This is a genomic window from Solwaraspora sp. WMMD1047 (assembly GCF_029626155.1).
Classification (GTDB): domain Bacteria; phylum Actinomycetota; class Actinomycetes; order Mycobacteriales; family Micromonosporaceae; genus WMMD1047.
This window is the reverse complement of sequence record NZ_JARUBL010000001.1, coordinates 6,300,359-6,356,595: the sequence shown is the minus strand read 5'-3', so window position 1 is coordinate 6,356,595 and position 56,237 is coordinate 6,300,359. Positions and strand designations below refer to the sequence as shown.

55 protein-coding genes and 2 pseudogenes (2 of these 57 running past the window's edge) are annotated in these 56,237 nt (G+C 71.1%); 37 read left to right on the top strand and 20 right to left on the bottom strand.

Annotated elements, in window-relative coordinates; translation table 11 throughout:
* Positions 1–182, top strand: partial view of an alpha-E domain-containing protein gene (locus O7627_RS29100; protein WP_278096648.1) — the end only. The gene continues 775 nt to the left of window position 1, outside the view; the window shows 182 of its 957 coding nt (coding positions 776–957); its start codon lies off the left edge, out of view; its stop codon occupies positions 180–182.
* The gene (locus O7627_RS29095) at positions 179–1,042 is read left to right on the top strand and encodes a transglutaminase family protein (RefSeq protein WP_278096647.1); all 864 of its coding nucleotides are present in this window, start codon (positions 179–181) and stop codon (positions 1,040–1,042) included. Before O7627_RS29100 ends, O7627_RS29095 begins: the two co-directional genes overlap by 4 nt.
* 13 nt (positions 1,043–1,055) lie before the next feature.
* On the opposite strand, the gene O7627_RS29090 is transcribed toward O7627_RS29095, so the two are convergent.
* Positions 1,056–2,495, bottom strand: coding sequence for a GuaB1 family IMP dehydrogenase-related protein (locus O7627_RS29090; protein ID WP_278096646.1), 1,440 nt, complete (start codon positions 2,493–2,495; stop codon positions 1,056–1,058).
* Positions 2,496–2,535: 40 nt separating this feature from the next.
* On the bottom strand, positions 2,536–4,302 hold the full coding sequence (locus tag O7627_RS29085; RefSeq protein ID WP_278096645.1) for a biotin carboxylase N-terminal domain-containing protein: 1,767 nt from the start codon (positions 4,300–4,302) through the stop codon (positions 2,536–2,538).
* A gap of 128 nt (positions 4,303–4,430) precedes the next feature.
* Between O7627_RS29085 and O7627_RS29080 the strand changes: the two genes are divergently transcribed.
* The 3 genes from O7627_RS29080 to O7627_RS29070 all read left to right on the top strand — a co-directional run bounded on the left by O7627_RS29080 (position 4,431) and on the right by O7627_RS29070 (position 6,917).
* Positions 4,431–5,054: a PadR family transcriptional regulator gene (locus O7627_RS29080; RefSeq protein WP_278096644.1), complete on the top strand. Its 624-nt coding sequence runs from the start codon at positions 4,431–4,433 to the stop codon at positions 5,052–5,054.
* Between the two features lie 120 nt (positions 5,055–5,174).
* A complete protein-coding gene (locus tag O7627_RS29075; protein ID WP_278096643.1) occupies positions 5,175–6,131 on the top strand; it encodes an ATP-binding cassette domain-containing protein in 957 nt (318 codons plus the stop codon).
* 21 nt (positions 6,132–6,152) lie between these two features.
* Positions 6,153–6,917 carry an ABC transporter permease gene (locus tag O7627_RS29070; protein ID WP_278096642.1) on the top strand — a complete coding sequence of 255 codons (765 nt, stop codon included), beginning with the start codon at positions 6,153–6,155 and terminating at the stop codon, positions 6,915–6,917.
* Between the two features lie 96 nt (positions 6,918–7,013).
* Here O7627_RS29070 and O7627_RS29065 read toward each other — a convergent pair whose 3' ends face one another.
* Together O7627_RS29065 and O7627_RS29060 are read right to left on the bottom strand one after the other, a co-directional pair.
* On the bottom strand, positions 7,014–7,667 hold the full coding sequence (locus tag O7627_RS29065; RefSeq protein ID WP_278096641.1) for an O-methyltransferase: 654 nt from the start codon (positions 7,665–7,667) through the stop codon (positions 7,014–7,016).
* Between the two features lie 223 nt (positions 7,668–7,890).
* Positions 7,891–8,520, bottom strand: coding sequence for a Maf family protein (locus tag O7627_RS29060; RefSeq protein ID WP_278096640.1), 630 nt, complete (start codon positions 8,518–8,520; stop codon positions 7,891–7,893).
* A gap of 431 nt (positions 8,521–8,951) precedes the next feature.
* On the opposite strand from O7627_RS29060, the gene O7627_RS29055 reads away from it, so the two are divergent.
* Positions 8,952–10,346: an IS4 family transposase gene (locus O7627_RS29055; protein WP_278091547.1), complete on the top strand. Its 1,395-nt coding sequence runs from the start codon at positions 8,952–8,954 to the stop codon at positions 10,344–10,346.
* A gap of 320 nt (positions 10,347–10,666) precedes the next feature.
* On the opposite strand, the gene mycP is transcribed toward O7627_RS29055, so the two are convergent.
* The 3 genes from mycP to O7627_RS29040 form a co-directional block, all read right to left on the bottom strand.
* Complete coding sequence (gene mycP, locus O7627_RS29050; protein ID WP_278096639.1) at positions 10,667–11,788, bottom strand: type VII secretion-associated serine protease mycosin; 1,122 nt, start codon at positions 11,786–11,788, stop codon at positions 10,667–10,669.
* 1,312 nt (positions 11,789–13,100) lie between these two features.
* Positions 13,101–13,514 (bottom strand): hypothetical protein, encoded by a 414-nt coding sequence (locus O7627_RS29045; RefSeq protein WP_278096638.1) that lies wholly within the window; start codon positions 13,512–13,514, stop codon positions 13,101–13,103.
* 99 nt (positions 13,515–13,613) lie between these two features.
* The gene (locus O7627_RS29040) at positions 13,614–13,832 is read right to left on the bottom strand and encodes an acyl-CoA carboxylase subunit epsilon (protein ID WP_278096637.1); all 219 of its coding nucleotides are present in this window, start codon (positions 13,830–13,832) and stop codon (positions 13,614–13,616) included.
* 91 nt (positions 13,833–13,923) lie between these two features.
* Here O7627_RS29040 and O7627_RS29035 point away from each other — a divergent pair.
* Both O7627_RS29035 and O7627_RS29030 read left to right on the top strand, forming a co-directional pair.
* A pseudogene (locus tag O7627_RS29035) lies at positions 13,924–14,847 on the top strand (serine/threonine-protein kinase); the annotation flags it as partial.
* Positions 14,848–16,669: 1,822 nt separating this feature from the next.
* Positions 16,670–16,894: a hypothetical protein gene (locus O7627_RS29030; RefSeq protein WP_278096636.1), complete on the top strand. Its 225-nt coding sequence runs from the start codon at positions 16,670–16,672 to the stop codon at positions 16,892–16,894.
* Between the two features lie 98 nt (positions 16,895–16,992).
* Here O7627_RS29030 and O7627_RS29025 read toward each other — a convergent pair whose 3' ends face one another.
* On the bottom strand, positions 16,993–17,238 hold the full coding sequence (locus O7627_RS29025) for a hypothetical protein (protein ID WP_278096635.1): 246 nt from the start codon (positions 17,236–17,238) through the stop codon (positions 16,993–16,995).
* A gap of 243 nt (positions 17,239–17,481) precedes the next feature.
* On the opposite strand from O7627_RS29025, the gene O7627_RS29020 reads away from it, so the two are divergent.
* A complete protein-coding gene (locus tag O7627_RS29020) occupies positions 17,482–17,727 on the top strand; it encodes a winged helix-turn-helix domain-containing protein (protein ID WP_278096634.1) in 246 nt (81 codons plus the stop codon).
* A 62-nt stretch (positions 17,728–17,789) separates the two neighbouring features.
* On the top strand, positions 17,790–18,740 hold the full coding sequence (locus tag O7627_RS29015) for a TIGR03557 family F420-dependent LLM class oxidoreductase (RefSeq protein ID WP_278096633.1): 951 nt from the start codon (positions 17,790–17,792) through the stop codon (positions 18,738–18,740).
* 57 nt (positions 18,741–18,797) lie between these two features.
* Here O7627_RS29015 and O7627_RS29010 read toward each other — a convergent pair whose 3' ends face one another.
* Positions 18,798–19,007, bottom strand: coding sequence for a hypothetical protein (locus tag O7627_RS29010; protein WP_278096632.1), 210 nt, complete (start codon positions 19,005–19,007; stop codon positions 18,798–18,800).
* Positions 19,008–19,259: 252 nt separating this feature from the next.
* Complete coding sequence (locus tag O7627_RS29005; protein ID WP_278096631.1) at positions 19,260–19,814, bottom strand: Uma2 family endonuclease; 555 nt, start codon at positions 19,812–19,814, stop codon at positions 19,260–19,262.
* 128 nt (positions 19,815–19,942) lie between these two features.
* Here O7627_RS29005 and O7627_RS29000 point away from each other — a divergent pair, with 128 nt between their 5' ends.
* The 4 genes from O7627_RS29000 (at position 19,943) to O7627_RS28985 (ending at position 22,826) form a co-directional block, all read left to right on the top strand.
* Complete coding sequence (locus O7627_RS29000) at positions 19,943–20,686, top strand: M50 family metallopeptidase (RefSeq protein WP_278096630.1); 744 nt, start codon at positions 19,943–19,945, stop codon at positions 20,684–20,686.
* A 77-nt stretch (positions 20,687–20,763) separates the two neighbouring features.
* Positions 20,764–21,255 carry a metalloregulator ArsR/SmtB family transcription factor gene (locus O7627_RS28995; RefSeq protein ID WP_347404686.1) on the top strand — a complete coding sequence of 164 codons (492 nt, stop codon included), beginning with the start codon at positions 20,764–20,766 and terminating at the stop codon, positions 21,253–21,255.
* A complete protein-coding gene (locus tag O7627_RS28990; protein ID WP_278096629.1) occupies positions 21,252–21,773 on the top strand; it encodes an SRPBCC family protein in 522 nt (173 codons plus the stop codon). Before O7627_RS28995 ends, O7627_RS28990 begins: the two co-directional genes overlap by 4 nt.
* A 60-nt stretch (positions 21,774–21,833) precedes the next feature.
* Positions 21,834–22,826, top strand: coding sequence for a 2-dehydropantoate 2-reductase N-terminal domain-containing protein (locus tag O7627_RS28985; RefSeq protein ID WP_278096628.1), 993 nt, complete (start codon positions 21,834–21,836; stop codon positions 22,824–22,826).
* Positions 22,827–22,966: 140 nt separating this feature from the next.
* Here the strand turns inward: O7627_RS28985 and O7627_RS28980 are convergent, their stop codons facing one another.
* Positions 22,967–23,620, bottom strand: coding sequence for a Crp/Fnr family transcriptional regulator (locus O7627_RS28980; RefSeq protein WP_278096627.1), 654 nt, complete (start codon positions 23,618–23,620; stop codon positions 22,967–22,969).
* A 73-nt stretch (positions 23,621–23,693) separates the two neighbouring features.
* Here O7627_RS28980 and O7627_RS28975 point away from each other — a divergent pair, with 73 nt between their 5' ends.
* On the top strand, positions 23,694–23,954 hold the full coding sequence (locus tag O7627_RS28975) for a YciI family protein (RefSeq protein WP_278096626.1): 261 nt from the start codon (positions 23,694–23,696) through the stop codon (positions 23,952–23,954).
* 5 nt (positions 23,955–23,959) lie between these two features.
* On the opposite strand, the gene O7627_RS28970 is transcribed toward O7627_RS28975, so the two are convergent.
* Complete coding sequence (locus O7627_RS28970) at positions 23,960–25,552, bottom strand: acyl-CoA carboxylase subunit beta (RefSeq protein ID WP_278096625.1); 1,593 nt, start codon at positions 25,550–25,552, stop codon at positions 23,960–23,962.
* A 59-nt stretch (positions 25,553–25,611) separates the two neighbouring features.
* Between O7627_RS28970 and O7627_RS28965 the strand changes: the two genes are divergently transcribed.
* Together O7627_RS28965 and O7627_RS28960 are read left to right on the top strand one after the other, a co-directional pair.
* A complete protein-coding gene (locus O7627_RS28965; protein WP_278096624.1) occupies positions 25,612–26,523 on the top strand; it encodes a biotin--[acetyl-CoA-carboxylase] ligase in 912 nt (303 codons plus the stop codon).
* A gap of 75 nt (positions 26,524–26,598) precedes the next feature.
* Entirely contained in the window at positions 26,599–27,171 is a 573-nt protein-coding gene (locus O7627_RS28960) for a PH domain-containing protein (RefSeq protein ID WP_278096623.1), read from the top strand.
* Between the two features lie 48 nt (positions 27,172–27,219).
* Here O7627_RS28960 and O7627_RS28955 read toward each other — a convergent pair whose 3' ends face one another.
* The 3 genes from O7627_RS28955 to O7627_RS28945 are packed head-to-tail and all read right to left on the bottom strand — an operon-like array spanning position 27,220 to position 29,084.
* Positions 27,220–27,717: a MaoC/PaaZ C-terminal domain-containing protein gene (locus O7627_RS28955; protein WP_278096622.1), complete on the bottom strand. Its 498-nt coding sequence runs from the start codon at positions 27,715–27,717 to the stop codon at positions 27,220–27,222.
* An 11-nt stretch (positions 27,718–27,728) separates the two neighbouring features.
* Positions 27,729–28,484, bottom strand: coding sequence for a GtrA family protein (locus tag O7627_RS28950; protein ID WP_278096621.1), 756 nt, complete (start codon positions 28,482–28,484; stop codon positions 27,729–27,731).
* 60 nt (positions 28,485–28,544) lie between these two features.
* On the bottom strand, positions 28,545–29,084 hold the full coding sequence (locus O7627_RS28945; RefSeq protein ID WP_278096620.1) for a GtrA family protein: 540 nt from the start codon (positions 29,082–29,084) through the stop codon (positions 28,545–28,547).
* Between the two features lie 370 nt (positions 29,085–29,454).
* Here O7627_RS28945 and O7627_RS28940 point away from each other — a divergent pair, with 370 nt between their 5' ends.
* Genes O7627_RS28940 through O7627_RS28925 form a run of 4 tightly spaced genes read left to right on the top strand, consistent with a single transcriptional unit; the run spans position 29,455 to position 34,215 of the window.
* Complete coding sequence (locus tag O7627_RS28940; RefSeq protein ID WP_278096619.1) at positions 29,455–31,296, top strand: phosphoenolpyruvate carboxykinase (GTP); 1,842 nt, start codon at positions 29,455–29,457, stop codon at positions 31,294–31,296.
* A gap of 48 nt (positions 31,297–31,344) precedes the next feature.
* On the top strand, positions 31,345–32,247 hold the full coding sequence (locus O7627_RS28935) for a hypothetical protein (protein ID WP_278096618.1): 903 nt from the start codon (positions 31,345–31,347) through the stop codon (positions 32,245–32,247).
* Positions 32,244–33,401, top strand: a complete 1,158-nt coding sequence (locus O7627_RS28930) for a geranylgeranyl reductase family protein (RefSeq protein WP_278096617.1) — start codon at positions 32,244–32,246, stop codon at positions 33,399–33,401. The genes O7627_RS28935 and O7627_RS28930 overlap by 4 nt, the downstream gene beginning before the upstream one ends.
* Before the next feature lie 43 nt (positions 33,402–33,444).
* Positions 33,445–34,215 carry an isoprenyl transferase gene (locus O7627_RS28925; protein ID WP_278096616.1) on the top strand — a complete coding sequence of 257 codons (771 nt, stop codon included), beginning with the start codon at positions 33,445–33,447 and terminating at the stop codon, positions 34,213–34,215.
* A 5-nt stretch (positions 34,216–34,220) separates the two neighbouring features.
* Here O7627_RS28925 and otsB read toward each other — a convergent pair whose 3' ends face one another.
* The 3 genes from otsB to O7627_RS28910 form a co-directional block, all read right to left on the bottom strand.
* Complete coding sequence (gene otsB, locus O7627_RS28920) at positions 34,221–35,069, bottom strand: trehalose-phosphatase (RefSeq protein ID WP_278096615.1); 849 nt, start codon at positions 35,067–35,069, stop codon at positions 34,221–34,223.
* 110 nt (positions 35,070–35,179) lie between these two features.
* Positions 35,180–35,548, bottom strand: a complete 369-nt coding sequence (locus O7627_RS28915) for a hypothetical protein (protein WP_278096614.1) — start codon at positions 35,546–35,548, stop codon at positions 35,180–35,182.
* A 158-nt stretch (positions 35,549–35,706) separates the two neighbouring features.
* Complete coding sequence (locus O7627_RS28910) at positions 35,707–36,147, bottom strand: helix-turn-helix transcriptional regulator (RefSeq protein WP_278096613.1); 441 nt, start codon at positions 36,145–36,147, stop codon at positions 35,707–35,709.
* 264 nt (positions 36,148–36,411) lie between these two features.
* On the opposite strand from O7627_RS28910, the gene O7627_RS28905 reads away from it, so the two are divergent.
* From O7627_RS28905 to O7627_RS28880, 6 genes and pseudogenes are all read left to right on the top strand, one after another.
* Positions 36,412–36,756: a hypothetical protein gene (locus O7627_RS28905; RefSeq protein ID WP_278096612.1), complete on the top strand. Its 345-nt coding sequence runs from the start codon at positions 36,412–36,414 to the stop codon at positions 36,754–36,756.
* 22 nt (positions 36,757–36,778) lie between these two features.
* Positions 36,779–36,973: pseudogene (locus tag O7627_RS37225) on the top strand (hypothetical protein); the annotation flags it as partial.
* Between the two features lie 790 nt (positions 36,974–37,763).
* Entirely contained in the window at positions 37,764–39,035 is a 1,272-nt protein-coding gene (locus tag O7627_RS28895; protein ID WP_278098475.1) for a PhoH family protein, read from the top strand.
* Between the two features lie 291 nt (positions 39,036–39,326).
* Positions 39,327–40,016 (top strand): lytic transglycosylase domain-containing protein, encoded by a 690-nt coding sequence (locus O7627_RS28890; protein ID WP_278096610.1) that lies wholly within the window; start codon positions 39,327–39,329, stop codon positions 40,014–40,016.
* Positions 40,017–40,139: 123 nt separating this feature from the next.
* Positions 40,140–40,796, top strand: a complete 657-nt coding sequence (locus O7627_RS28885; protein WP_278096609.1) for a rhomboid family intramembrane serine protease — start codon at positions 40,140–40,142, stop codon at positions 40,794–40,796.
* Positions 40,797–40,925: 129 nt separating this feature from the next.
* Positions 40,926–41,894: an NAD(P)/FAD-dependent oxidoreductase gene (locus O7627_RS28880; RefSeq protein ID WP_278096608.1), complete on the top strand. Its 969-nt coding sequence runs from the start codon at positions 40,926–40,928 to the stop codon at positions 41,892–41,894.
* 9 nt (positions 41,895–41,903) lie between these two features.
* On the opposite strand, the gene glpX is transcribed toward O7627_RS28880, so the two are convergent.
* Positions 41,904–42,938, bottom strand: coding sequence for a class II fructose-bisphosphatase (glpX, locus tag O7627_RS28875; protein ID WP_278096607.1), 1,035 nt, complete (start codon positions 42,936–42,938; stop codon positions 41,904–41,906).
* A gap of 176 nt (positions 42,939–43,114) precedes the next feature.
* On the opposite strand from glpX, the gene O7627_RS28870 reads away from it, so the two are divergent.
* The 3 genes from O7627_RS28870 (at position 43,115) to O7627_RS28860 (ending at position 48,810) form a co-directional block, all read left to right on the top strand.
* On the top strand, positions 43,115–43,771 hold the full coding sequence (locus O7627_RS28870; RefSeq protein ID WP_278096606.1) for a DUF4245 domain-containing protein: 657 nt from the start codon (positions 43,115–43,117) through the stop codon (positions 43,769–43,771).
* Positions 43,772–43,858: 87 nt separating this feature from the next.
* Complete coding sequence (locus O7627_RS28865; protein ID WP_347404685.1) at positions 43,859–46,318, top strand: glycogen debranching N-terminal domain-containing protein; 2,460 nt, start codon at positions 43,859–43,861, stop codon at positions 46,316–46,318.
* A gap of 77 nt (positions 46,319–46,395) precedes the next feature.
* Positions 46,396–48,810, top strand: a complete 2,415-nt coding sequence (locus O7627_RS28860; RefSeq protein ID WP_278096605.1) for a low temperature requirement protein A — start codon at positions 46,396–46,398, stop codon at positions 48,808–48,810.
* A gap of 30 nt (positions 48,811–48,840) precedes the next feature.
* On the opposite strand, the gene O7627_RS28855 is transcribed toward O7627_RS28860, so the two are convergent.
* Complete coding sequence (locus tag O7627_RS28855; RefSeq protein WP_278096604.1) at positions 48,841–49,122, bottom strand: SelT/SelW/SelH family protein; 282 nt, start codon at positions 49,120–49,122, stop codon at positions 48,841–48,843.
* Between the two features lie 71 nt (positions 49,123–49,193).
* Between O7627_RS28855 and O7627_RS28850 the strand changes: the two genes are divergently transcribed.
* From O7627_RS28850 to O7627_RS28820, 7 genes are all read left to right on the top strand, one after another.
* Positions 49,194–49,859, top strand: coding sequence for a GntR family transcriptional regulator (locus tag O7627_RS28850; RefSeq protein WP_278096603.1), 666 nt, complete (start codon positions 49,194–49,196; stop codon positions 49,857–49,859).
* A gap of 84 nt (positions 49,860–49,943) precedes the next feature.
* Positions 49,944–51,875, top strand: coding sequence for an allophanate hydrolase (gene atzF / locus O7627_RS28845; RefSeq protein ID WP_278096602.1), 1,932 nt, complete (start codon positions 49,944–49,946; stop codon positions 51,873–51,875).
* 19 nt (positions 51,876–51,894) lie between these two features.
* Entirely contained in the window at positions 51,895–52,584 is a 690-nt protein-coding gene (locus tag O7627_RS28840) for an isochorismatase family cysteine hydrolase (protein ID WP_278096601.1), read from the top strand.
* Positions 52,585–52,592: 8 nt separating this feature from the next.
* On the top strand, positions 52,593–53,282 hold the full coding sequence (locus O7627_RS28835; protein WP_278096600.1) for a cysteine hydrolase: 690 nt from the start codon (positions 52,593–52,595) through the stop codon (positions 53,280–53,282).
* Between the two features lie 12 nt (positions 53,283–53,294).
* On the top strand, positions 53,295–54,992 hold the full coding sequence (locus O7627_RS28830; protein ID WP_278096599.1) for a regulator: 1,698 nt from the start codon (positions 53,295–53,297) through the stop codon (positions 54,990–54,992).
* Between the two features lie 95 nt (positions 54,993–55,087).
* Complete coding sequence (gene hpxZ / locus O7627_RS28825) at positions 55,088–55,513, top strand: oxalurate catabolism protein HpxZ (RefSeq protein ID WP_278096598.1); 426 nt, start codon at positions 55,088–55,090, stop codon at positions 55,511–55,513.
* 60 nt (positions 55,514–55,573) lie between these two features.
* On the top strand, positions 55,574–56,237 hold the 5' portion of the coding sequence (locus tag O7627_RS28820; protein ID WP_278096597.1) for a hypothetical protein. It continues 158 nt past the right edge of the window; the window shows 664 of its 822 coding nt (coding positions 1–664); its start codon is at positions 55,574–55,576; the stop codon falls past the right edge of the window.

Genomic DNA, 56,237 nt, shown 5'->3' with positions numbered 1-56,237 from the left:
AGCGGATCGTCGGCCGGGCCCGGACCAGTCTGGAGTTCCGGGGCGCCGACGAACTCCTCGACGACCTCGGCGCGGTGCTGACCAGCCTGGAGCGGACCTGCTCCCAGGTGAACGACGCGGTGTCGCGCCGCTACTTTCGGCAGACCAAGGCGGTCGCCTGGCTTCCGGAGGCGGTCGCGTGAGCGTGTCGAGTTGGCGGTTGAAGATCAAACACCAGACCGGCTTCACGTACGGGGGCAAGGTCGCCTCCTCGTACAACGAGGCCCGGATGTCGCCCCGCAACGAGGCCCGCCAGGCGGTGCTGGAGGCCCGGGTGGAGGTGTGGCCGCCGGCCCGCACCTACCGGTACGAGGACTACTGGGGCACCGTGGTCACCGCTTTCGACCTGCACAGCCCGCACGAGGAGCTGCAGGTGACGGCGGCCGCTACGGTGGAGACGCTGCCGGCCGGCGATCTGCTCGGCCCGTCGGAGGGGGCGGGCTGGTCAGATCTTGCCGTGCCGGACAACGTCGACCGCTGGCACGAACTGCTGCTGCCCACCTCCCGGACCGCCCTGGACGACGAGCTGACCGAGCTGGCCGGGCAGCTGAAGGGCGGCCACCCGACCCCGCACGCGGCCGCGATGGCGACCTGCCAGCGGGTCCGCGAGGAGGTGACCTACGCGTCGGGCTCCACCGGCGTGCAGACCGACGCGGTGCACGCCTGGCGCCAGCGCAAGGGGGTCTGCCAGGACATCAGCCACCTGGTGGTGGGGCTGCTGCGGACGATGGGCATCCCGGCCCGGTACGTCTCCGGTTACCTGCATCCGCGGCCGTCGGCCGAGATCGGCGAGAGCATCGTCGGGCAGAGCCACGCCTGGGTGGAGTGGTGGGTCGGCCGCTGGACCGCGTTCGACCCGACGAACGGGGTCCCGGTCGGCGAGCGGCACGTGGTGGTCGGCCGGGGAAGGGAGTACGGCGACGTCCCGCCGCTGAAGGGGGTCTATGCCGGCCCGAAGAACACCGGCCAGGGCGTCGAGGTGGCCATCACCAGGCTGCGCTGAGCGGGGGCGGGGCTCACCAGCTCGTCGGCAGTGGCCGGCCCTCGGTGTAGCCGGCCGGGGTCTGCACCCCGACCACGGCCCGCTCCTGGAACTGCCGCAGGTCGGCCGCCCCGGCGTAGGTGCAGGCGCTGCGTACCCCGGCGACGATCTCGTCGAGCAGGTCCTCCACCCCGGGCCGGTCCGGGTCCAGGTACATCCGGGCCGACGAGATGCCCTCCTCGAAGACCGCCTTGCGGGCCCGGTCGAACGGGCTGTCCTCGGCGGTGCGGGCGCTCACCGCCCGGGACGACGCCATCCCGAAGCTCTCCTTGTAGCGGCGCCCGTCGGCGTCGGTGTAGAGGTCGCCGGGCGACTCGTAGGTGCCGGCGAACCACGAGCCGATCATGACGTTCGCGGCGCCGGCGGCGAGCGCGAGCGCGATGTCGCGCGGGTGCCGGACCCCGCCGTCGGCCCAGATCCGTCCGCCGGCCCGGGTGGCGGCGCGGGCGCAGTCCAGGACGGCGGAGAACTGCGGCCGGCCCACCCCGGTCATCATCCGGGTGGTGCACATCGCGCCGGGTCCGACGCCGACCTTGACGATGTCCGCGCCGGCCGTGATCAGATCGTGTACGCCCTCGGCGGTGACCACGTTGCCGGCGGCGACCGGCACCGGCGGGTCCAGCGCCCGGACCGCCCGCAACGCGTTGATCATCCGTTCCTGGTGGCCGTGCGCGGTGTCCACCACCAGGGTGTCGACGCCGGCCTCCAGCAGGGCGGACGCCTTCGCGGCCACGTCGCCGTTGATGCCGATGGCGGCGGCCACCCGCAGCCGCCCCTTGTCGTCCACCGCCGGCCGGTAGAGGGTGGCCCGCAACGCCGCCTGCCGGGTGAGTACGCCCACCAGCCGCCCCTCGACGTCCACCGCCGGCGCCATCCGCCGCCGGCCGTGCGCCAGCAGGTCGAAGCCGGTCCGCGGGTCGGCCTCGGCGGGCACCGTCTGCGGTTCGGTGGACATCACGTGCCGGAGCTGGGTGAACCGGTCGACCCGCTGGCAGTCCGCCTCGGTGACCACCCCGAGCGGGCGGCCGTCCGGATCGACCACCACCAGCGCGCCGTGCGAGCGCTTCGGCAGCAGGTTGATGGCGTCGCCGACGGTATCGGTCGGGCCGAGCGTGATGGCGGTGTCGTGCACCAGGTGCCGCCGCTTCACCCAGCCGACCACCTCGGCGACCACGTCGATCGGAATGTCCTGGGGAAGCACCGTCAGGGCACCCCGCCGGGCGACGGTCTCGGCCATCCGGCGGCCGGCCACCGCGGTCATGTTGGCGACCACGATCGGGATCGTGGTGCCGGTGCCGTCGCTGGTGGTCAGGTCGACGTCGAGCCGGGAGGTGACCGCGGAGCGGCTCGGCGTCAGGAAGACGTCGCTGTAGGTCAGGTCGTGCGCGGGGGCCGCGCCTGTCAGAAACCGCACCGGGCCATCATGCCCGCTGGTAGATCGTCCGGCAGGGCTCTCAACTGATCGTGCAGATGGCGGAACCGGCGGTGATCACGGCGCCGACCTCGGCGGCCAGCCCGGTCACCGTGCCGGCCTTGTGGGCGTGCAGCGGCTGCTCCATCTTCATCGCCTCCAGCACCACCACCAGGTCACCCTCGGCCACCTGGTCACCGTCGGCGACCGCGATCTTGACGATGGTGCCCTGCATCGGGGAGGCGAGCGTGTCGCCGCCGGCCGCCGCGCCGCCGCCCCGGGCGCCGCCGCTGCGCCGCCCCGGTCGGCGGGCGGTCTGGCCGGCCCCGGGGGAGGCGGTGTGCGTACCCGCGAGGAAGCCGGCGGGGAGGCTGACCTCCAGCCGCTTGCCGTCCACCTCGACCACGACGGACTCGCGCCCGGCCGGCGCGTCAGCGCCGGCGGCCGCTGCGGTGAACGGCGGCACGGTGTTGTCGAACTCGGTTTCGATCCAGCGGGTGTGCACGGTGAACGGCTCGGCGGTGAAGGCCGGGTCGTCGACCACCAGCCGGTGGAAGGGGAGCGCGGTGGCCATCCCGTCGACCACCATCTCGGCCAGCGCGCGGCGGGCCCGCTGCAACGCCTCGGTCCGGGTCTCGCCGGTGACGATCACCTTGGCCAGCAGGGAGTCGAAGTTGCCGCCGATCACGTCGCCGGCCGAGATGCCGGTGTCGACCCGTACCCCGGGGCCGGTGGGCAGCCGCAGCGCGGTGATGGTGCCGGGGGCGGGCAGGAAGCCGCGGCCGGGGTCCTCGCCGTTGATCCGGAACTCGATGGCGTGGCCGCGCGGTGTCGGGTCGGCGGTCAGCCGCAGCTTCTCCCCGTCGGCGATCCGGAACTGCTCGCGGACCAGGTCGATGCCGGCGGTCTCCTCGGTGACCGGGTGCTCGACCTGCAACCGGGTGTTGACCTCCAGAAAGGAGATGGTCCCGTCGGCGCCGACCAGGTATTCCACCGTGCCGGCGCCGTGGTAGCCGGCCTCCCGGCAGATCGCCTTGGCGCTGTCGTGGAGCTTGGCGCGCTGCGCGTCGGTGAGGAACGGCGCGGGCGCCTCCTCGACGAGCTTCTGGTGCCGGCGCTGCAGCGAGCAGTCCCGGGTGCCGACGACGATCACGTTGCCGTGCTGGTCGGCCAGGACCTGAGCCTCGACGTGCCGGGGCCGGTCGAGGTAACGCTCCACGAAGCACTCGCCGCGGCCGAAGGCGGCGACCGCCTCCCGGGTGGCCGACTCGAACTGCGCCGGGATCTCCTCCATCGTGCGGGCCACCTTGAGGCCGCGCCCGCCGCCGCCGAAGGCGGCCTTGATCGCCACCGGCAGGCCGTGGTCGATGGCGAAGGCGAGCACCTCGTCCGGGCCGCCGACCGGGTCTGGGGTGCCGGGCACCAGCGGGGCACCGGCGCGGGCGGCGATGTGCCGGGCGGTCACCTTGTCGCCCAGGTCGCGGATCGCCTGCGGGCTGGGGCCGATCCAGGTCAGGCCCGCGTCGATGACGGCGGCGGCGAAGTCGGCGTTCTCCGAGAGAAACCCATAACCCGGGTGTACGGCGTCAGCGCCGGCCCGGGCGGCCACGTCGATCAGCTTGTCGATCCGCAGGTAGGTGTCGGCGGCCGTGTCGCCACCCAGCGCGTACGCCTCGTCGGCGAGCTGGGCGTGCACGGCGTCCCGGTCGGAGTCGGCGTAGACGGCGACGCTGCCCAGGCCGGCGTCGCGGCAGGCCCGGATGACCCGGACCGCGATCTCGCCCCGGTTGGCGATGAGTACCTTGCGCACGTTGCTCCCTCCCCAACAGGGCGGGCCAAGTCTATCGGCGAGCCCTGGTGACCTGGTCTTTTGCCGGCTGTGGGATGCCGCACTCAGCGTGTCCGGGCCTACTCAAACTTGCTTATAGGCTGGCGAACATGTCGGCGACCCGCATGATGATCCTCGGCCTGGTCAAGTGGATGCAACCGGTGCACGGCTATGACGTGCGGCGGGAGTTGCTGAGCTGGGGTGCCGACCGGTGGGCCAACGTCGCGCCCGGTTCGATCTACCACGCGCTGCGCAAGCTCGCCGACGAGGGCCTGCTGCGGACGGTCTCGACCGAACAGGTGGGGTCCCGGCCGGCGCGGACCAGCTACGAGATCACCCCGACCGGGGTGGACGAGTTCGAGACGCTGCTGCGGCAGGTCTGGTGGGAGCTTCGCCAGCCGGCCGATCCGTTCGCCGCGGCGATCTCGTTCCTGCCGGCGCTGCCGCGTGAGGAGGCCGCCGCCGCGCTGCGCAACCGGTCCCGGCTGCTGCGGGCGCAGGCCGACTCCATGCGCGCGACCGTCGACTCGGAGTGGATGCGGGCCAAGCCGGTGCACGTCACCTGGTTCATCGAGCTGTCGGCGGCCCGCGCCGAGGTCGAGATCGACTGGTGCGAGCGGACCGCCGAGCGGGTCGAGTCGGGAGTGTCGTACCTGCCTGCTGGGATGGCTCCCGGAGACGGCTGGGCGGGTTTTCCGACCGCTGATGCTCAAGATGGCACTAATCAAGTTTGACTAACCCGTCCGGGCGGCGCTAGCCTTCGGCGAGATGCGGGGATGGGCGAGTCACGCCTGGTCCCGGGGGGATCCGTGGTCGGCTGTTTCCCTGTCGACCGAGACTGACCAGGAGCGGCGATGATCGAGACCAAGGGCCTGCGGAAGTCGTTCAGCTCCCGGCAGGGCAAGGAGAAGAAGACCGTCGAGGCGGTACGCGGCGTCGACCTCGTCGTCTCGGCCGGCGAGATCTTCGGCTTCCTCGGTCCGAACGGCGCCGGCAAGACCACCACCCTGCGGATGCTCGCCACCCTCATCGAGCCCGACGACGGGGTGGCCATGGTGGCCGGCGTCGACCTGCGCACCGACCCGGCCGAGGTCCGCCGCCGGATCGGCTACGTGGCCCAGGGCGGCAGCACCTGGGACGAGTCCACCGCCCGCGAGGAGCTGGTGCTGCAGGCCCGGATGTACGGCATGAGCAAGGCCGAGGCGCAACGCCGGGCCACCGCCGCCCTGGCCGCCTTCGAACTCACCGAGTACGCCGACCGCAAGTGCAAGACCTACTCCGGCGGCCAGCGCCGCCGGGTCGACATCGCGCTCGGCATCATCCACGAGCCGAAGATCGTCTTCCTGGACGAGCCGACCACCGGCCTCGACCCGCAGAGCCGCGCCCACATGTGGGACGAGGTCCGGCGGCTGCGCGCCGACGGGATGACCGTCTTCATCACCACCCACTACCTCGACGAGGCCGACGCTCTCTGCGACCGGATCGCGATCATGGACCACGGCGAGGTCGTCGCCGAGGGCACCCCCGCCGAGCTGAAGCGCGAGATCTCCGGCGACGTGGTGCTGGTCGGCATCGACGGCGCCACCGCCGGCGCCGCCCAGGCGCTCGACGCCCAGGCGTACGTCACCAAGCTGGAGACTCCCGAGGATGGCGGGCTGCGACTCTTCGTCGACGACGGCGCCCGCGCCATCCCGCAGATCCTGCGCACCCTCGACACCGCCGGGGTCACCCTCAGCTCGATCGAGCTGCACCGCCCCAGCCTCGACGACGTCTTCCTCACCAAGACCGGCCGCTCGCTGCGCGAGTCCTGAGCCCTTGATCAGGAGAATCCAATGAAACTCGCCCGGGACACCTGGCTGATCTTCCAGCGGCAGCTCCTGCTGCTCTGGCGCAACCCCATCTGGGTCTTCGTCGGCATCTTCCAGCCGGTGATGTACCTGCTGCTCTTCGCGCCCCTGCTCAAGCCCGCCCTAGCCCCGCTGGGCGCCACCACGAACGCCGAGACCTACCGGATCTTCGTGCCCGGCCTGCTGGTGCTGCTGGCCATCTTCGGCGGCCTGTTCCAGGGCTTCGGCCTGATCGCCGAACTGCGGGCCGGCGTCATCGAACGGGCCCGGGTCACCCCGATCAGCCGGCTGGCGCTGCTGCTCGGCCGGGCCCTGCGCGACGTGGTCTCGCTGCTCGTCCAGGCCGTCATCATCACCGGGCTCGGGCTCTTCTTCGGGCTCCGGGTCCAGGTCGGCTACCTGCTGCTGGCGTACCTGCTGCTGGCCCTGATCGCGATGATGACCTCCGCCCTGTCGTACGGGGTCGCGCTGGTGGTCAAGAGCGAGGACGCCCTCGCCCCGGTGATGAACACCGTCGCCCAGCCGGTCCTGCTGCTCTCCGGCATCCTGCTGCCGCTGGCGTTCGCGCCGGTCTGGCTGCGGCGGGTCGCCGACTGGAACCCGTTCGCCTGGACGGTCGACGCCGCCCGGGCACTCTTCGACGGCAACGTCGGAGCGGACGTCGTCTGGCAGGGGCTGCTGATCACCACGGTGCTCGCGGTGGTCTCGGTCATCTGGGCCGGCCGGCTCTTCGCCCGCAGCGTCCGCTGACGCTGTTTGCTCTCGCCGGCTGCCGCCGCTGCCTGCGGTGGCAGCCGGTGGCTCGGCTTCTCGCGGTGGTTCGGCTTCTTGCGGTGCCAGCCGGGCTCAGCGGCGCCGGGCGAGCGTCACGCCGTCGCCGATCGGCAGCAGCACCAGGTCCACCCGCTCGTCGTCGAGGACCCGGTCGTTGAACGCCACCACCGCCCGGTCGTCCTCGCTGACCGGGGCGAGCACCCGGCCGTACCAGAGGGTGTTGTCGACGAGCACCACCCCGCCCGGCCGCAGCCTCGGCACCAACTCGTCCCAGTACAGCGGGTAGCTGGTCTTGTCCGCGTCGATGAACGCCAGATCGAGGTGCGGCTCGGTGGGCAGCTTCCGCAGCTCGTCGAGTGCCTGACCGATCCGCAGGTCGATCCGGTCGGCCACCCCGGCCCGCTGCCAGTAACGGCGGGCGATCGCGGTGTACTCGTCCGAGATGTCCAGACAGATCAGCCGCCCCTCGGGCGCCATCCCCCGGGCGATGGCCAGCGAGGACAGTCCGGTGAAGGTGCCCACCTCCACCGCCTGCCGCACCCCCACCATCTGCGTCACCATGGTCAGGAAAGCCGCCTGTTCCGGGGCGATCTGCATGTTCACCACGTCGGGCAGGACGGCCTCGGTCTCCTCGATCAGCTCCCGCGCGATCTCGTCCGGCGTCGACCCGTGGGCAACGAGGTAATCGTGCAGTTCGTCGGTCAGCGGCAGCAGCGACTTCGTCATACCCCGAACGCTAACCCGACCCCCCCGCTCCCCGGCTCTTGGCTCCCCGACTCCCCGCTCCCCGGCTCTTCGATCCGTGATCGTGGCGCATCGAGCCGTTGCGTGCGGGCTGTTCGTGAGGGCTGGATGCGCCACGATCATCGCCCAGGACGTTGTCGATCCCCCTGAACCGGGTACCGCGGTTCAGCGGCGTCGGAGTCCCGGCTAGGCGTCGGAGTCCCGGCTAGGCCGGCGTTCCGGACCAGAGGTCGGTGATGGTGAACCCCAGCTCGGCGAGGAGCAGCCGCAGCCGGGGCAGGGATACCCCGACCACCGTTCCGTGGTCGCCCTCGATCCGGTCGACGAACGGGCCGCCGATCCCGTCGATGGTGAACGCCCCCGCCACCTGCATCGGCTCGCCGCTGGCGACGTAGGCGGCGACCTCCGCGTCGGTGACCTCGGCGAAGTGCACCACCGTCGTGGTGGCGGCATCGGCCCGCTGCCCGGCGGACACGTCGACGAGGCTGTGCCCGGTGTGCAGGACCCCACTACGCCCACGCATCCGCTGCCAACGCCGGGCGGCATCCGCCGCGCTCGCCGGCTTGCCCAGCACCTCGCCGTCGAACTCAAGCACCGAATCGCACCCGAGCACCAGCGTGCCGGGACCACTCGCCGCCCCGACCCGATCGACAACCGCATCCGCCTTCAGCCGCGCCAGGGTGAGGCACAACTCGTCGGCCCGCTCGACGGTGATCGCCTCTTCGTCCACGCCGCTGACGATGACATCGGGCTGGATACCAGCGGACCGGAGGAGCTTGAGCCGGGCCGGACTCGCCGAGGCCAAAATCAGTTTGGGTCGTTCCGTCGTACGCACGCCGACCCACGCTACCCGCGCCCCCCACCGAGCACGCACTCCCACCTAGCGCACTCCGCCCTAGCGCGGCCCGACGTCGCGCGGTCCGACCTCGCGCGGTCCCGCACTCAGTTCTCCTGCCTCGCGCTCGGTCTTCACGGGCACCGCACCAGGCACCACCTGCGATAACCACTCGCTCGCTTGAGGCGCTTCGTAGTTATCTGGGAGCTACCCAACCCACCACCGGGCGACCAGACCCATAAGTGCCCCATCAACCCTGCCCGCACCCTCGATGCTTCCCAGCAAGGTGTTGAGACGATCTGTGGTCGCCCTAGCGCAATGCCAGGAAGTTAAGGGTGTGTCACGTGCCTGAATAAGACGAAGCTCCTGTAGAACGTGGATCGACCAAGATCTAAATTCATACAGGAGCTTCGTTGTCCGGGGATTCTTCCATGGATGCGTTGCCGCGGCTTGGTGCGGGCGCCGCGTGGCAACACATCGGGCTGGGCGTGCTGTCACAGTCGGTGCCGCGAGAGCTCATCGATGAGGCGGTAGCGGCGACCGGAGTCACTCAGCGGCGGGTACGTCTGCTGCCGGCTCGGGTGGTGGTGTTGTTTGTGTTGGCGATGTGCCTGTTCAGTACGGACGGCTACCGGCAGGTGTGGCGGTTGCTGGTTTCGGGCTGGCCCGCGTTGGCCAGGATCACCCCTACCACCTCGGCGTTTTCTCAGGCCCGTCAGCGGTTGGGGGAGGCGCCTCTGAGATATCTGTTCGAGCGGGTGGCCGGGGCGCGGGGCGAGCCGGGCATGCCCGGCGTGTTCGTGGCCGGACGGCGGGTCGTGGCCTGGGACGGCACCAAGCTGCAGACGGCCGACAGTCCCGCCAATGAGGCCGCTTTTGGTCGTGATGCGGGTGGCGGTGGCAACACGGCGGGCTACCCACGGCTGTGGCTGTTGACGTTGATCGAGTGTGGCACGCATGCGGTCATCGGTGCGTCGTTCGGCCGCGAAGCGGAAATGGTCCAGGCCCGCGCCCTGCTTCCCCTGCTACGGGAAGACATGCTGCTCGTCGCTGACCGGAACTTTCACGGCTATGACCTGTGGCGGGCAGCGGAGGCCACCGGCGCAGGACTGCTCTGGCGGATGAAGTCCAACCGCCACCTGCCCGTGGTAAGGGCACTGCCAGATGGATCTTGGATATCAGTCATCAAACCCCCACCAGGGCGGCGGCGGGGCACCGAACCGGTCATCACCGTCCGGGTGATCGAGTACACCGTCACGGTCGCCACCACCAACCGACACGGCGTGACGGCATGCCGGACCGAGCGGTACCGGCTGGTCACCAACCTACTCTGCCCGCAGGACATCACCGCGGGACAGCTGATCGACTGCTACCACCAACGCTGGGAAACAGAGAACAGCTACCAGAACCTCAAGACCCACCAGCGAGGGTCGAAGGTCGTACTACGTTCCCACGATCCCACCGGTGTCCGGCAGGAGATGTGGGCTCATCTCATCGTCTACCAAGCGTTACGGGACCTGATCACCACGACCGCCGCCGAGCATCACCTCGACCCCGACCGACTACCGTTCCTGACCTGCCTACGCCTGGCACGTCGACACGTCATCAACACCGCGATCACCACCAGCCGGGACCTCACCAGCGCACTGATCACGGTCGCTGACGAACTCCTAGACGATCAGACCGGCCCACGCCGGTCACGCTCCAGCCCCCGAGCGGTCAAACGCCCTACCTCGCCCTACCGCGGCAAGAAACGAACCGAACCAGCATCAACCACAGCCACCTACACCACCAACCTCACCAAACCCGGCCCGGAAAGCACTTAACTTCCTGGCATTGCGCCCTAGCGACAACGCAGCGTCTCAACGTCGGCGTTCCGTGGGCTGCTCGATCCTGAGCGCTGCGCCAAGCGGATTGAGGCGATAGACCTGGTAAGCAATATTCCACCGAGTCATAATTATGACCCGATGGTATATAGCTTGAGCAGCATATTGCTCTGGGGGCGTGCTCGTTACTTTGCGGCAGATCTGCGTGAACTACCAGATTGGCAGCATGTGGGCTCAGGCTAGGGGCTTTGGCTTCCTCGGCTGTCGCCGGACCTACCTATTTCGCAGTCTTCCTCCGCCTGCCCGCGTGGCTCAGTCGTTCACAGCGGGTTGCGGCGACGGTGGCGACGGTAGCCGAGAACCAGCAACCCGACTGCCAGACCGACACCGAGGAGCGAGACGAGAACAGACCGGACCGCGTCGCCCGGTTCCTCCTTGGGTTGCGCCGAATCAGCTGGCGTCGAAGGAGGGGTGGCCCGAGGCGTGGCGGTGCCATTTAGTGGCGGCACATCGGCCGTCAGAGCCGCCACGAGATTGAGCACGCCGTGCCCGTACTCGTCATCCCGACCCGGCGCTCCCTTATCGACGGCTGTATAGGTAAGCCGGTGCACCACCTCCTGAGCCGACAACTCAGGAAACCGACTACGCACAAGCGCAGCCGCCCCAGCAACAATAGCAGCAGCGGGCGAGGTGCCAGTGCCTTCGGCGTAGCCACCATTCTTTCTTGTGCTGAATATTTCCACCCCGGGTGCTGATATATCTAGTTCCCGTCCCGAAACGGATATTGTGGCCCGTAGGCCGTTTCTGTCGACTGCCCCAACTGCCACAACGCCGTCAATGGCGGCAGGGAATCCGATTAGATAGTGTGCCGGCTTGTTGCCTGCGCTCGCAATCACAACGGTGTCAGCCTTGATCGCACTTTCTATTGCGCTGCGGAGCGCGGGGCTCGAAGTCCCGCTCGACGATATGCTAATTATGGCTGCGTTTTTGGAGACTGCCCACTCAATCCCTTTTGCTAAATCGTCCGGCGATCCCTCCTCTCGTTGGCGCGAGTCGCGAATGGGCAGTATTGCCGCTTCCGGTGCGATTCCTAAAGTGCCGTCCCCAGGCGCGGTTCCATGTGAAGCTATTAGTCCGGCCATGGCTGTGCCGTGTCCATTGGGGTCTCCGTCAATTCGCCCGTCACCGGTTCCGCCCTTATAAACGTCGGTTCCTGGTTGCAGATTTCCCACCAGGTCTGGGTGTGGATCAACGCCGGTGTCTATTACGGCGACAAGAACTCCTTGCCCCCGGCTGATCTTATGGGCATCGGTGACGGCAAGGCTGTTTAAGTGCCACTGTTGTTCACGAACTTCGTTAGACTTTAGAACCCCTGGACTGGGCAAGAGTAGTGCCGCCGTCAGAGGTAATATATTGATGGCTAGAAAAAGTCGACGCCTCATGAATCTGCGCCAATTACCGGTCCCGGATTTACTTGTCTCGACTCTTTGGGTGGTAGGACTACGGGATCAACTCCCGGACTGACTCCCCAGGGATCGTGTGAGTCCCAGCCGGGGCAATTCTCCTGTTCATGCAACTGTCTTGGGCGCTGAAGATCTTCAGGGCTGTGCCCGGAACCCCGGCCCGGCCTCATGCTGGATTGGGCCTGGTACTCAATTCTTGTGGGAAAACCTCCCGGATCGCTGCTGATGACACCTCCTACCGGGTTAACTCGCTGTCCTGCCTGGGGGCCTCTCGCGGCTTGTCCAAACGTGGGGACTCCGCCGATTAGTCCGCCTGCCAAGGGTGTTCTGGTGGGAGCGCTTTGTCCGGACTTCTGAATTCCGTCGTGCGGGTCGCCTAGCGGAGTTGAGCTACGCCTGATGACAGTGCCGTCATGTCGTCCAGATCCGATGGCGCCTGGCATCCGAGTTCCGCCGATTATGTCGGTTCGCGTCGTGCGTGCTGGCGAGCCGGTGACCTCTGGTGCCCCGATGGGCCGCGGATTAGGGACAGCGGAACTACTTCCAAGGACTGGTCCAGGTTTATGGACCTTTAGGGATGCTGAAGACCGAGTCTGGAGTGCTTTGGTCGTCGATGGACCTGAATGCTGTCCTCTTGAGGACAGCGGGACGATCGGTGGCAGCAGCGGCGGTCCGGAGTCGGACTGTCCTCCGGCTGTTGGAGCCGAGGGTTCTTCAACGTATGGCCGCTGCTTGTACGCAGGTGGTTGTTGGATGCGGACCTGGGCTAGGGAGAGTTCGTTGCTGAGGCGGGACATGACGGTTTGGGCGTTTCGGTTCAGGGCGGCGAGATCCTGGTCGGTGACCGGGGGGCGATCGGTGCCTCGGGCCGCCGGATTGGCCGCCAACCGCGCGTCATGTTCGTGCTTGATGCGCTCCGTCGCGACGTACCTGTCGTAGATGTCCTTCAGTTCGCGGCGCGAGGCGCCGATCGCGAGCGTCGCGGCCCGGAACGTCTCGTAGTTGGCTACCGCGGTGTCGTGTGTCCGTTGGACGGTGTCGATGAGGAAGTCGAGCCGTTCGACATACGTCCGGGAGGCGGCGCTGCGCTCCGGTGGCCAGGCTGCGACCAGGCCCTCACGGTAGCGCTTCATTCGGGCCAGGTGCTGCGCCGTCAGCTCGTACGCCTTCCGCCAGCCGGCGACGTGTCGCCAGTGGGCGTCGGTGCCCTGGTTCTCCAGCATCGGCCAGAGTCCCTTGACGTTCTGCCTGGACCAGTGGCCGCCGTAGCCGCCGCCGTCGGCCGTACGCATCAGTGTTCTCCGGCCGGTGGTCGGGCGGCCTTGGTTTCGTCGAGGGCCGCCTCGATCTCCGCCGCTTGGGCGGCCGCGAAGGCGTCGGCTTCGCCGTAGGCGGCGCTGACCTTCTGGGCGGCGTACGCGAATCCGCCGGTCGCGTCGGCGACGGTGTAGACGATGTCGGAGGTGCTCTGTTGGGCGACCTGGTGGGTCTGCAGGAACGTGTAGAGCTCGGGGAAGGTGTCCAGCGGAGGCGGAAGCTCGACGAGCATGTCTTCCTGCACTAGTTGCATGTGCGGGATGTAGCGGTTCTTGACCTCGGCGTCGAGGGCGGCGGCGAACTCCTCCATCCGCGTGATGTCGGCTTCGATGCTGCCGCCGTACTCCGTCAGCCAGGCCGGTGCTCGGTCTTCCGCAGGAACAGCCATCGACATCTCCCCAGGTGTCACAGCGCGCTTCCCCACAGTGAGGTTAGTGGGTCGCAGCCACCACCCGCAGCCCCGCAACCACGGGCTGTGGATGGTCGCTCAGCGTGGCAGTCCCGACGACCGCCAGGCGTCGGGGCACGCCCGGGCGGGCATCCTCGACCAGCCGGGGCGGGCCGAGCGTGCCCAGGTGGAGACGGCAGGGGGCGCGGTCCGAGCGGTGGGACGCCGCGTTCCGAGTACGCCGACGAGCGCCGCCAGTTCCTGCGCCGTCGGTACGCCCCGGACCACGCGAAACACCGGTTCCTGTTCAGCTGGCATGTGACGAGAGTACGACGGTGTCGCTTGACGGACGTCTCACAATGGCGTGCCGCGAGTGTGACCATGGTCCACTCCGGGTACGGTCCACGGGATGTCTGAGGGCCTCCCCAACCTTGTCGCGGACCGATACCGGCTCATGGAGCCGCTCGGTCAGGGCGGCATGGGTCGGGTATGGAAGGCCCGCGACGAGGTGCTGCACCGCGACGTGGCGATCAAGGAACTGGTGCCGCCGCCGGGGTTGACCACCGACGAGCGCCGGGAGATGCGCGAGCGTTCGTTGCGTGAGGCGCGGGCCATCGCCCGGTTGAACAACATCAATGTCGTACGCATCTTCGATGTGCTCCGGACGCACGCCGATCCGTGGATCGTCATGGAGTACGTGCCGTCCCGTTCGTTGCAGGACACGCTGGCCACCGACGGGCCGGTCTCCTCGACCCGGGCGGCCGAGATCGGCCTCGGCGTGCTCGGTGCGCTGAAGGCGGCGCACCGGTCCGGGGTGATGCACCGCGACGTGAAGCCGGGCAACGTGCTGCTCGGCGAGGACGGCCGGGTGGTGTTGACGGACTTCGGCCTGGCCACCGTGCCGGGCGACCCGAACGTCACCCGGACCGGCCTGGTGCTCGGCTCGCCCGCGTACATCGCGCCGGAGCGGGCCCGGGACGGCACGGCCGGCCCGGAGGGGGATCTCTGGTCGCTGGGCGCGACGCTCTACGCGGCCGTCGAGGGGCAGTCCCCGTTCGCCCGGTCGTCGGCGATCGCCACGCTGGCGGCGCTCGCCACCGAGCAGGTGCCGCCGTCGAAGCGCGCCGGACCGCTCAAGGCCGTCCTGAACGGCCTGCTGCGCAAGGATCCGGCGAGCCGGATCGACGCCGCGACCGCCGAGCGGCTCCTTCGCCGCGCGGCGGGTCGCCGCTCGCGTCCAGGGCTGTCACTTCTCGACGGGGTACGCCGCCCAAGCCCGCACGGTCCACGACCGGAGCGTACGAAGATCGTGCCGCTCCCCGCCCAACGTCCGCCCCAGGACCGCGCCTCGGCTCCTCCCGTGCCGCCGCCCGTACCTCCGGCGCCTCCCGCACCTTCGGCGCCGTCCACCGACGTGACAGAGTTGGTGACGCCCGCCCCGCCCCGCTCCTCGTCAGCCGCGGCCCCGCCCGCCCCGCCCCGCTCCTCGTCAGCCGCGGCCCCGCCCGCCCCGCCCCGCTCCTCGTCAGCCGCGGCCCCGCCCGCCCCGCCCCGCTCCTCGTCAGCCGCGGCCCCGCCAGCCGCTGAGCCGTCGGTGCAGGTCCCGGAGCAGCCGGGTGCCCCGGCACCCGAGAACGCTCCAACCCGGTCGTCGGCTACGGCATCGCCGCCGATCGAGGAGTCCTCGGCCGAACAGTCCGTAGCGCCGCCGCCAGCCGACGAGGCTCCGGATGATCAGGGACCGACCGAGCAGGAGCCGGCAGACCAGGAACCGGCCGCGCGGTCCGCCTGTCCGGTGCCGCGACCGACAGACCAGGAACCGGTCGAGCCGGAATCTGCTGAGCAGGCGTCGGCTGAGCGAGACGCGGTCGAGGAGTCTGCGGCCGGGTCCGAGGCGGTTTCGGAGACGCCGGACCAGCAGGATGCCGGTGCCGCGGCTGTTGCGGAGGCCGAGGCTGCCGAGCGGCCGGAGGAGGAACACGCCGCCGACACCGAGCGGCGGACCGGGCAACCGGAGGATTTCGGACGGACGAGCGGGACCGACGTCGCTGCGGCTGCCGTCCCGGCGCTGCCCATGGTGCCGGCGGTGGTGGTGCCCGGTCCGACGACCGGCCCGATCCCGGGGACCACCTCCTCACCCCCCGGGGCGACCGAGGCGGGTGCGGAACCGCCGACCCTGGTGGAGCCGGCGGTAGGCACCGGGCCGACCGGCAACGCGGGCACGCCGGGACAGGGCGTCGCGGGAGAGGGCGTCGCGGGAGAGGGCGAGCCCGGCCGGCCGGCCGGGGTGGCCCGGGGGGCCGCGTTGCTCACCGCCATGCTGCCCGGCACCCGGCGGTCCGACGGTGACGACGACTGGCGGGCGAGGCTGGCCGCCGTACCCCGTCGGGTCTGGTTGATCGGCGCGGTGATCGTGCTGCTCCTGCTGGCGTTGGTCGTGGTGGTGCCGTTGGCCGACCGGGACGAGCCGGGTGGGACGACGGGGAGCGAGCCGACGGCGGGGCCGACCAGCGAGCCGGCGGCGCCGCCGGCACCGACGGGCGAGCCGAGCCCGACGGCGACCGCCGCCCCCACCGAGCCCGCGCCCCCACCGGCGACCGGCCGGCCGGACCCGGTGGCCCCGGCCGGCTGGGAGCTGCACCGGGACCCGACCGGGTTCGTCGTGCCGCACCCGAAAGGTTGGAACATCGACCGGGATGATGCGGGCAACGTGTACTTCCGGGAGCCGAACGGCCGGCGGTGGTTCCTGATCGCCCAGACGCGTACCCCCGAGGACGATCCGGTGGCCGACTGGGAGAGCAAGGAGGACCACCGGCGCCGCACCTCCTCCGGATATCGGCGCGAGGGGCGGATCCGGGCGGTGGACTACTTCCTCAAGGCCGCGGACTGGGAGTGGACCTACAACTCCGACAACGGCAACCGGCGGCACACCCGCAACCGGGGCTTCGTCACGGCCAGCGACCAGGCGTACGCGATCCGGTGGGACACTCTGGCCGGTGAGTGGGAGGAGAACCTGGCGAACTTCCAGATCATCGCCGACAACTTCCGGCCGGTGCGCGGCTGATCGGCGTACGCCGGGTCGGTGTGGAACTTTCAGGCATGACCTTCCCCGTGCCGGGGTATCTGTGACGGCACGACGGAAGGAGGTACGGCGGATGAGTTACCGACACCGTGCGACGAAGCCCAGCAGCGTGCTGTGGATGCTGATCGTCCTCGGCAACGTCGCCCTGATCGTTGCCAGCGCCGGCGTACTGGCGGTTGTCGCATTCGGGAGCATCCTGACCGTGGCCGTCGCCGCGGTGGGCGGAGCGCTGCTACTTCGGCGTGGCGCCGCGACCCAGCCCATGTCCCTGCCGGTGGCCGCTCGCCGACGGGCCTGACCGGCAAGCACCGGGACGAGAGGGCAGTACCGAACGTAGCGGTGGCAGGACCAGCTATCGACCCCGAAGTTCAGGGGTGATAACCGATCCCGCCACCGCTACGACTGGTTCTGCGACGGGTCCGGTGTGGACGGGTTGCGGTCGATGGCGGACCAGCGGTTGTTCCGGTGTACCAGCGCCGCCACTCCCAGCCGGTCGTTGGAGACCAGGGCGTAGCGGGCGTCGAGGTAGCAGGCGCAGGGCCAGGCGCGCCGGCAGGAGGCGCATCGGCGTACGAGCAGCAGCCGCCACAGGGTCGCGGGTTGATGCCGCTCGATGGCGGCCATGGCACGGTCACGGTCCACGGTTCACCCTCCGCAAGGGAGTTGGGGTGCGCGGCGGCCCACGATGCTAGGGGGAGAGCGCGAACCGCCGCGCGATTACACCGACCCAACCGGCTGCGGACCAGGAAGCATCGGCATCGTCCAACCTAATGCATCTTGATGGAGTGGGTAAGAGCATGCCGCGCTCGACCGCTGACAGCGCGTGAGATCTTGCTGCATCCTGTTACCTCCTCCTGCTTGTGGCTGCTCTGGCCGCGTGATCAAATGAGATCGCGGACCAGGGAGTGTCAGTTGACTACTTCGAAGACCCAGAAGCTCATCGACGACATCACGGCGAAGATCGCGTCCGGCGAGTTGGCGCCCGGTGATCGGATTCCGAGCGCGTCGGAGTTGAAGGCGCAGCACGGCGTGTCGATCACCGTCGTGCGCGACGCCGTCAACTGGTTGAAGGCGACCGGAGTCGTCAAGGGCGTACCCGGCGTGGGGGTTTTCGTCACCGAGGAGAAGTAGCGGTGTTTGGTCGTTGACCGGTGGGTATGGGGTGACCCATACCGCCACACCGGGAGGGCAGCATGCGCATCGGGTACTTCCTGTCTACCGAGGAATACACTCCGGCCGAACTGTTGGAGCAGGCCAAGGGCGCCGAGCGGGCCGGGTTCGAGGCGCTGTGGATCTCCGACCACTATCACCCCTGGGTGGACGCGCAGGGGCAGAGCGCCTTCGTCTGGTCGATGATCGGCGCGCTCAGCCAGGTCTGCCGGTTGCCGGTCACCACTGCGGTCACCTGCCCGACCGTGCGGATCCACCCGGCCGTCGTCGCCCAGGCGGTGGCGACCAGCGCCGTACTGCACGAGGGCCGGTTCGTGCTCGGCGTGGGCACCGGCGAGGCGCTCAACGAGCACATCTTCGGCGACGCGTGGCCGAGCGCCGGCGTCCGGCTGGAGATGCTTGAGGAAGCCGTCGAGGTGATGCGCAAGCTCTGGCAGGGCGGCTTCGTCGTGCACCACGGCAAGCACTACACGGTGGAGAACGCCCGCATCTACACGCTGCCGGAGCAGCCGCCCGCGATCTACGTCTCCGGGTTCGGCCCGAAGGCGGTGGACCTGGCGGCCCGGATCGGGGACGGCTACGTCAGCACCATGCCGGACGGCGACCTGGTCAGCCGGTTCCGGTCCGGCGGCGGGGGCGACAAGCCGTGCCAGGCCGGATTCAAGGCGGCCTTCGCGGACACCGCCGAGGAGGGCGCCCGGCTGGCGTACGAACGCTGGCCGAACGCCGGCGTCCCCGGCGAACTGTCCCAGGTCCTGCCGTCGCCCCGCCACTTCGAGCAGGCATCCGAGCTGGTCACCCAGGAGATGGTGGCCGAGTCGTTCGTCTGCGGCAACGACCCGCAGGCGCACCTGGAGATGATCGACAAGTACGCCAAGGCCGGCTTCGACGAGGTCTACGTCGCCAACACCGGCCCCCACTACCAGGGCCTCTTCGACCTGTATGCCAACCACGTCCTGCCCGAACTTCGCTGACCGCACACCGGGGCCGGGGGGATATCCCCCGGCCCCGGGTCGCCAATGGTGTGGCGTTCAGTCGCCCTCGACGGCACGTCCGCGCGGTTCCGCCGACTTACCTTCCGTCTGGCCGTCGTTCGGGCCGTACGGCGACTGCTGGTCCGGGGGCACATTGCGGTGCTCCCGGCGGGAACCACCGGGGCCGCCGGGATCCGGACCGTCGCTGTCCTGTACCAGCCGCGTTTCGCCACTGCGTCGCATCTCGGGCTGCTGCACGTTCGCCATCTCGACTCCTTCCACTACCGGCCGGGCTGAGCGGGCGTGCACACCACGACCCGGCTCTGGTGTTCCTATCCGGTTGCCCGATGGCCGGCGTCGGAAACAAACCTCCCGCCACTAACGCCCGCCACCTCACGAGGTGAACGCCAGTTACCCTAAAACCGCCGGGTAGGGTAACTGGCGTTCACCTCGTGAGGGCGCTGCCTCGCAGGGGTGAGCGCGGACGGCGGTGTTATGGCATGTTGCTGCCGTTTTGGGTTACTTGAGCAGGGTGGCGGGGTTGAGGCTGAGCCGGACCGGCTCGGTGATCTGCAGGGTCTCGCCGGACTTCGCGACCGCGTGCTCGACGTAGTGGTCTCCGTCGAGCCGGAACAGCCGCAGGGTGAGCGTCCGACCATCCTGCTCGACGAGCAGATACCACCCAATGCCGGCGTCCGCGTAGAGCCGCATCTTGATGAGCCGGTCCTGGGCGGCGCTGGTCGGCGAGACGATCTCGCAGATCAGGCGAACCTCGTCCGCCTCGACGACTGCTCCCTCGTCGTCCGTCTCGGCGACCACCAGGTCGGGGATCTTGATGCGCTCGGGCCGGAGTCGGACATTCACCGCCTCGAACACCGTGAGCCTGGACGGCCCGGCGGCGTCGTCGATCGCGTTGGCGAGCCGGCGGGAGATCGTCTGGTGTCGTTTGCTGGGGGCAGGGCTCGCGATGAGGTTTCCGTCGAGGAGTTCAATCCGCTGAGTGGTCTCGCCTAGGGCAAAGTACTCCTGCTCGGTCCACGGGCCGTAATGCGGCTCCAGGGGGGCCACGCTCATCGTGCCCGCACCTCCGATCATCCGAACCATCGCCGTACCCCTCGAGTTATCCGCACCCCGCGGTTGACCACTTTCCCTCGAGTCGGTACCCCTCGAGTCTTTCACAGGGTGGGCTAGGCTCGCGGGCTGTGTCGACCCAAGCGCTGACCGACCTGTGGGACCACCTCTTCGGCGCCCAGCCGGACCCGCCGCCGCTGCTCGTCCTGATCACGGGGGTGCTCGCGCTGGCTGTGGTGCTGACCCGGGTGCCCTGGCGGATCGGCCGCAACGCCATCACCATTGCCCACGAGGGTGGGCACGCGTTGGCCGCCGTGCTGACCGGGCGGAAGCTGCGCGGCATTCGGCTCCACTCGGACACCTCCGGGCTGACCCTGTCGGCCGGCCGACCCAGCGGCCCCGGGATGATTTTCACCCTGCTCGCCGGCTACGTCGCTCCCTCGCTGATCGGGCTGGGTGGCGCCTGGCTGCTGGCCGGCAACCGCATCACCCTGCTGCTGTGGATCGCGGTCGCCCTGCTGATGGCGATGCTGGTGATGATCCGCAACGTCTTCGGCATCGTGTCGATCGTGGTCACCGGCGGGGTGGTCTTCGCCGTCTCCTGGTTCGCGCCGCCGGAGGTGCAGGCCGCTTTCGCGTACCTCGGGGTGTGGTTCTTGCTGATCGGCGGGGTGCGGCCGGTGATCGAGTTGCAGAGCCTGCGGTCGCGGGGGCGGATGCCGCAGTCCGACGCCGACCAGCTCGCCGGGGTCACCGGCCTGCCGGCCCTGCTCTGGGTGGGGCTCTTCGGCCTGGCCAATGTCGCCCTGCTCGGCCTCGGCCTCGGGCTGCTGGCGGTGCCGATGCTCAACGGCGCGGGCCCGTTCGCCGGCTGACCCCGGCCAGCCGGAGCCGCTCATCTCGCCGCCGAAGTGCACGAGGTGCTTGCCAAGACGCGTAACGCAGTGGTTACATGTCGGCCATGGATGCCGCCGCGAACGCCATCGCCGACCCGGTGCGGCGGCGCGTGCTGGAGGCCCTCGCCGAGCAGCCCCTGACGGCCGGCGAGATCGCCGCGCTGTTCCCGATCAGCCGACCGGCCGTGAGCCGACACCTGCGGGTGCTGCGGGAGAGCGGACTCGTCACCGACCAGGTGGTCGGCCGACACCGCCGGTACGCGATCGAGCCGAGCGTGCTGCGTCCGCTCGCCCGGTGGATCGCCGCCCTCGACCGGGCCACCCGGTGGGAGCCGAACCTGGACGCCCTGGAGACCGAAGTGCACCGCACCCGCCGCGACCGCCAACGCGCGACCACCGAACCGTCCCGGCGGTCGGCCATCGAGTCCGCGCGGCCGTCAGCGGCGCAATCCCCGCCGAAGCCGGCGGCGCAATCACCGCGGCGACCGGCCGTGGAATCCGTGCGGCCGTCGGCCGTGGAAGCCCAGAGCCAGGAGAAGAGCGCATGAGCCCCAACCCGACCGGCCGGATCACCGCCACCAGCGACGGCTACGACCTCGTGCTGACCCGGCGTTTCCGGGCACCCGCCGACGATGTCTGGGCCAGCATCGTCGAGCCGGAACGGACCGCGCGCTGGTTCGGCACCTGGCGCGGCGAGGGGGCGCCTGGTCGGACCATCCAGGTACAGATGGGGTTCGAGGAGGGCACCCCCTGGTCCGACATGCGTATCGACGCGTGTGAGGCCCCGCACCGGCTGGCCGTCTCCACCGTCGACGAGGCCGGCGAGTGGCTGATGGAGGTACGGCTCACCGAGCAGGACGGCTGGACCCAGCTCGAACTCGTCCAGCACCTCACCGACCCCGGCATCGCCGAGCACACCGGGCCGGGCTGGGAGTACTACCTCGACATGCTGGTGGCCGCCCGCGAGGACCGGCCGCTGCCCGACTTCGCCGACTACTACCCCGCCCAGGCGGAGTACTTCCTCACCCGGGCGAAGGACGCCGCCGCGGAGCACCCCGCCGGCTGATTCACGCTCGCCCGGGTGGCTCGGCTTTCGTCCTGGCTGCTCAGGCGACAGGATGGGCGGATGCGATACGTGATCATCGGGGCCGGGGCGGTCGGCGGCACGATCGGCGTACGGCTCAGCCAGGCCGGCCACGACGTGACGCTGGTGGCCCGGGGAGCACACCTCGCGGCGATCCAGGAGCGCGGCCTGACCCTGGCGGCCCCGGACGGTGAGTACACCGCCAGGCTGCCGGCGGTCGCCGACCCGGCCGGGCTCACCCTGGAGCCGGACACCGCCCTGGTGCTCGCGGTGAAGTCGCAGGACACCGACGCCGCGTTGGCCACCTGGGCCGACACCCCGGTACGCGGCGGCGGCACCGCCGCGCAGCGACTGCCGCTGCTGACCGCCCAGAACGGCGTCTCGAACGAGCCGGCCGCGCTGCGCTTCTTCGCCCACGTCATCGGGGTCTGCGTGTGGCTGCCGGCGGTGTTCCTGCGGCCCGGCGAGATCGAGGCGAACGCGGCCCCGTACACCGGGATTCTGCACCTGGGCCGCTATCCGGAGGGGCCGGCGGACGACCGGGTGCACAAGATCTCGGCCGAGTTGGCGGCGAGCTCGTTCCTCGCCCCGGTCCGCGTGGACGTGCTGCGCTGGAAGTACGGCAAGCTGCTCAGAAACCTGAACAACGGCCCACAGGCGCTGTTCGGAGACGCGGTCGACCCGGAGCTGTCCCGGCGGATCTCGGCCGAGGGGATGGCGGTGCTGGACGCCGCCGGGATCGCGTACGCCAGCGAGGCCGAGGACCGGGCCGAGCGGGGCGACCGGATGCGGCATCGGCCGATCGCCGGCCGGGAGCGTTCCGGCAACTCCACCTGGCAGAGCCTGGCCCGCGGTGCCGGCTCGGTCGAGACCGACCACCTCAACGGCGAGATCGTCCTGCTCGGCCGGCAGCACGGGGTCCCCACCCCGGTCAACGAAGCCGTCCAGCGGGCCGTCCGGCGGGCGGTCCGGGACCGGATTCCGGCCGGCGAGTTCCCCCGGTCCGAGCTCCTGCCGGACCTGACCGACGGGTAAACCGCGCTACGCTGCCGGCTGCACCGACGGATAGGGCGTGCTGCGTTGCCGGCCCCACCAGGGCGGGTAAGTGCCCCAGGCCGTGCGGCATCGCCGGCCGCACCAGCGGGTCAGGTGTCGCCCCGGTCGGGCGCCGCGGGTCAGGCGTCCGACGTGAACGACGCGAGCCCGGTCCGGTCGGCGACCACGATGCCGCGTGGGGTCAACCGGACGACACCGGCACCGGCGAGCCGCGCCAGCGACCGGTTGACGGTCACCCGGCTCAGCCCGAGCATCCGCGCCAACTGGTCCTGGGACCCGCGCCAGGCGACCTGGTCCGCCGCGTCCTGCGCCACCAGCCACGCGGCGACCCGCGCCACCGCCGGCAGCGTGACCGCCTGGGCGAGTTGGCGCTGCCCGCTGAGCACATCCCGGGCGAGCTGGCCGAGCACGTGTTGACGTACCGATGGTTCGGTGGCGAGCAGGCGCAGGAACGGCTGCCGGGGCAGCAGCCGGGCGGTGACGGCGGTCGTCGCCACCAGCGCGGTCGACGACCGGCCGCCGGCCAGCACGGCGGCCTTGTCGACGAGCGCCGGGCCGACCCACCGCTCGGGCCACACCTCGACGCCCGAGGAGGCGGCGTGTGCGGCGACGACCGAGCCGGCGAGCAGCAGTACGACCCCGTCGGCCCGCGTACCGGCCGGGCGCAGCACCGCTCCGGCGGGCAGCCGGACCGGTCGCGCCTGACGGGAGACCGTGGCCAGCGCGGTCCCGGAGAGCGACCGCAGCGCGGGGATGGCGTCCAGCGAGACCATCCGTCAAGTGATACCGCAAGCCGGCTATCGGGCGATACAGCGTCCGGCGGTTCCGGCGACCTACCGTGCCGTCATGTGGATCATCGAACTCGCCTTCACCGACGAGCCGGAACGCCTCGATGCCCGCCCGGCTCACCGCACCCGGTTGACGGAACTGCACCGTGCGGGCATGGTCGCGATGGCCGGTCCGTACGCCGACGAGTCCGGCGCGCTGATCATCGCCGACCTGCCCGACCGCGCAGCGGTCTCCGACCTGCTCGCCACCGACCCGTACTTCTCCACTCCCGGCGTCCGGGTCGCCCAGGTCCGGCAGTGGCGACCCTTCCTGCGATAGGAGCCCTACAGCGGGATGTTGCCGTGCTTCTTCGGTGGCAGGGTCTCCCGCTTGGTGCGCAGCATCCGCAGCCCGCGCACGATCTGGGCGCGGGTCTGTGACGGGGCGATCACCGAGTCGACGTAGCCGCGTTCGGCTGCCACGTACGGGTTGGCGAGCGTGTCCTCGTACTCCTGGATCTTCTGGGCGCGCACGGCGGCCGGATCGTCGGCGGCGGCCAGCTCGGCGCGGTAGAGGATGTTCACCGCGCCCTGCGCGCCCATCACCGCGATCTGCGCGGTCGGCCAGGCGAAGTTCAGGTCGGCGCCGAGGTGCTTGGAGCCCATCACGTCGTACGCCCCGCCGTAGGCCTTCCGGATGATCACGGTGAGCTTCGGGACGGTGGCCTCCGCGTACGCGTAGATCAGCTTGGCGCCGCGCCGGATGATGCCGTCCCACTCCTGGTCGGTGCCGGGCAGGAAGCCGGGCACGTCCACGAAGGTGAGCACCGGGATGTTGAAGGCGTCGCAGGTGCGGACGAACCGGGCGGCCTTCTCCGAGGCGCCGATGTCCAGGCAGCCGGCGAAGTGCATCGGCTGGTTCGCCACCACGCCGACCGGCCGGCCCTCGACCCGGCCGAAGCCGATCACGATGTTCTGCGCGTAGAGCGGCTGCACCTCCAGGAACTCGCCGTCGTCGAGGACGTGCTCGATCACCCGGTGGATGTCGTACGGCTGGTTCGCCGAGTCGGGGATCAGGGTGTCCAGCTCCCGGTCGGTGTCGGTGACCGTCAGATCGGCCTCGACCGGGACGGCCGGCGGCTCGTCCATGTTGTTCGCCGGCAGGTACGCCAGCAGCGCCTTGACGTAGTCGACCGCGTCGTCCTCGTCGGCGGCAAGGTAGTGCGCGTTGCCGCTCTTGGTGTTGTGGGTGCGTGCCCCGCCCAGCTCCTCCATCGCCACGTCCTCGCCGGTCACCGTCCGGATGACGTCCGGTCCGGTGATGAACATGTGCGAGGTCTGGTCGACCATCACGGTGAAGTCGGTCACCGCGGGGGAGTAGACCGCCCCGCCGGCGCATGGCCCCATCACCAGCGAGATCTGCGGGATCACCCCGGAGGCGCGGACGTTGCGGAAGAAGATGTCGCCGTAGAGGCCAAGGCTCACCACGCCCTCCTGGATGCGCGCGCCGCCGGAGTCGTTGATGCCGACCACCGGGCAGCCGATCTTCATGGCCAGCTCCATCACCTTGACGATCTTCTGCCCGAAGACCTCGCCGAGGGAGCCGCCGAAGACGGTGAAGTCCTGGGCGAAGACGCAGACCTGCCGGCCGTCGACGGTGCCGTAGCCGGTGACCACCCCGTCGCCGTACGGCCGGGTCTTCGCCAGGCCGAAGTTGGTGGACCGGTGCCGGGCCAGCTCGTCCAGCTCGACGAAGGAGCCCGGGTCGAGCAGCATCTCGATCCGCTCCCGCGCGGTCCGCTTGCCCCGCGCGTGCTGTTTCTCCACCGCCCGCGCCGAGCCGGCGTGCACCGCCTCCTCGACCCGGTGTTCCAGGTCGGCCAGCTTGCCGGCGGTGGTGTGGATGTCGATCTCGGTGGAACTGCGCTGACCAGTCACATCTCGGATCGTAACGATGGTGGGGTCCGTGCCTGGTCAGCGGGCCGTAGGCTGTCCGGATGCCGGCGTCGCCGTACACCGATCTGGACCGCCCGCCGCTTGATGTCCGGCGGCTGCGGCGGGCGCTGCTCACCCCGGACGGCCCGTGGACCCGGCTGGAGCTGCGCGCCGAGACCGGTTCCACGAACGCCGACGTGGCCGCGGCGGCCCGGGCCGGCGAGCCGGAAGGGCTGGTGGTGGTCGCGGAGCGGCAGACCGCCGGCCGGGGCCGGCGGGGCCGGTCGTGGGAGTCGCCGCCGCGGGCGGGCATCGCGACGAGCGTCCTGCTCCGGCCGGGAGCGGCCGAGCCGGGTCGCGGCTGGCCGCCGGCACCACCTTCCGGGTACGGCTGGCTGCCGCTGCTCGCCGGCGTGGCGCTGGTGCAGACCGTGCACCGGCTGGCCGAGCTGGACGCGGTGTTGAAGTGGCCGAACGACCTGCTGCTGCCGGCCGGGCCGCGCCGCCCGGACGGGGGCGCGTCGGGGGAGGCGAAGTGTGCGGGCATCCTGGCCGAGGCGGTACCGGCCGGTGACCCGGGCGATCCGCCGGCGATCGTGCTGGGGGTCGGCCTGAACGTCACGGTGCGCTCGGCCGAGCTGCCGGCCAACCCGACCGGCCTGCCGGCCACCTCGCTGCTGCTGGCGGGTGCGCCGGTGACCGACCGGGACCCGCTGGTGCGGGCGCTGCTGCGCGGGATCGGCACCTGGTACGGCCGCTGGCGGGCCGCCGGTGGGGACGCCGGCGGGTGCGGGCTGCGGGCGGCGTACCTGGAGCACTGTGTGACGGTCGGCCGCCAGGTGCGGGTGTCGTTGCCGGACGGCAGCGACCTGACCGGCACGGCGACCACGGTCGACGACGACGGCCGGTTGGTGGTGCGCTCCGCCGACGGCGAGCGTCGGGTCTCGGCCGGGGACGTCCGGCACGTCCGCTGACCGGTCGGGTGAGACCGCCACGAGCGTCCAACCGCTACGGTCAGCGCGAACGTTCCTGTGATCGAGGAGGTTGGGGTGGCATTCCCCGAGGACGTGCTCACGTCGGACGAGCACGTCGTTTCGCACCTGCACCCGCACTGGAAGGCGGTGATCCGGCCGGTGCTGATCCTGGTGCTGGCCATCGCGGCGACGGTCGCGGCGTTCGTGTTCCTGTCGGGCTCCGGTGCCGGCACGGCCGGCGCGCTTGTCGTCGCGGCGGTCGCCGGGCTGGTGCTGCTGCGCTTCACCGTCTGGCCGTTCCTGGTCTGGCGGACCACCCACTACCTCTTCACCAACGAGCGGGTGCTGCTGCAGCACGGGGTCTTCTCCCGGGAACGCCGGGACATTCCGCTCGGCCGGATCAACGACCATTCGATGAGCCAGAGCTTCGCCGAGCGGATGCTCGGCTGCGGCACGCTCACCATCGAGTCGGCCGGCGAGCGCGGCCAGTCGGTGCTCACCGACATTCCCGGCGTCGAGCGGGTGCAGACCATGCTCTACGAGCTGGTCGAGGCCGACCACGACAAGCGGTCGCTGGATGACGGCGAGATGCGCGACATCCTGCAGGAGACGCAGGACGGCAAGCCGCTGCGTCAGTCGCCCTCGTAGGCCGCCAGCGGCACCGAGCTGGCGCGGGTCAGCCCGGCGCTGGTCCGGTCAGCCCGGCGCCGGAGCGGGGCGCATGGTGAACCAGCCGCGGAACCTGGTCCGTAGCACCTCGCGTTCGGGCTGTTCGTCGGCGTCGAGTCGGGTCATGGTGCCGTTCAGGGTGACCGTGCCCAGCCCGGGGCGGGCGGTGGAGGGCTTGCTGCCGACCACGTCCAGCCGGACGGCGAGCCGGTCACCGGCCCGGACCGGGGCCAGCCAGCGCAGCTCCTCCAGGCCGGGTGAGGCGTCGGCGGCGGCGTACGCGAGCACGTGGTCGACGTAGGCCCGCATGAAGAGGCTGACGGTGAAGAAGCCGCTGGCGAGCAGGCCGCCGTGGTGGCTGCGTCGGGCCAGCGCGTCGTCGACGTGGTACCACTGCGGGTCGAACCGGCGGGCGAAGGCCACCATTTCGGCACCGTCCACGACGGTGACTCCGAGGTCGAACGACCGGCCGGGCGTCAGGTCCTCGAAGAACAGTTCGACGGGGCCGCCCGTGCCGGATCGCACCGGCGGGCTGCTCAGCGGGCCGCCGGACGCTGGCTCGCGGCCTTCAACTGGGCCGCGAGTTCGGCCTCCAGCTCCACGTCGATGGTCTCGGCGAACTGGTCCTCCAGGGTGGGCCGCTGGTCGTCGCGGGTGCGCTGCCGGCCGGCGAGTTCGGCCACCGGGTCCAGCTCCACGACGACCTCGCCGTTCTCGACCCGCAACTCACCCTCGGGCCGTTCCGCGGCCGGTGTCGCCTCGTCGGCCTGCGTCGCGGCCTGGTCGGCCGGTGCTGCCTGGTCGGCCGGTTCGGGCTGGTCGGCCGGTTCGGGCTGGTCGGCCTGCGTCGGCTCGGGCTTGGCGAGGCGGAAGACGAAGGTGCGGTAGGACCAGAACCGGAAGACCGTGGCCAGACCCACCCCGGCGGTCTTGGCGATGTTCAGGGCCAGCAGCCCGGTGAAGCCGAGGCCGTACTTGGCCAGCGCCAGCACGCCCAGCTCGATGAGGAGCCCGGTGGCGTTGAAGAGGAAGAAGAGGGCGTATTCCCGGCGAAGGGTTGACTTGGGGCGATCCCGGTACGTCCAGTGCCGATTCATCAGGTACGACGTGAACGTCGCCACGACGGTCGCCACCACCGCCGCCTTGAGCTGGCCGTCGGCGAAGATCGTCAGCGCGAGGGCGTTGAAGACCGCGTAGTTGATGACCGTGTTGATGCCACCGACCACGCCGAACTTCAACGCCTCGTTGATGAACTTCTGCCAGCGCTCCGGCAACAGGCGGACAAAACGCATTGGATCACCTTAGGGCAGTCAGGCGGTCGGGCAGCTCCGACCGGCGTGGGTGGCGGGCGCCTAGTGACTCTTCGTCAGCACTTCCGGGGCGTCCTGGGCCGCGGGTCCGACGAAGACGAACCGCCGGTAGGACCAGAACCTGAAGGTGGTCCCCATGGCTGTACCCACCAGGTTCGCCGAGATGTTGTCGGCCAGCAGAGTTTTGAAGACACCGGGCCAGATGCTGCCCAGCCCGTAGTGGCTGATCGCCAGGCAGGCCAGGCCGATGCCCAGCCCCACCGCGTTGAAGAAGAAGTAGAGGAGGTACTCGCGGGCCAGCCCCGAGCGTTCCCGGTGACGCCACGTCCAGAACCTGTTACCGAGAAACGCGATGGTGGCGGCGATCGCGGTGGCGATGGCCTTCGCGGTGAGGCTCTCCATGCCGAGCGCCTTGATGAAGACATTGAACAGCGCGATGTCGACGACGAAGGCGATGCCGCCCACCGTGCCGAACTTGCCCAGCTCGCGGACAAGGTGGCCGAAGCGGTCGAGCAGCGCACGGATCGGTCCCGGCCGGGTTCCCGCGGGCGGGGTCTGCTGCCCGGTGACGGTGGTTGACACCAGCCGAGCGTACCGGCTCGATGCCGTCGATACCTGCCGCCGTTACGAGTCGTGACCTTTGCTTACGTCGTCACGAGTGGTGACGGATGGGCGCCCACGGCGACTTCGTCACTTTCCGTCGTGGAACGGGGACTCAGTGGCGTGGTCCGAAGAATGTGCGCGAAGTTGCTCGTGGGAGCGTGAAAAAACTCGCATCAAGGCAGCGCGGCGGGAGCTTGTGCAGTTCTTCACAACCGGTATGGCTGTCCTGAACGGTTGATCGGTTTACGCTGAGGGCAATCCCAGGCAATCCTGCGGCGAGGCGGTATCCGCCGGGCCGGATACCGCGCACCCCTCATCTCAGGTCAGCGTCGACCAAAGGAGATACGCCATGTCCGCTCCGGCAACCATCCGTGGGCTCGATCAGGCTCCGACCACCCATTCCAAGCTGCTCGCCTGGGTGAAGGAGGTGGCCGAGCTGACCACCCCGGAGCAGGTGGTGTGGGTGGACGGGTCGGATGAGGAGTGGCGGCGGCTCACCGACGAACTGGTCGACGCCGGCACTCTGGTGCGGCTGAATCCGGACCGGAAACCGAACTCGTTCTGGGCGCGTACAGATCCGTCCGATGTGGCGCGGGTCGAGGAGCGCACATTCATCTGTTCCGTCGACGAGTCGGACGCGGGGCCCACCAACAACTGGATGGACCCGGCCGAGATGAAGCGGACAATGACGGATCTGTACCGCGGGTCAATGCGCGGTCGCACGATGTACGTCATTCCGTTCTGTATGGGGCCGCTGGAGGCGGAAGACCCCATGTTCGGCGTGGAAATCACCGACAGTGCGTACGTCGTCGCATCGATGCGCATCATGACCCGGATGGGCACCTCGGTGCTCGACCGGATGGGCATCGCCGCGCCCTTCGTACGGGCGTTGCACTCACTCGGCGCGCCGCTCGCGCCCGGCCAGGCCGACGAGATCTGGCCGTGCAACCAGACCAAGTACATCTCGCACTTCCCGGAGACCCGGGAGATCTGGTCCTACGGCTCCGGCTACGGCGGCAACTCGCTGCTCGGCAAGAAGTGCTACTCGCTGCGGATCGCCAGCGTGATGGCCCGCGACGAGGGCTGGCTGGCCGAACACATGCTGATCATGAAGGTGACCTCGCCCGAGGGGAAGGTGCACTACATCGCCGGCGCGTTCCCGTCCGCCTGCGGCAAGACCAACCTGGCCATGCTGGAGCCCACCATCCCCGGCTGGAAGGTCGAGACGATCGGCGACGACATCGCCTGGATGCGGTTCGGCAACGACGGCCGGCTCTACGCGCTGAACCCGGAGTACGGGCTCTTCGGCGTGGCCCCGGGCACCGACTGGAAGACCAACGCCAACGCCATGCGCACCCTGGACCGGGGCAACTCCATCTTCACCAACGTCGGGTTGACCGACGACGGGGACGTCTGGTGGGAGGGGATGGGCGACCCGCCGGCCCACCTGACCGACTGGAAGGGCAACGACTGGACGCCGGAGAGCGGAGAGCTCAGCTCGCACGCCAACAGCCGGTTCTGCACCCCGCTGCAGCAGTGCCCGATCGTGGCCGACGAGTTCAACGACCCGGACGGGGTCCCGATCGACGCCATCCTCTTCGGCGGCCGGCGTCGCGACACCGTCCCGCTGGTGACCGAGGCCCGGGACTGGGTGCACGGCGTCTATCTGGGAGCGACCCTCTCCTCCGAGACCACCGCCGCCGCCTCCGGCGAGGTCGGGGTGGTGCGGCGCGACCCGATGGCGATGCTGCCGTTCATCGGCTACCACGCGGGCGACTACTTCCGGCACTGGATCGAGGTCGGCAAGGGCGCTGACGGCGACGAGGCGAAGCTGCCGAAGGTCTACTACGTCAACTGGTTCCGCAAGGACGCCGAGGGTGACTTCGTCTGGCCGGGGTTCGGTGAGAACTCCCGGGTGATCAAGTGGATCGTCGAGCGGCTGGAGGGCCGGGCCGACGCGGTGGAGACCCCGATCGGCATGGTCCCCACCGCGGACGCACTGGACGTCGAGGGCCTCGACATGACCGCCGACGAGGTCCGGATCGCGCTCAAGGTCGATCCCGACGAGTGGCGCGACGAGCTCCCCATGATCACCGAGTGGTTCGAGAAGTTCGGTGACAAGCTGCCGGCCGTGCTCTGGGCCGAACTCGACGCGCTGCGGGCCCGGCTGGAGACCGAACCCGGCCGGTAGCCGGTTCGGTGGGTGTCAGTCTGGCGCCCGCCGGGCATCATCATCGGTATGACGACGGCCGCCGCGACCCCGGTCCGGCGGCCGCCGGCCGTCCGGGCGCTGACCGGCCTGCTGGCCGTGACCGCCGCCACCACCGTCGCGGTCGACCTGCTCAACTGGTGGTACGCCCCGGAGCAGGGTTTCGGGCTGGCTGTCCGGTCCGGCTGGGCGCTGCTGCGGTCGCTGGGGTTCCTGCTGCTGATCTGGCACGTCCGGCGGGGCCGGGCCGGCGCCCGGCCGTTCGGCCTGATCCTCGCGATCACCACCGTCTTCGCGGTGGGCCGGCTGCTGGTGCCGCGCGCCGGGATGCCGCCGCTGCCCGGGGTGCTCGGCTTCGCCGTCCTGACCAGCCTCTGCGTCGCCGTGGTCTGGCTGCTCTACCGGGCACCCAGCGTGCAGGCGGTCCTGGTCCGGCACCCGGCCAAGCTGACCGTCGACCGCCGGGGGATCAGCTTCCGGGAGGCCCCACCGCGCCGGCCGCCGGTGACCGCCTGGCTGCTCACCGCCCGGGTGGCCGCCTTCACCTACAGCCCGCTGATGCTGGTGCCCAGCCTGGTGGCGGTCGGCACCATCCTCGACGGCCGGTTGTCGGCCGCACCGACCGTCGCGTTCTGGTTCGTCGCCGGGGTGGCGGTCAGCTACGCGGTGCTCTTCTGCACCTTCTTCCTGCTGCGGGGCAAGCGGTGGGCACGCGGGCTGCTGGTCGCGGTGACCCTCGTCGTGCTCGGCATCGACCTGCCGCTGTGCTGGGCGCTGTTGGGCGTGGACGGGCTGGTCCGCGACGGCGCGCCACTGGTCGCGGCGGCCGCGGTCACCGGTTGGGGACTGTGGCGGGCCGACCGGCTCGACCGGGCCGGTCCGGAGGCCGGCCGGCCGCGGGCGGCCGCCGGCGAAGCGGCGGCGGCCCGGTGACCGGGGTGCGGCGCTGGGACGTCGCGGTGGTGGGCGCCGGCCCGGCGGGCGCCGCCGCGGCGCTGGCCGCCCGCCGGGCCGGCGCCAGCGTGCTGCTGCTCGACCGGGCCGACTTCCCCCGGGACAAGCCGTGCGGGGACGGGATCGCCGCGCACGCGCTGGACGTGCTCGCCGGGCTCGGCGTGCCCGACCCGGTCGCCGGGTTCCCGCCGGTACCGGCGCTGCGCCTGGTCGCCCCCGGCGGCGGGCAGGTGGCGCAGCCGCTGCCGCGGCCCGCGTACACGGTGCCCCGGGCGGTGTTCGACGCCGGGCTGGTGGTGGCGGCGGTGGCCGCCGGCGCACAGTTCCGCCGGCACCCGGTCCGCCGGATCGAGCCCCGGGCCGGCGAGGTGCTGCTCGACGGCACGCTCGCCGCCGAGGTGGTGATCGGTGCCGACGGGGCCGGCTCGGTGGTCCGCCGGGCGCTCGGCTTCCCGGCGAACCCGCCCGGCCACCTGGCGCTGGCGATCCGGGGGTACGCGCCCGCCCCGGCCGGCCCGCCCGAACAGCGGATCGTGACCACGGGCGAGGGCTGGCCGGCGTACGCATGGTCGTTCCCCATCGGTGACGGCCGGGCGAACGTCGGGTACGGCGAGGTGCTGCGCGGGCGGCCGGTCAGCCGGGCGCACCTGATCCGGCGGCTCGGCGCCCTGCTGCCCGAGCTCGACCCGACCGGGGTGACCGGGCTGCGGGCGCACCACCTGCCGCTCTCCACCCACCGGCCACCGGTCGGCCGGGGCCGGGTGCTGCTGGCCGGCGACGCGCTGTCGTTGATCAACCCGTTCACCGGCGAGGGGATCTTCTACGCCGTGCTCTCCGGCGCACTCGCCGGCGCGGCGGCTGCCGACCGGTCCGGCGCGCCCGGCGCCGGGCCGGCGGGTGCGGCCGCGCGGTATTCGGCGGCGTTGGGCCGGCGGCTCGGCGGGCACCTGCGGCACAGTTCGGCGGCCGCGCGGCTGGGGCGACACCAGCGGATCGTGGCGGCGGCGGTGCGGGCGGCGGAGCGGGACCGGCGGGTCTTCGTCACCCTGGTGGAGCTGGGGCTGGGCGACGGACTGCTGGACACCCGTACGCTCGCCAGAATTATTGCTGGAATCGCGGTCCCACAACGGTGACCGACCCCTTCCGCGCCGGCCGCTGATCGGTACGCTGCAGGGGATGACTCTGCGGGACCTCCTCTACTCCGTGTACGAGCGGCGGCTGACGGCCCGGCTGGCCGGTAAGCCGGTGCCGGGGCACGTCGGTGTGATGTGCGACGGCAACCGCAGGTGGGCCCGCGAGATGGGCTACGTGGACCCGAACGACGGCCACCGGGTCGGTGCCGCCAAGATCAAGCACGTCCTCGACTGGTGCGACCGGGCCGGCATCGGGCACGTCACCCTCTACCTGCTGGCCACCGACAACCTGCGCCGACCGGCCAGCGAGCTGGACCCGCTGCTGCAGATCATCGAGGACCTGGTGGTGGAGCTGGCCGAGCAGGGCAACCCGTGGCGGCTGCGGATGGTCGGCGCGCTGGACCTGCTCCCCGCCCAGACCGCCACCGCGCTCAAGGCGGCCGAGGAACGCACCCGGGACCGGCTCGGCGGCGCCCAGGTCAACATCGCGGTCGGGTACGGCGGGCGGCGGGAGATCGTCGACGCGGTCCGGTCCCTGATGCAGGAGCACGCGGCGGCCGGCGGGACGCTTGAGGAGCTGGCCGAGACGATCGACATCGAGCACATCTCCGAGCACCTCTACACCCGGGGTCAGCCCGATCCGGACCTGGTCATCCGGACCAGCGGCGAGCAGCGGCTCTCCGGCTTCATGCTCTGGCAGTCGGCGCAGGCGGAGTTCTACTTCTGCGAGGTCAACTGGCCGGACTTCCGCTACGTGGACTTCCTGCGCGCCCTGCGCTCGTACGCCAACCGACAGCGCCGCTACGGCGCCTGACCGGTTCAGGCGGCGCTGTCGGGCGCCGGCTCGGTGAGCCGGTGCACGGCGGCGGTCAGGAAGTCGCCGAGCGCCTCGGGCGACTCGATGGTCAGGTCGGCGGCGTCGGAGACCTCCTGGCCGGTCTCCGGGTTGGCCACCGCCACACACACGCCGAAGAAGTCGGGGTCGGTCTGCTCGCGGGCGCGGAGCGCGGCGAACGCCTTGATGTCGGAGACGTCGTCGCCGAAATACCAGGCGCAGCCGGCCGACCGGACCGCCTCGTCGATCACCATGCCCTTGTCCCGGTCCACCGGCGGTTTCAGCTCCAGCACCATCCGGCCGACCTGCACCCGCAACCCGAGCCGCTCGGCGCTGGCCCGGCCCCAGTCCTCCACGACCTGCGCCAGGTGCGGCGCGGTGCGGTAGTGCAGCGCCACCGAAAGCCGCTTGTACTCCACCAGGGTGCCCTCGGGCAGCTCGGCCCGGGCCTGGTCGGCGAGGGTGCCCATGGTCGGCACCCAGGGCAGCGCGGCCTCCTCGGTGACGGTCTCCCCGGAGCCGTGGCTGTGTTCCAGGCCGTAGAGGCCGTAGAGGTCGACGTCGGTGAGGATCGCGAACCGGTCGCGCAGGAACTCCACCGGCCGCGCCGAGACGATCGCCACCCGGCGCACCACGCCGGTGAGGGCGTTTATGGCGTCCAGCACCTTCGGCGCCGGCTGCACCGCCGTCGGGTCGTCGTTCATCGGGGCGAGGGTGCCGTCGAAGTCGAAGAAGAGCACGCACTCGGCGGCCCGGTCGGTGGTTACCCGCCACGCCTGTTCCGCGGTGAGGGGACGAGTCGGGCGCTGACTGCCCGCGTTGATCGGCCGCACGCGCGTCAGCGTACCCCGGCGATCAGCGTCGCAGTGGCCGTGAGACGGAACGCTCAGTTCACGTGAATGGCCCGCCGGCAGTCACGCCGGCGGGCCGTCGGTCGGTCACCTCATTCGTCGCCGCCGAGCGTGCTCCGGCGGCCGGCGAGCCGCTGGCCGATCGGCACCACCGCCGGGTCGTTACGGTGCTGGAGCAGGTAGCCCTCGACGAACCCGGCGTTGCGGTCGCCACTGCGGGCGTCGAGTTCGTTCAGCCGGGCGATGAGGAACTCGGTGAGGGCGGTCATCCGGTCGTCCAGCCGATCGTGCAGCGCGGCGACCACGGCCAGCACGACCGCGCCGCTGGCGACGCTGACGCTCACCAGGTTGACGATGTCGGGGACGGTCCCGCCGTAGAACGGGCCGGCGACGATGTTCGCGGTGGCGCAGAGCGTCCCGGCGACCGCCGCGACCACGACCGCCATCCATTTCAGGGTCATCGGGCAGACCCTCCTTCTGTCCCGCAGGGCTGAGTCCGGCCTTGTCTCGCCCCCCGCCGACGCGAGCCCAAGCAGTACGGGCAGGGACGTTAGTCGGCCCGGTCAGCCGCCGGAGCGGATTACCGACCCGGGTGGCCGAAGGTGCGCCATCTGAGGAACTAGCCGGCCTTCCTGGGGCTTTTGCCGGGATCCGCCGGCAGCACCGGGCGGTAGGCCAGATAGCGGATCGTCTCCCGGATGTGGAACTTCTCCAGCTCGGAGACGTTCGGATCGACCAGCCGCCGGAGCAACGCCTCCACGTCCGGGTCCATCGGCGGCGCGCTGGGGGTCGGCCGGGGCGGCGTCGTGCGGTCCCACCCGAGTACGCCGAACGCGGTGGTCGGGTTCAGGCCGAGCCCTTCGCAGAAGGCCACCACCCGCTCCGCCTCCGGGTCGCTGGCCCACTCGCCGCGTACCCAGCGGTTGATGGTCTGCCGGGAGACCCCGGTCCGGCGGGACACCTCGGTGCCGGTCCAGGCCCGGGTGGTCCGGGCGTCGTCGAGCGCCTTCCGCACGAAGGCGGCAAAGGCGATCTTGCGCCCGGTGGAGGGGTCCGGCACGCCGCGACGGTACGACCAGTGCCGCGACTGCGGGGGGATCGTGGGGGTTGTGTACTGCGTGCGTGACAAGGGCTCATGTTTCCCCGTACCCGACTTATCGCTTGTGTTGAGGGGTATCACGCCGCCACAATAGATGTGCGCGGAGCTGGGGGTAATCAGACGAAAAGCTGATACTGTAACGTGTATGGGACAATCTACGGTGTGTCTCGTGCTTGAGACGCCTGGTGCTCATGAGGGTCACTTGTCCGTGACAGAGGTGGCCCGGTGACCGAACTCGCGACCCGCGCCCAGGCCTTCGGCCTGGTCGCCACCGGAGTCGCCTCCGGTCTCAGTGCTCCGTGGCGTCTCTACCTGGCCCGGGGCTGCCGGTATCTCTCCCTGACCGTGGGCGACCGGTCCGAGTGGGACGCCTGGCGCATCCACCTCGGCTGTCCCGAGCTCAGCGTGCGGGTCTACGACGCCGGCGGCGAGATCCGGCGGGCCTCGGTGGCCGAGGTGGTCCTGGACGGCTGCCGGATCAGTGTCGAACTGGTCGAGGAGGTGGGCACCGACGATCTCGACCGGCTGCTCACCTCCGACCCGACCTCGTTCGACTCGGAGGAGAAATGAGCGGGCACGGCGAGGTGCAGGGGTGAGTCCATTCTTCGCGGTCTTTCTGGTGCTGCTGCTGGGCTCGTCGAGCTATGCGGCCGGCCGGCTGCACGGCCAGCTCAGCTACCGGATCGGCTACCGGTTCGGCTACCGGCAGGGCTACTTCGACGGCGACCGGGGTGCCTGGCACCGCCGGCGCCGCGACGGCCAGTTGGCGATGGCCGCCATGCTGGCGGATCCACCGGCCGGTGCCGGGTCCACCGACGGCGGGCCGTCCGGCCCGGTACTGGCCGGCGGCGGGCGGGTTCCGGTGTCCGCCGAGTTGCCGCCGGGCGGGCCCGGCGAGCCGCCGCCCGGCGTGGGTGAGCCGGCCGGGCTGTTCTCCGCCGGTGGGCAGGGAACGACGTACACGGGCGCTTCCTTCGCGGGGGCCGCGACCAACGGCGGACGGCACTCCACCGACGTGCTGACGGGCGGAAACGCCTGACAGTGCCCGCGGGAGGTGAGTGGTCACCCGCGACTCGCGGTGCGTGGTCCGCGGCGGACGCGCACCGCAGGGGATCACGTCAGACCGGTGACGGTGATCCCACCGGCCGGGATGCGCGCAGGGGGCAAGCATCCCGGCCGGTCCACCCGTCGGGACGACCGGCACCCGGTCGGCGCCGGCGTGGTCCGCGTGGGTCGGAGCCACGCTGGCCCTAGCCCAAGCCGCCATCTGCCGGCTAGCGTCTAGGCATGGCGAGGGGTCGTCCCGAGCCAGCCGGCCGGCCCGGCCTTGCGACTCCAGTCACGGGGACCGCATCCGACCCGTGGCGCCGGGCACCGGACGAGGCGGAACGCGGGTGGACCGGGTGCGCGCCCGCCGGAGCAGGCCTGTGACGACTCGCCGTACCAATCCCCGAGCCAGCCAGGATCCCCCCGCCACCGACGCGACGGGCCGGCCCAGGGCGCGCCGGCGCCCCACCGGGTCCACCGCGCCGGCTGCCGACCGTGCGGAGCCCGCCCCAGCGGGGCAGGCATTCGTCCTGGACACCTCGGTCCTGCTGTCCGACCCAGCGGCCTTCCACCGGTTCGCCGAGCACGAGGTGGTGCTGCCGCTGGTCGTCATCTCCGAATTGGAGGGCAAGCGGCATCATCCGGAGCTGGGCTGGTTCGCCCGGCAGTCGCTGCGGATGCTCGACGAACTGCGCATCCGGCACGGCCGGCTGGACCAGCCGGTGCCGGCCAACGACCAGGGCGGCACCCTGCGGGTCGAGCTGAACCACGCCGACGACGGCGTGCTGCCGCCCGGCTTCCGCAACGAGTCCAACGACACCCGGATCCTCTCGGTCGCCCTCAACCTGGCCGCCGAGGGTCGCAACGTCACGCTGGTCAGCAAGGACATGCCGCTGCGGGTGAAGGCGGCCTCGGTGGGGCTGACCGCCGACGAGTACCGGCACGGGCAGGCCAGCGACCCGACCTGGACGGGAATGGCCGAGCTGGAGCTGGGTGAGGAGCAGATCGGCCAGCTCTACGCCGGTGACGCGCTCGACCTGGACGCGGCGGCCGGGCTGCCCTGCCACACCGGGCTGGTGCTGCACTCGGCGCGCGGATCGGCGTTGGGTCGGGTGCTCCCGGACAAGACCGTCCGGCTGGTCCGCGGCGACCGGGAGGCGTTCGGACTGCGCGGCCGGTCGGCCGAGCAGCGGGTCGCCCTCGACCTGCTGCTGGACGAGTCGATCGGGATCGTCTCGCTGGGCGGCCGGGCCGGCACCGGAAAGTCGGCGCTGGCGCTCTGCGCCGGGCTGGAGGCGGTGATGGAGCGCCGCCGGCACAAGAAGGTGATCGTCTTCCGCCCGCTGTACGCCGTCGGCGGCCAGGAGCTCGGCTATCTGCCCGGCTCCGAGGCGGAGAAGATGTCCCCCTGGGCACAGGCGGTCTTCGACACCCTCGGCGCGGTGGTGCACGAGAACGTGATGGAGGAGGTCATGGGGCGCGGCATGCTCGAGGTGCTGCCGCTGACCCACATCCGGGGTCGCAGCCTGCACGACGCCTTCGTCATCGTCGACGAGGCGCAGTCGTTGGAGCGGGGAGTGCTGCTCACGGTCCTGTCCCGGGTCGGGCAGGGCTCGCGGGTGGTGCTCACCCACGATGTCGCCCAGCGCGACAACCTGCGGGTCGGCCGGCACGACGGCGTCACCGCCGTGATCGAGGCGCTGAAGGGGCACCCGCTCTTCGCGCACGTCACGCTCTCCCGGTCGGAGCGGTCACCGATCGCCGAGGTGGTCACGGACCTGCTGGAGGACATCCCGCTGTAAAGCATCAATAGGCGCCAGTTGCGTCCTGATATGGTGGGATTAGTTCCGTGACCGGGATCACAATAGGCGGCGGGCATTTCCCAACCGGCTCACCGTGCGCGATGGTGTCCTGCGAGCGTCGACGCGTCGGCGGCGGCCCCGGAAAGGGCCGTCCGCCGGTCGCGGACGGCACCGGCGGCCACAAGTCGACCGGGTCACGATCCGTACGGATCGGGTCGCTCGCGGCGTGGCGGCGTGGTCGCAGGACCCCGCCCCGCGCCGTGTCCTTGCCCCCGACGAAGGGACCACTTCGTGAGTCGGCTGTGGAGCCGGTTCGGAGTCCGGGCACTGGCCGTCGCGTTGCTTCTCTCTGGCGTCGCTGGTGGCTACTACCTGGGCGAAGACCGGGAAACCCAGCAACAAGGGATCGACGCCCAGCTCACGGCCGAGGTCGCGCAGGCCGAGATCGAGCTGCTGCGGGAACGGCACGCCGCGCACCTGCGGGCCACCGCGGCCAAGCGGAAGGCCGAGCAGGAGGCGGCTCGCAAGGCCGCCGCCGAGGCGAAGGCCGCCGCCGAGCGGGCCAAGAAGGCCGAGCAGGAGGCGAGCCGCAAGAAGGCCCGGGAGGAAGCCGCCCGGAAGGCCGCCCAGCAGGGCACCCCGGCCTTCACCGGCCCGATCCCCGAGTCGTGCAACGAGTACAGCGGCAACCGGAAGATCGGTTGCGCGCTGCTCATCGACGCCGGCTTCGACCTGGACCAGATGCCCTGCCTGGACAAGCTCTGGACGCACGAGAGCGGCTGGAACCACAAGGCCCAGAACCCGTCCTCGGGCGCGTACGGCATCCCGCAGTCGTACCCCGGCGACAAGATGGCGAGCATCGCGTCGGACTGGCGGACCAACCCGGCCACCCAGATCAAGTGGGGGCTGGGCTACATCAAGGGGCGGTACGACACGCCGTGCGGGGCGTGGAATTACTTCCAGAACAACGGGTCCTACTGACCTGAGCGCCGCCGCGGCGGGGTGCGGACCCACGTCCGTGCCCCGCCGCCGGCCCGGCACCGTCCGGCCGGTCTTCACCCACTCAGGTGGCGCCGGGCGGGCGGACCTGATACTCACTTGTGGGTGACCTTCGACGCGCGGACCGGTGCGAACGACCCGGACCGGTTCGGGACCGAGTCGTTCTACGCCGCCCTCGGCCGGGCCTTCGTCGCGATGTGCGCGGTCGTGCCGGTGCTCTTCCTGATCGAGGCGATGGACGTCTGGCTGCAGGCCGGGTTCGACCCGGCGGCCGGCATCATCCCGCGCCGGATCGAAGGGCTGGACGGGGTCTTCTTCGGCCCCTTCCTGCACCACGACTTCGACCACCTCTACAGCAACAGCATCCCGCTGATCCTGCTCGGCACGTTCGTGCTGGCCGCCGGCGCGCGGCGGTTCCTCTACTCCACCCTCGTGATCATCTTCGTGAGCGGCCTGGGGGTCTGGTTCACCGGCTCGCCGAACACCATCGTGGTGGGCGCCAGCGGCGTGATCTTCGGCTACCTGGGGCTGCTGCTGATGCGCGGCATCGTCGAGCGGAGCTGGTGGAACTTCGCGGTCGTGCTGCTGGTCTTCCTGCTGTACGGCTGGCAACTGCTCGGCGTGCTGCCGACCGACGAGCCGATCTCCTGGCAGGGGCACCTGTTCGGGCTGGTCGGCGGCCTGCTCGCCGCGATCATCTTCCGGCGCCGCCCACGCAGCGACGACCCGTACTACTCCGACACGGCGCCGGGGCTCTACTGATCCCGGCCGCCGGTCCGGTGGCCGGAACACGCCGGGCGTGGCGAATGGGACGTGTCTTGCCGGCCGCCGGGCCGGCGCCTACGGTCGGTTGACCAGCGTCGGTGCGGAGTCGAAGGTGACGGTGCGGACATGCGCGAGGTCGATGTCGCGATAATCGGCGCCGGTCCGACCGGCCTCTTCGCCGCCTACTACGCCGGCTTCCGGGGCCTGTCGGTCGCCGTCATCGACTCGCTGCCGGAGGCGGGCGGTCAGGTCACCGCCATGTACCCGGAGAAAATGATCTTCGACGTGGCCGGCTTCCCGGCGATCAAGGGCCGGGACCTGGTGGCCAACCTGGTCCAGCAGGCCGACTCCTTCGGCCCGGAATACCTGCTCGGCACCCAGGCCGAGAAGCTGTCGTACCTCGACGATCGGCCGGTGCTCAGCCTGGCCGGCGGCGAGTCGCTGCACTGCGGCGCCGTCGTCGTCACCGCCGGGCTGGGCAGCTTCGCGCCCCGGCCGCTGCCGGCGGCGGAGAACTTCGTCGGCAGCGGCATCCTCTTCTTCGTCCCGCACCTGGCCGATCTGGTCGGCCACGACGTGCTCATCGTCGGCGGCGGCGACTCGGCCTTCGACTGGGCGCTCGCGCTGCAACCGCTGGCCCGCTCGGTCACCCTGGTGCACCGCCGGGAGAAGTTCCGGGCCCACGCCGCCACCGTCGACCGGGTCCGTGCCCTGCCGGTCCGGATCGTCGTCAACGCCGAGGTGACCCGCCTGCACGGCGACGGGGCGGTGACCGGCGCCGACATCGTGGTCAAGGGCGGCGAGGTGCAGACCGTCCCGGTGGACACCGTGGTCGCGGCGCTCGGCTTCACCGCCGACCTCGGCCCGCTCACCGAGTGGGGGCTGGCACTGGACCGGCGGCACATCCTGGTGGACAGCGCCATGGCCACCAACCAGCCCCGGGTCTTCGCGGCCGGCGACATCACCGAATACCGGGGCAAGGTGCGCCTGATCGCCACCGGCTTCGGTGAGGCCGCCACCGCGATCAACAACGCGGCCGTGGTGATCAACCCCGACGCGCACCTCTTCCCGGGGCACTCCTCCGACGTCGGCTGAACCGGCCGCCTAGCCCTGCTCGGCCAGGGGACGGCCGTCGAAGTCGATGGTCGAGTAGAGCGCCAGCTTCTCCAGCCGGTGGTACGAGTCGATCACCCGGATCGTCCCGCTCTTGGAGCGCATCACGATCGACTGGGTGTACGCCCCGCCGGCCCGGTAGCTGACCCCCTTGAGCAGGTCACCGGAGGTGACCCCGGTGGCCACGAAGAAGCAGTTGTCCCCGGTCACCAGATCGTCGGTGCCGAGCACCCGGTCCAGGTCCAGACCGGCGGCGAGCGCCTTCTCCCGCTCCGCGGCGTCCTGCGGCCAGAGCTTCGCCTGCATCGACCCGCCCATGCACTTGAGCGCGCAGGCCGCCGTGATGCCCTCCGGCGTACCGCCGATGCCCATCAGCACGTCGACGCCGGACTCGCCGCGGGCGGCGGCGATCGCACCGGCGATGTCGCCGTCGCTGATGAACCGGATCGGGGCGCCGGCCCGGCGGATCTGCTGCACCAGGTCGGCGTGGCGGGGCCGGTCCAGCACGCAGACGGTCACCTCGGAGACATCGGTCCCCTTGACCTTGGCGATCCGGTGCAGGTTCTCCGCCACCCCGGCGTCGATGTCGATCACATCGGCGTACGCCGGGCCGACCGCGAGCTTCTCCATGTAGAAGACGGCGCTCGGGTCGAACATCGCCCCCCGCTCGGCGACCGCCAGCACGGCCAGGGCGTTCGGCATGCCCTTGCTCATCAGCGTGGTCCCGTCGATCGGATCGACCGCCACGTCCACCTCGGGTCCGGTGCCGTCGCCGACCTGCTCACCGTTGAACAGCATCGGCGCGTTGTCCTTCTCGCCCTCGCCGATCACCACCACGCCGCGCATCGGGATCGAGTTGATCAACTTGCGCATCGCGTCGACGGCCGCCCCGTCGCCGCCCTCCTTGTCGCCCCGCCCCACCCAGCGGCCGGCGGCCATCGCCGCCGCCTCGGTCACCCGGACCAGGTCGAGGGCGAGGTTGCGGTCCAGGTTCTGGGGAATCCGGGTCCGGGTCGTCGTGGTCATCGGCGGCTCCTCCTCGCGTCGTTGCGGCGGGGTCCGGGTTCGGCGCGGGCGCCGACCACCGGCATGTCTGATCCTGACACGTCTACCTGATCCACGTCGGCGCAGGCCGGGGATGGTCCAGATGGCGGCCCGGCGCCGCCGGGCCGCCCCGGCGGCCGGGATGTCAGGATGGGTGGGTGGACGCGACGGGACAGGAAACCGGCCGTCCGGCTTCAGCGCCGGACGCGGTGGACCGGGCCGAGCCAGGGCTGGTGGCGTCGGACGACGACGCCGAGCCCGTGCCGGCGGGATCGGGGGACCGCGCCAAGCCGGTGCCGGCGGCGCGGGGCGATCGCCGGCCCCGGGACATGGCGATCTCGCTGCTGGTCCTGCTGCTGCCGATCGCCGCGCTGTTCGTACTGCATCGGACCTTCCTCGGTGGCGACCAGCCGGCGGTGGTCGACACCGCGCCCACCATCGCCCTGGCCCGTTCGGCCGGGGCGTTCCCGGTCGCCGAGCCGGCCGTCGGGCCGGCCGAGGGCTGGCGCCCGATCCGGGCCGACTTCCGGCGCGCCGACGACGGCGCCACCCTGCGGATCGGGTATGTCAGCCCGGGCGACGGCGGGGTGCAACTCGTGCAGACCAGCGCCCCGGCCGAACGGTTTCTGCCGGCCGAGCTGACCGGCGCCGCCCGGCCGGCGGAACCGGCCGGGATAGCCGGGCGGGACTGGCGCTGGTATTCGACCCGCCCCGGCGAACAGGCCCTGGTGCTGCTCGAACCGGACCGGACCGTCGTGATCGTCGGCGACGCCTCCCGCGCGGAGCTGACCGAGTTGGCCGCCAGCCTGCGCTAGCCCGCCGACCAGCCGACTGCGGCGAACCGGGCCTTTCGTGCGCCCGCCGACACTAAGCTCAGGTGGGCGGGTGACCGGAGGGGCAGGGTGGCGGATCAGGTCGATCTGTTCTTCTCCGGGTTGGCCGAGTCCTCGCCGGGGCGTCTTCCGCCGGTCCTGCGCGGGGTGATCCGCTTCGACCTGCTGCGCCCCACCGGCACCCGGAGCTGGTCGGTGACGTACGCCGACGGCGCCGCCGCCGCCCGGCCCGAGTGGCGCGAGGCGGACTGCGTCGTCACCATCGCGGCCGAGGTCTTCGCCCGGCTGCTCGCCGGCCACGACCACGTGGTGGCGCTGCTCTACCGGGAGTGTGCCTCGGTCGCCGGCGACCTGCCGCTCCTCCTGGCGTTCCGCCGGCTGCTGCCGGAGCCGGCCGACAGCGGTGGACGGATCGGCCCGCCCGGCCCGCCGGTGACCGGTCCGGCCGGTCCCGGCGATGCCGAATCCGGCTCCGGACGGGGACCGCGACTGGCCGGGCTGGTCAGCATCCTGCACGGCAACCTCTTCGTGATCAGTGACGAGCGGGGCGACGTGGCGGGCTCGTCGGCCGCGCCGCTCGGCCTGTTCTTCTTCGACACCCGGTTCCTGTCGGTCTGGCGGTTGACCATCGACGGCGGCCGGCTGCAGCAGCTCTCCGTCAACGTGCCGAACTACTTCGAGTCGACGTTCTTCCTGGCCCCGGGGGAGCCGACGCACTACGTCGACTCGCCCGTCTCGGTCTTCCGGCACCGGTGGGTCGCCGACGCCCTACAGGAGCGGGTGACCGTGCTGAACCACACCGGGCAGCAGATCGAACTGACGCTCCGGCTGGACATCGAGGCCGACTTCGCGGAGGTGCTGGAGGTCAAGAACGGCCACCGGCGGGACCGCCGCACCGAAACTCAGATCGACGAGGTCTCGCTGCGGGTCCGCTACCAGCGGGCGACCTTCGTCCGGGAGACGATCGTGGTGGCCAGCGCCCCGGCCGGCATCGACGAGGGTGGAATGACCTTCGCCGTACGGATTTCACCGCACGGCCAGTGGCACACCGACCTGTGGGTGGCGACCCTGGTGCGCGGCCGCGGCGGGGACGACCTGCGGCAGCGGCTGCGCAGCTACACGGTGCGCTCCAAACCGCAGGTACGCGCCCAGTTGGAGCAGTGGGTGCGCGAGGCGCCCCGGCTGCGGGCCGACTACGAGCCGCTGGCCACCGCGTACGAGCGCAGCATCGTCGATCTGGCCGCGCTGCGGTACCGGGGGCTCAACTACGCCGAGACACTGCCGGCCGCCGGGATGCCCTGGTTCATGACGCTGTTCGGACGCGACGGCCTGATCAGCTGCCTGCAGGCGGTGCCGTTCCTGCCGCAGGCGAGCGTGCCCGCGTTGCGGATCCTGGCCCTGACCCAGGGCACCCGGTACGACCCGTTCCGGGGGGAGGAGCCGGGCAAGATCTCTCAGGAGGCCCGGTACAGCGAGTCGGCCGCCTTCAACGAGTTGCCGCACGCCGCCAACTACACCGCCGCCGACGTCAACCCGCTCTTCGTCATCCTGCTCGACGAGTACGAACGGTGGACCGGCGACGTCGACCTGGTCCGGGAGCTGGAGTTCCAGGCCCGGGCGGCGCTGGACTGGATCGACCGGCAGGCCGAACTGGGCGGCGACGGGTACCTCTGGTACCAGCCCCGGCCGTCGGTGGAGGGGGCGGTCAACCAGGGCTGGAAGGGCTCAGCCGGGTCGATCTGCTTCCGGGACGGCCGCCCGGCCAGCTACCCGCAGGCCACCTGCGAACTGCAGGGCTACGTGTACGACGCCAAGCGGCGCGCCGCCCGGCTGGCCCGGGCGTGCTGGGGCGACCCCGGGTACGCCGACCGGCTGGCAGCCGAGGCAACCGATCTGCGGACCAGGTTCAACCGGGACTTCTGGATCGCCGAACGCGGCTACTACGCGCTGGCCCGGCAGGCCGACGGCCGGCAGGTCGACGCGCTCGCCTCGAACCTCGGGCACCTGCTGTGGAGCGGCATCGTCGAACCGGACCGGGCCGGGCGGGTGGTCGAACACCTGATGGGTCCGGACCTCTTCTCCGGTTGGGGCATCCGGACCCTGGACTGCACCCAGAGCCGGTACAACCCGCTCGGCTACCACACCGGCACCGTCTGGCCCTTCGACAACTCGCTGATCGCCTGGGGCCTGCGACGGTACGGCTTCGACGAGGAGGCGGCGACCATCGCCCGGTCGATCATCGACGCCACCGACTACTTCGGCGGGCGGCTGCCGGAGGCGATCGCGGGCTACCGCCGGGACCTGACGAAGTACCCGGTGCTGTACGCCTCGGCGAGCATGCCGCACGCCACCTCGGCCGGCGCGGTGCTGCTGCTGCTGCGTACCCTGCTCGGCCTGGAGCCGTGCGGCGACCTTCTGACGACGGATCCGGTGGTGCCGGCCGGGATGGGCCGGATCGAGCTCTTCGACGTCCCGGGCCGGTGGGGCCGGACCGACGCCCTCGGCCGGAGCCGACCTGACCCCCGGTAGCCGATCCGGCATCGCAACCGCGAGCTACTTGGCAGAGTGATCGTATGGCGGACCGCGGCCCGGCGGATCCAGCGGCCGTGGCGACCGACCGGCCGCCCGGCCTGGTCGTGCCGGTCACCGGATCCCCCGGGGTGCACCGGCTGGAGCTCTTCCTCGATCTGGTGTTCGTGTACGCCTTCCTGAACGTCAGCGAACTGCTGATGGCCGATCACAGCGCCAGTGGGCTGCTCCAGGCGATTCTGATCGTGCTGTTGATCTGGCGATCCTGGACGGCCTGCGCCTGGCTCGGCAATATCGTCCGGCTGGACCGGGGGATCATGCCGATGGTCGTCTTCGCGATCGTGGTGCTGGTTCTGCTGCTCGGCGTGGCGGGTCCGGCGGCGTTCGCCGATGGGCTGGTCGGCCCCCTGGTGTTCGTCGTCGGGTTCATTCTGGTGCGCGCCAGCGCGTTGGTGTTCACGGTGCATGTCCGCGGCGACGGCGCGGCCGACCGGCGGCAGGTCTGGCGGGCGGCCTGGCCGCTGGTCGGTAGTGCGGCGCTGCTGCTCGGCGGCGTGCTCCTGCCGCCCGACCCGGTGGCCGGCCTGGCGCAGCACGATCTGCGGGTCGTCCTGTTCTGCCTGGCGATCGTCGTCGATTTCGCCGGGCTGCGGGCCCTCGGCACCGGCATCTGGCAGATCGTTTCGGCCCGGCACTGGGCCGAGCGGCACAGCCTGATCATCCTGGTGGCGTTCGGCGAGACGATCCTGTCGGTGGGGATCAGCAACGGCCTGAACGGCTCGGCACCGATCACCTGGCCGGTGGTGGCCGGATCGCTGTTGAGCATGGTGGTCGTGGTCGTGCTCTGGTGGACCTACTTCGACATCGCCAGACCCGCCGCCGAGCCGGCCCTGGAGAGCGCCGAGGGCGCGGTCCGATCGGTGTTGGGCCGGGACGCCTACAGCCTGGCCCACCTGCCCATGATCGGCGGGTTGATCCTGCTGGCGTTCGGGCTGAAACACGCGCTGATGACGATCGGCGATGTGACCGATCACCCGTGGGAGGACTCCACCGCCGCCCTGCTCTTCCTCGGGGTGGCGCTCTATCTGGTTGGGCTGATCGGGTTCGAGTGGCGAACCATCCGGCTGTTGGGGCGCGGACCGCTGCTCGGTGTCGCGCTCATGCTGGTCCTGACGCCGGTGGCCGGTCGCGTCTCGGCCCTCGGCGCCCTGATCATGTTGGCCGCCAGCGTGTCGGTCCTGATGATCTCCGACCTGACCGTGTTCCGCCGTCGGCACGGCGAGTTGCACGAGGTGGTGGCGCGGCTCGGCCAAGCCGGTGGGGTGACACCCCGGGAACTCTTCGTCGACCTGGTCTTCGTTTACGCGTTCATTCAGGTCACGGTCCTGATGATCCGGGAGTCGTCGGTGCTCGGAGTGGGCCAGGGACTCGCCGTGCTGGCGCTGCTCTGGTGGGCCTGGTGCGGCTACACCAGGTCGGCCAACGCGTACGGGGTCCAGGCCGACCCGGTGCGGGCCACGGTGCTCGGCATCGTGGCGTTCACGCTGGTGATGAGCATCGCCATCCCGCAGTCCTTCGGCCTGGTCGAGGGCGGTCTGCCCGGCCCGGTCGTGGTGGTGACCTGTTACGGGTCGATCCGCGTGTTGCAGGTGGGGCTGATGTGGCGGGCCGCCCGGCTCGACCCCGAGCGCCGGCGCCCCACCCGGGTAGCGGTGGTGTCCGGCGTGGCCGTGCTGCTGCTGGCCGCGTCGGCCGCGGTCACCGTGCGGACCGGAGGTTCGGCGCGGGCCGAGGCAGCCGCCACCTGTCTGTGGATCGCCGCGGTAGTGGTCGAGCTCACCGGCAGCTACCCCAACCGGGTCTGGAGCTGGCGGATTCGCTCGGTCGAACACTGGACCGACCGGTACGCGCTGATCATGCTGATCGCCCTCGGCGAGGTGATCATCGCAACCGGGGTCTCGGTGGTCGACCAACCGCTGACCGGGCGACTGATCCTGGCGATTCTGGCGAGCACCGTGGCGCTCTGTTCGCTGTGGTGGTCGTACTTCGACTCGGACCTGCACATCGCGGACCGGGCGGTGCGGTCCTGCGTCGGCGCCGACCGGTACGCGATGGCCCGGGACGCCTACACCTACCTGCACCTGCCGATGGTCGCCGGGCTGATGGTCTTCGCGTTCGGTCTGCGGGAGACCCTGTCGGTGATCCACGAGGGGCCGAACGTCTCCGCGCCGACGCTCGGCCACTTCGCGCTCTACCTCGGGGTGGTCGGCTATTTCCTGGCCAACCAGGTGTTCTGGCGGCGGACCCGCCGCAAGGTGGGCTGGTACCGGGTGAGCAGCGCCCTGCTGCTCGCCGTCCTGACGCCGTTCACCACCTGGCTGCCGGCCACCTGGGCGATTGTCCTGCTGGCCGTCCTGGGCGCCGGCTTCGCGACGCTGGAGACGCTGCGTTCGGCGGACCGCCGCAGCGTGCACCGGTTCTCGACGGTCTGACGGCCGGCCCCGGTTATCCGGTGGGCGCCGTCAGCGGTGATCCGAGTGGCCCAGGCTCATCTCGGGTGCGACCCGGTCGCGTATCAGCCGCTTCAGCTCCGCGAGGTCGGGGAAGCCGCGCTCCTTGCGGGACCAGATCCGCTCGCCGTCGAGCCGCAGCTCGAAGACCCCGCCGATGCCGGGCACCAGCGCCACCTCGCCGAGCTTGAGCCCGAAGGTGGTGAGCATCTCCTGTGCGGTCCAGGCCGCCCGCAGCAGCCAGCGGCACTGGGTGCAGTACTCGATCTCCAACCGGGGCTGTCTCGTCGACATAGCAAGAAGTATGCCGGTGCCGAGGGCTGCTCCTGACGGGGCGTTCGGCTGCGGGTGGCAGACTCAGTCAGGTGAGCGACGTGGCCGCATCCTCGGTTGACGGTGAGCTGGAGAGCTTCAGCCTCGTGGAACTCGCCGTGTCGCGGCTGAGTCGGGACATCCTCAGTGGCAAGAGCGATCCGGGGGAGCGGCTGGTCGAGGAGCAGCTCACCCGCCGGCTGGGGATCAGCCGGGCCCCGCTGCGGGAGGCGCTGCGGTTGCTCGCCCAGCAGGGGCTCGTCGAGCACGTACCGCGGCGCGGCGTCCGGGTGGCGACACTGTCCGACCGCGACGTCCAGGAGCTGTACGCCCTGCGGGATCTGCTGGAACGACACGCGGTCGAGAACGCGTTGCCGGTCCGGCGGGGCAGCGACCTGGCCGGGTTGAAGGACGCGCTGGCGGAGATGCGGGAGGCGACCAGGGTCGCCGACCGGCTGCGGGTGGCGGAGGCGCACCGGGCCTTCCACGTCGCGCTGGTCGGGCTCGCCGGCAACCGTCAGCTCTCCGCCGTGTACGACTCGATCCTGGTCAAGCTGCAGCTCTACATGGCGATCAACCTGCGCCGGGAGGCGGAGGCGGCCCAGCCGCTGGACGGTGTGCACCGGCACGAGCGCCTCTTCGAGGCGGTCACCACGAACAACCCGGAAGCGGTCCTGGCCGCCCTGGCCAGCCACGGCGCCCGCTCGTATCTCCCCTGACGCCGGGCTGCCCGCGGGGGCGGCGTCATCTTGTCGTTACAGAGCGGCCGACTGGGCGAAACAGAACGGTCGACAATCTACTGTATGCCAGAACTGATCGGCTCGGCGGCGCAACTGCGGGCGGCGTACGCGGACGGGTGCTCGACCCCCGCGGGCCTCGCCGAACAGGTGCTCGCCCGGCTGACCGCGCGGGGCGCCACCGACCCGACCTGGATCAGCCTGGTGCCGGCCGCCGAGCTGCGGGCCCGGGCCGCCGAGCTGACGACGCGCCGCGACCGGCTGGCCGACCTGCCGCTGTACGGCATCCCGTTCGCGGTCAAGGACAACATCGACGTGGCGGGCCTGCCGACCACCGCCGCCTGCCCCGCCTTCGGATACCACCCCAGCCGGGACGCGCCGGTGGTGCGCCGGCTGCTCGACGCGGGCGCGATGCTGGTCGGCAAGACGAACCTCGACCAGTTCGCCACCGGCCTGACCGGGACGCGGTCGCCGTACGGCAGCTGTGAGTCGGTCTTCGGCGGCGGTCTCATCGCCGGCGGCTCCAGCTCCGGGTCGGCGGTCGCGGTCGCCGCCGGGCTGGTCACCTTCGCCCTCGGCACCGACACCGCCGGTTCCGGCCGGGTGCCGGCCGCGCTCAACGGCATCGTCGGCCTCAAACCCAGCCGGGGACTGCTCAGCACCGCCGGCGTGGTGCCGGCCTGCCGCTCGCTGGACTGCGTGTCGGTCTTCGCCGGTGACGTCGCCGACGCGCTCACCGTGCTGCACGCCACCCGTGGGGTCACCGCGACCGACCCGTGGGGCCGGCCGCTGCCGGCCGAGCGGGTCGCCCCCCGCATGCCGGCGACGCTACGCCTCGGCGTGCCCCGGGCAGAAGACCTGGAATTCTTCGGTGACCTCGGCCAACAGGCCAGCTTCGCCGCCGGCCGGGACCGGGTGGCCGCCGTCGTCGCCGGCACCGAGCCGGTCGGGCTCGGCCCGCTGTACGAGGCCGGTGACCTGCTCTACCAGGGGCCATGGGTGGCCGAACGCCTCACCGGGCTGGACGGCTTCCTCCGCGAGCACCCGGACGCGGTGCTGCCGGTCACCCGCACCGTGCTGGAAAGCGGGCGGCGCTACGACGCGATCGACGCGTTCCGCGCCCAGCACCGGCTGCGTGAGCTGCGGGCCTGGGCGGACCGGCTCTGGGAACGGGTCGACGCGCTGGTCCTGCCCACGGTCGGCACCACCTTCACCACCGCCGAGGTGGCCGAGGACCCGATCGGGCGCAACACGATGCTCGGCCGCTACACCCAGTTCGCCAACCTGCTCGACCTGGCCGCCGTCACCGTGCCGAACGGCTTCACCGCCGACGGCCGCCCGGCCAGCCTCACCCTGCTCGGACCGGCCTTCAGCGACACCACCCTGGCCGCACTCGCGGCGGCCGCCACCCCGGCCGCGCCCGCGGCGCCGGCCACTGCAGCCGTGCTGGCGGCGCCGGCCACTCCGGCCTTGCTCGCGGCGGTCGTCCCCGCCGGGTCCGCGGCCGCTCCCGCCGTGCACGCGACCGCCGCCGCCGAGGTGGGCGATCGGATGCTGATCGCGGTGGTCGGGCGGCACCTGAGCGGCGAGACCCGCAACGGCGAACTGCTCGCCCGGGGCGCGACCCTGGCCGAGGTGGCCACCACCGCGCCGCTGTACCGCCTCTACCGGCTACCCGCCGACGACGGGATCGGCCTGCCCGGCCTGGTCCGGGTCGCCACGGGCGACGACGCCGAACCACCGCGACCCGGGGGGTCGGCCGAACCACCGCGACCCGGGGGGTCGATCGAGGTCGAGCTCTGGTCGCTGCCGGTCACCGCGCTCGGCGGGCTGCTCACCGGCGTACCGGCGCCGCTGTCGTTCGGATGGCTGCGGCTGGCCGACGGCCGCGACGTCATCGGCTTCCTCTGCGAGGCGTACGCGGTCGGCCCGGACGCCGAGGACATCAGCGCCACCGGCGGCTGGCGCGCCTGGCGCCAGACCGCCGCCACCGGATGAGCACCAGAAGGAGGACGAGGTGACCCAGATCGGGCCCGTCACGGCGAACCCCTACCCCTGGCCGTACGACGGCGCGGCCGACGCCGCGCGTACCGCCCTGCTCTGCATCGACTGGCAGACCGACTTCTGCGGCCCCGGCGGATACGTCGACAGCATGGGCTACGACATCGGGCTGACCCGGGCCGGCCTGCCGGCCACCGCCCGGATGCTCGCGCTGGCCCGGTCGATCGGCATGCTCGTCGTGCACACCCGCGAGGGCCACGACCCGGACCTGACCGACCTGCCGGCCAACAAGCGGTGGCGGTCGGCCCGGATCGGTGCCGAGATCGGCGCGGCCGGACCCTGCGGCCGGATCCTGGTCAAGGGCGAGCCGGGCTGGGAGATCGTCCGAGAGGTCGCCCCGGCACCCGGCGAAGTGATCATCGACAAGCCCGGCAAGGGCGCCTTCTACGCCACGAACCTCGACCTGGTGCTGCGCACCCGGGGCATCACCCACCTGATCCTCACCGGCATCACCACCGACGTCTGCGTCCACACCACGATGCGGGAGGCGAACGATCGCGGCTACGAGTGCCTGATCCTCGCCGACTGCACCGGCGCCACGGACAAGGGCAACCACGACGCCGCCCTGCACATGGTGACCATGCAGGGCGGGGTCTTCGGATGCGTCGCCACCTCCGACGACGTCATCGCCGCCACAACCCCGTGAGGTAACCGATGTTGACCGTTGCGGCCCGACCCTCCCCGTACACCTTCGACCCCGCGACCACCGCGCTGCTCGTCATCGACATGCAGCGCGACTTCCTGGAGCCCGGCGGCTTCGGCGAGAGCCTGGGCAACGACGTCTCGCAGCTGCGCCGCACCATCGAACCGCTCGCCGCGCTGCTGGCCGGCGCCCGGGCGGCCGGACTGACCATCGTGCACACCCGCGAGGGGCACCTGCCCGACCTGACCGACTGTCCGCCGGCCAAGCTGACCCGGGGCCAGCCCAGCAAGCGGATCGGCGACCCCGGACCGAAGGGCCGGATCCTGATCCGGGGCGAGTACGGCCACGACATCATCGACGAACTCGCGCCGCTGGCCGGCGAACCGGTGATCGACAAGCCGGGCAAGGGCGCCTTCTACGCCACCGAACTGGACACCCTGCTCTCCGAGCGGGAGATCCGCAGCCTCCTGGTGACCGGGGTGACCACCGAGGTGTGCGTACACACCACGGTCCGGGAGGCCAACGACCGCGGGTACGAGTGTCTCGTGCTCGCCGACTGCGTCGGGTCCTACTTTCCCGAGTTCCAGCGGGTCGGACTCGACATGATCGCCGCCCAGGGCGGGATCTTCGGCTGGGTCGCCGACTCCGGTGACCTGCTCGCCGTGCTGCCTGCCACCGCCGTGTTGCAACCCTCCTCCTGACCGGGAGCAGTAATGGTCGACACCCAGAAACCCCCCGCGCCGCTGCCCTACTGGGTACGCGGCGACACCAACGCCTTCTTCGGCTTCGGCGTCAACGTGCTGGTGAACGTGCTCACCCTCACCGGGCTCTGCCTGGTCGTGGTGAACCTGTCGGAGGAGAGCGTCTTCGGCACCATCCTGCCGGCGTTGGGCATCGCCCTGGTCGCCGGGAACGTCTACTACACCTTCCTGGCCCGCCGGCTGGCCCGCCGGGAGAACCGCACCGACGTGACGGCGCTGCCGTACGGCCCCAGCGTGCCGCACATGTTCATCGTCATCTTCGTCATCATGCTGCCGATCTACCTGCGCACGTCCGACCCGACGGCGGCCTGGCAGGCCGGCGTCGCGTGGGCCTTCATCATCGGCGTGATCGTGCTGATCGGCGCGTTCGTGGGGCCGTACATCCGTAGGTACACCCCCCGGGCGGCGCTGCTCGGCACGCTCGCGGGAATCTCGATCACCTTCATCTCGATGAACCCGGCCGGGCAGATGTGGCGGCTGGCGTGGATCGCCCTGCCGGTCTTCGCGCTGCTGCTGATCGGTCTGCTCACCGACGTGAAGCTGCCGTTCAACTTCCCGATCGGGCTGGCCGCCCTGCTGCTCGGCACGGCGATCGGCTGGGCCGGTGGGGCGATGTCGGTGCCGGACGTGACGGCGGCGGCGCGGGACATCGCGATCGCGTTCCCCACCTTCCAGTTCGATCTGCTCTTCAGTGGACTGTCCGACATGGCGCCCCTGTTGGCCACCGCCATCCCGCTCGGGGTCTACAACTTCACCGAGGCGATGACGAACGTGGAGAGCGCGGCCACCGCCGGGGACAACTACAACCTGCGCAGCGTGCTGCTCGCCGACGGCGCCGGTGCGGTGATCGGCGCCGCTCTCGGCTCGCCGTTCCCGCCGGCGGTCTACGTCGGGCACCCGGGCTGGAAGGCCGCCGGTGGGCGTACCGGATATTCGATGGCGACCGGTGTGATCATCGCGTTGCTCTGCTTCCTCGGGATGTTCTCCCTGCTCGGGGCGATCTTCCCGACGGCGGCGATCGTGCCGATCCTGCTCTACATCGGCTTCCTGATCGGCGCGCAGGCGTTCCAGGCCACCCCCCGGGCGCACGCCGCGGCGGTGGTGGCGGCGCTGATCCCGAACATCGCCGCCTGGGCGACGGGGCAGATGAACAATGCCCTGGCCGCGGCCGGCACCACGGCCGCCGAGGTCGGTGACGAGGCGCTGGCCGGCGCCGGAGTCGTCTACGACGGCCTGCGGATCCTCGGCGAGGGGGCCATTCTCGCCGGGCTGGTCCTCGGCGCGATCGTCGCGTTCATCATCGACAAGCGGTTCGTCCAGGCGGCGATCTTCGCCGGGTCGGCCGCGGTGCTCTCCTTCATCGGCCTGATCCACGGCGAGGAGATCCAGTGGAACGCCAACGGGCAGGTGGCGCTCGGCTACCTCTTCGTGGCGGTGCTCTGCGCGATCTTCGCGCTCGGCAAGCACCCGCCCCGGGTCCCGGATCCGGACGAGGTCGAACTGGACCGGGCACACGGCGGCGGCGCCAGCCCCGACCCGGCGGTCGCCACCGCGCCGGTGTCGCCGGCGCCAGCGGTGTCGCCGGAGCAACCGGCCGACACGCCGGAGCCGCCGCCCAGCGAGAAGCGGGAGCCGGCGGTCAGCGGCTGACCGGGGACCCGCCCGGTCGCCGACCGGCACCCGGCGACCGGGCGGTCCCCAACCAGACGACGAGCGAGGCAGCAGCGGAGGAGGCGGGCGAACAGATGGAGGTGGACCGGCCGGAGGTGGTCGCCGAGGTGACCGCGGCCTTCACCGGATACGAGCGGGCCCTGGTGGACGGGGACGCGGACCGGATCTGCGGGTACTTCTGGGACTCGGCACGGACCGTGCGGTTCGGCATCGCCGACCACCAGTACGGTCTCGACGAACAGCGGGTCTGGCGCTGGGCGCAGCCGCCGCTGCCGGCCGGCCGGACGCTGCGCGACACCCGGGTCACCACCTTCGGCACCGACCTGGCCGTGGTCACCACCCGGTTCGGCTATCCGGGCGGTGGGGCCACCGGCCGGCAGTCGCAGACCTGGGTGCGGTTCCCCGCCGGCTGGCGGATCGTCAGTGCCCACGTCTCCGAGCCGACCACAGTCGACACAACGACAGTTATCGATGCGACGGCGCAGGGGGTGACCGGCTAAGCTCCGTCGCGCAACCACCGGCGGTGACTCACCCGCCGGTCAGCTGGACGGGGGACCACAATGACTCTGCGACGGCGAGGCGTGCCGGGCCTGCTCGCGGCCGTTCTGCTCGCGCCCGGACTGGCGGCCTGCGGCACCGCGACCACTACGGACAGTGGCCCCGGCCCCGGCGCGCTGGCGGACCCGAAGCAGGCGCTGCTCGCCGCCACCGAGGCGATCGGGGACGGCAACTTCACGTTCACGATGACCGGCGGCGAGCTGACCGCCGACGGCAGCATGCACGCACCCAGCCGCAGCGCCCGGATCACCATGAAGTCCGCCGGCGACCCCGCCGCCGAGATCTCGGTCGCCATCGACGTGATCTACGTCGAGCCGGAGACCTGGGTCAGGACCGACCTCTCCGGCCTCGATGAGCTGCGCGCCGGGCTGACCGAGCTGGGCGGAGCCCCCACCCCGAACCCGAACACCGGCAAGTACCAGCACCTGGACCGGAGCCGGCTCAAGGGGATCGAGGACCTGGAGATCGACTTCCAGGACATCGACCCGGCCGGCAGCGCCATCCTGGCCGAGGCGGTGACCGGGGTGCAGAAGGTGGACGGCGGCTTCGCCGGCACCATCGACCTCGCCCGGGCCACCGGGGCCGGGCTGACCGACGAGGAGGTCGTCCGGACCCTCGGCACCGGGGCGACCGTGCCGTTCACCGCCGAGGTCGACCAGGAGAACC

What these genes read in the sequence shown, in the direction of transcription:
- atzF (WP_278096602.1), top strand. Translation starts at nt 49,944, where the DNA reads ATGCCAGAACTGATCGGCTCGGCGGCGCAACTGCGGGCGGCGTACGCG.
- O7627_RS28985 (WP_278096628.1), top strand. Translation starts at nt 21,834, where the DNA reads ATGCGATACGTGATCATCGGGGCCGGGGCGGTCGGCGGCACGATCGGC.
- O7627_RS29070 (WP_278096642.1), top strand. Translation starts at nt 6,153, where the DNA reads ATGAAACTCGCCCGGGACACCTGGCTGATCTTCCAGCGGCAGCTCCTG.
- O7627_RS29010 (WP_278096632.1), bottom strand. Translation starts at nt 19,007, where the DNA reads ATGGCGAACGTGCAGCAGCCCGAGATGCGACGCAGTGGCGAAACGCGG.
- O7627_RS28915 (WP_278096614.1), bottom strand. Translation starts at nt 35,548, where the DNA reads ATGACCCTGAAATGGATGGCGGTCGTGGTCGCGGCGGTCGCCGGGACG.
- O7627_RS28980 (WP_278096627.1), bottom strand. Translation starts at nt 23,620, where the DNA reads ATGGTCTCGCTGGACGCCATCCCCGCGCTGCGGTCGCTCTCCGGGACC.
- O7627_RS28925 (WP_278096616.1), top strand. Translation starts at nt 33,445, where the DNA reads ATGACTCTGCGGGACCTCCTCTACTCCGTGTACGAGCGGCGGCTGACG.
- O7627_RS28950 (WP_278096621.1), bottom strand. Translation starts at nt 28,484, where the DNA reads ATGCGTTTTGTCCGCCTGTTGCCGGAGCGCTGGCAGAAGTTCATCAAC.
- O7627_RS28830 (WP_278096599.1), top strand. Translation starts at nt 53,295, where the DNA reads ATGGTCGACACCCAGAAACCCCCCGCGCCGCTGCCCTACTGGGTACGC.
- O7627_RS29020 (WP_278096634.1), top strand. Translation starts at nt 17,482, where the DNA reads ATGAGATCGCGGACCAGGGAGTGTCAGTTGACTACTTCGAAGACCCAG.
- O7627_RS28855 (WP_278096604.1), bottom strand. Translation starts at nt 49,122, where the DNA reads ATGTCGACGAGACAGCCCCGGTTGGAGATCGAGTACTGCACCCAGTGC.
- O7627_RS28995 (WP_347404686.1), top strand. Translation starts at nt 20,764, where the DNA reads ATGTCGGCCATGGATGCCGCCGCGAACGCCATCGCCGACCCGGTGCGG.
- glpX (WP_278096607.1), bottom strand. Translation starts at nt 42,938, where the DNA reads ATGACCACGACGACCCGGACCCGGATTCCCCAGAACCTGGACCGCAAC.
- O7627_RS28965 (WP_278096624.1), top strand. Translation starts at nt 25,612, where the DNA reads ATGCCGGCGTCGCCGTACACCGATCTGGACCGCCCGCCGCTTGATGTC.
- O7627_RS29005 (WP_278096631.1), bottom strand. Translation starts at nt 19,814, where the DNA reads ATGAGCGTGGCCCCCCTGGAGCCGCATTACGGCCCGTGGACCGAGCAG.
- hpxZ (WP_278096598.1), top strand. Translation starts at nt 55,088, where the DNA reads ATGGAGGTGGACCGGCCGGAGGTGGTCGCCGAGGTGACCGCGGCCTTC.
- mycP (WP_278096639.1), bottom strand. Translation starts at nt 11,788, where the DNA reads ATGAGGCGTCGACTTTTTCTAGCCATCAATATATTACCTCTGACGGCG.
- O7627_RS29015 (WP_278096633.1), top strand. Translation starts at nt 17,790, where the DNA reads ATGCGCATCGGGTACTTCCTGTCTACCGAGGAATACACTCCGGCCGAA.
- O7627_RS28975 (WP_278096626.1), top strand. Translation starts at nt 23,694, where the DNA reads ATGTGGATCATCGAACTCGCCTTCACCGACGAGCCGGAACGCCTCGAT.
- O7627_RS29030 (WP_278096636.1), top strand. Translation starts at nt 16,670, where the DNA reads ATGAGTTACCGACACCGTGCGACGAAGCCCAGCAGCGTGCTGTGGATG.
- O7627_RS28990 (WP_278096629.1), top strand. Translation starts at nt 21,252, where the DNA reads ATGAGCCCCAACCCGACCGGCCGGATCACCGCCACCAGCGACGGCTAC.
- O7627_RS29065 (WP_278096641.1), bottom strand. Translation starts at nt 7,667, where the DNA reads ATGACGAAGTCGCTGCTGCCGCTGACCGACGAACTGCACGATTACCTC.
- O7627_RS29045 (WP_278096638.1), bottom strand. Translation starts at nt 13,514, where the DNA reads ATGGCTGTTCCTGCGGAAGACCGAGCACCGGCCTGGCTGACGGAGTAC.
- O7627_RS29075 (WP_278096643.1), top strand. Translation starts at nt 5,175, where the DNA reads ATGATCGAGACCAAGGGCCTGCGGAAGTCGTTCAGCTCCCGGCAGGGC.
- O7627_RS28880 (WP_278096608.1), top strand. Translation starts at nt 40,926, where the DNA reads ATGCGCGAGGTCGATGTCGCGATAATCGGCGCCGGTCCGACCGGCCTC.
- O7627_RS29055 (WP_278091547.1), top strand. Translation starts at nt 8,952, where the DNA reads ATGGATGCGTTGCCGCGGCTTGGTGCGGGCGCCGCGTGGCAACACATC.
- O7627_RS29080 (WP_278096644.1), top strand. Translation starts at nt 4,431, where the DNA reads ATGTCGGCGACCCGCATGATGATCCTCGGCCTGGTCAAGTGGATGCAA.
- O7627_RS28940 (WP_278096619.1), top strand. Translation starts at nt 29,455, where the DNA reads ATGTCCGCTCCGGCAACCATCCGTGGGCTCGATCAGGCTCCGACCACC.
- O7627_RS28935 (WP_278096618.1), top strand. Translation starts at nt 31,345, where the DNA reads ATGACGACGGCCGCCGCGACCCCGGTCCGGCGGCCGCCGGCCGTCCGG.
- O7627_RS29040 (WP_278096637.1), bottom strand. Translation starts at nt 13,832, where the DNA reads ATGCCAGCTGAACAGGAACCGGTGTTTCGCGTGGTCCGGGGCGTACCG.
- O7627_RS28835 (WP_278096600.1), top strand. Translation starts at nt 52,593, where the DNA reads ATGTTGACCGTTGCGGCCCGACCCTCCCCGTACACCTTCGACCCCGCG.